The organism is Variovorax endophyticus (assembly GCF_025376855.1).
In the GTDB taxonomy this organism is placed as follows: Bacteria; Pseudomonadota; Gammaproteobacteria; order Burkholderiales; family Burkholderiaceae_C; genus Variovorax.
Genome location: NZ_JAHUTH010000001.1, coordinates 565,879 through 612,173 on the forward strand (window position 1 = coordinate 565,879; position 46,295 = coordinate 612,173).

Annotated in this window: 44 protein-coding genes (1 of these 44 running past the window's edge); 21 read left to right on the top strand and 23 right to left on the bottom strand. The window is 69.8% G+C overall.

From position 1 onward, the window contains the following. The 5 genes from ssuD to KV106_RS02530 all read right to left on the bottom strand — a co-directional run. Positions 1-517: the beginning of an FMNH2-dependent alkanesulfonate monooxygenase gene (ssuD, locus tag KV106_RS02510; protein WP_093341529.1), read on the bottom strand. 653 nt of this gene lie to the left of the window's left edge; 517 of the gene's 1,170 nt are visible here — the first part of the coding sequence; its start codon is at positions 515-517; its stop codon lies beyond the left edge, outside the window. Beyond that, on the bottom strand, positions 517-1,473 hold the full coding sequence (locus KV106_RS02515) for a sulfonate ABC transporter substrate-binding protein (protein WP_261205929.1): 957 nt from the start codon (positions 1,471-1,473) through the stop codon (positions 517-519). The genes ssuD and KV106_RS02515 overlap by 1 nt, the downstream gene beginning before the upstream one ends. A gap of 38 nt (positions 1,474-1,511) precedes the next feature. Then, on the bottom strand, positions 1,512-2,549 hold the full coding sequence (locus KV106_RS02520) for a sulfonate ABC transporter substrate-binding protein (protein ID WP_261205931.1): 1,038 nt from the start codon (positions 2,547-2,549) through the stop codon (positions 1,512-1,514). A 129-nt stretch (positions 2,550-2,678) separates the two neighbouring features. Next, complete coding sequence (gene ssuE, locus KV106_RS02525; RefSeq protein WP_057593391.1) at positions 2,679-3,263, bottom strand: NADPH-dependent FMN reductase; 585 nt, start codon at positions 3,261-3,263, stop codon at positions 2,679-2,681. 106 nt (positions 3,264-3,369) lie between these two features. Then, positions 3,370-4,413, bottom strand: a complete 1,044-nt coding sequence (locus KV106_RS02530) for a sulfate ABC transporter substrate-binding protein (RefSeq protein WP_057593402.1) — start codon at positions 4,411-4,413, stop codon at positions 3,370-3,372. A 143-nt stretch (positions 4,414-4,556) separates the two neighbouring features. Here KV106_RS02530 and KV106_RS02535 point away from each other — a divergent pair, with 143 nt between their 5' ends. Then, positions 4,557-4,829 carry an oxidative damage protection protein gene (locus tag KV106_RS02535; protein ID WP_057593392.1) on the top strand — a complete coding sequence of 91 codons (273 nt, stop codon included), beginning with the start codon at positions 4,557-4,559 and terminating at the stop codon, positions 4,827-4,829. Positions 4,830-4,848: 19 nt separating this feature from the next. Continuing rightward, positions 4,849-6,711, top strand: coding sequence for a bifunctional tRNA (5-methylaminomethyl-2-thiouridine)(34)-methyltransferase MnmC2/FAD-dependent 5-carboxymethylaminomethyl-2-thiouridine(34) oxidoreductase MnmC1 (gene mnmC, locus KV106_RS02540; RefSeq protein WP_261205934.1), 1,863 nt, complete (start codon positions 4,849-4,851; stop codon positions 6,709-6,711). 6 nt (positions 6,712-6,717) lie between these two features. Here mnmC and KV106_RS02545 read toward each other — a convergent pair whose 3' ends face one another. Next, the gene (locus KV106_RS02545; RefSeq protein WP_261205935.1) at positions 6,718-7,047 is read right to left on the bottom strand and encodes an antibiotic biosynthesis monooxygenase family protein; all 330 of its coding nucleotides are present in this window, start codon (positions 7,045-7,047) and stop codon (positions 6,718-6,720) included. Positions 7,048-7,148: 101 nt separating this feature from the next. Between KV106_RS02545 and KV106_RS02550 the strand changes: the two genes are divergently transcribed. Next, positions 7,149-8,051: a transglutaminase family protein gene (locus KV106_RS02550; protein WP_057593395.1), complete on the top strand. Its 903-nt coding sequence runs from the start codon at positions 7,149-7,151 to the stop codon at positions 8,049-8,051. 181 nt (positions 8,052-8,232) lie between these two features. Continuing rightward, positions 8,233-9,753 carry an alpha/beta hydrolase family protein gene (locus tag KV106_RS02555; RefSeq protein WP_261205936.1) on the top strand — a complete coding sequence of 507 codons (1,521 nt, stop codon included), beginning with the start codon at positions 8,233-8,235 and terminating at the stop codon, positions 9,751-9,753. Between the two features lie 66 nt (positions 9,754-9,819). Here KV106_RS02555 and KV106_RS02560 read toward each other — a convergent pair whose 3' ends face one another. From KV106_RS02560 to KV106_RS02570, 3 genes are all read right to left on the bottom strand, one after another. Then, positions 9,820-10,743 (bottom strand): crotonase/enoyl-CoA hydratase family protein, encoded by a 924-nt coding sequence (locus KV106_RS02560; protein ID WP_261205937.1) that lies wholly within the window; start codon positions 10,741-10,743, stop codon positions 9,820-9,822. Between the two features lie 116 nt (positions 10,744-10,859). After that, complete coding sequence (locus KV106_RS02565; protein WP_261205938.1) at positions 10,860-12,353, bottom strand: sensor histidine kinase; 1,494 nt, start codon at positions 12,351-12,353, stop codon at positions 10,860-10,862. Beyond that, positions 12,350-13,075, bottom strand: coding sequence for a response regulator transcription factor (locus KV106_RS02570; protein WP_057596730.1), 726 nt, complete (start codon positions 13,073-13,075; stop codon positions 12,350-12,352). Before KV106_RS02570 ends, KV106_RS02565 begins: the two co-directional genes overlap by 4 nt. A 97-nt stretch (positions 13,076-13,172) precedes the next feature. Here KV106_RS02570 and KV106_RS02575 point away from each other — a divergent pair, with 97 nt between their 5' ends. The 4 genes from KV106_RS02575 to msrA all read left to right on the top strand — a co-directional run bounded on the left by KV106_RS02575 (position 13,173) and on the right by msrA (position 15,814). Further along, positions 13,173-13,805: a cytochrome b/b6 domain-containing protein gene (locus KV106_RS02575; RefSeq protein WP_261205939.1), complete on the top strand. Its 633-nt coding sequence runs from the start codon at positions 13,173-13,175 to the stop codon at positions 13,803-13,805. Between the two features lie 31 nt (positions 13,806-13,836). Continuing rightward, entirely contained in the window at positions 13,837-14,628 is a 792-nt protein-coding gene (locus tag KV106_RS02580; protein WP_057596728.1) for a molybdopterin-dependent oxidoreductase, read from the top strand. Between the two features lie 108 nt (positions 14,629-14,736). After that, a complete protein-coding gene (locus KV106_RS02585) occupies positions 14,737-14,991 on the top strand; it encodes a pentapeptide MXKDX repeat protein (protein ID WP_261205940.1) in 255 nt (84 codons plus the stop codon). Between the two features lie 121 nt (positions 14,992-15,112). After that, positions 15,113-15,814, top strand: coding sequence for a peptide-methionine (S)-S-oxide reductase MsrA (gene msrA, locus KV106_RS02590; RefSeq protein WP_261205941.1), 702 nt, complete (start codon positions 15,113-15,115; stop codon positions 15,812-15,814). A gap of 30 nt (positions 15,815-15,844) precedes the next feature. Here msrA and KV106_RS02595 read toward each other — a convergent pair whose 3' ends face one another. From KV106_RS02595 to KV106_RS02615, 5 genes are read right to left on the bottom strand one after another with little or no spacing between them, the layout of a single operon-like run. Then, positions 15,845-17,140, bottom strand: coding sequence for an acetyl-CoA hydrolase/transferase family protein (locus KV106_RS02595; protein ID WP_261205942.1), 1,296 nt, complete (start codon positions 17,138-17,140; stop codon positions 15,845-15,847). 48 nt (positions 17,141-17,188) lie between these two features. Continuing rightward, positions 17,189-18,214 carry a class I fructose-bisphosphate aldolase gene (locus tag KV106_RS02600; protein WP_261205943.1) on the bottom strand — a complete coding sequence of 342 codons (1,026 nt, stop codon included), beginning with the start codon at positions 18,212-18,214 and terminating at the stop codon, positions 17,189-17,191. Between the two features lie 46 nt (positions 18,215-18,260). Continuing rightward, the gene (locus KV106_RS02605; protein WP_261205944.1) at positions 18,261-19,433 is read right to left on the bottom strand and encodes an NAD(P)/FAD-dependent oxidoreductase; all 1,173 of its coding nucleotides are present in this window, start codon (positions 19,431-19,433) and stop codon (positions 18,261-18,263) included. A gap of 28 nt (positions 19,434-19,461) precedes the next feature. After that, positions 19,462-20,361 (bottom strand): delta(1)-pyrroline-2-carboxylate reductase family protein, encoded by a 900-nt coding sequence (locus tag KV106_RS02610; RefSeq protein WP_261205945.1) that lies wholly within the window; start codon positions 20,359-20,361, stop codon positions 19,462-19,464. A gap of 10 nt (positions 20,362-20,371) precedes the next feature. Further along, the gene (locus tag KV106_RS02615) at positions 20,372-21,535 is read right to left on the bottom strand and encodes a branched-chain amino acid ABC transporter substrate-binding protein (protein WP_261205946.1); all 1,164 of its coding nucleotides are present in this window, start codon (positions 21,533-21,535) and stop codon (positions 20,372-20,374) included. Positions 21,536-21,741: 206 nt separating this feature from the next. Between KV106_RS02615 and KV106_RS02620 the strand changes: the two genes are divergently transcribed. After that, complete coding sequence (locus KV106_RS02620) at positions 21,742-22,641, top strand: LysR substrate-binding domain-containing protein (protein ID WP_057596715.1); 900 nt, start codon at positions 21,742-21,744, stop codon at positions 22,639-22,641. Between the two features lie 6 nt (positions 22,642-22,647). Here KV106_RS02620 and KV106_RS02625 read toward each other — a convergent pair whose 3' ends face one another. The 3 genes from KV106_RS02625 to KV106_RS02635 form a co-directional block, all read right to left on the bottom strand. Beyond that, positions 22,648-23,676 carry an aldo/keto reductase gene (locus tag KV106_RS02625; protein ID WP_057596714.1) on the bottom strand — a complete coding sequence of 343 codons (1,029 nt, stop codon included), beginning with the start codon at positions 23,674-23,676 and terminating at the stop codon, positions 22,648-22,650. A 203-nt stretch (positions 23,677-23,879) separates the two neighbouring features. After that, positions 23,880-24,071, bottom strand: a complete 192-nt coding sequence (locus tag KV106_RS02630) for a demethoxyubiquinone hydroxylase family protein (protein ID WP_261205947.1) — start codon at positions 24,069-24,071, stop codon at positions 23,880-23,882. Next, a complete protein-coding gene (locus tag KV106_RS02635; RefSeq protein ID WP_261205948.1) occupies positions 24,068-24,559 on the bottom strand; it encodes an Lrp/AsnC family transcriptional regulator in 492 nt (163 codons plus the stop codon). Before KV106_RS02635 ends, KV106_RS02630 begins: the two co-directional genes overlap by 4 nt. 98 nt (positions 24,560-24,657) lie before the next feature. On the opposite strand from KV106_RS02635, the gene KV106_RS02640 reads away from it, so the two are divergent. From KV106_RS02640 to KV106_RS02650, 3 genes are all read left to right on the top strand, one after another. After that, complete coding sequence (locus tag KV106_RS02640; RefSeq protein WP_261205949.1) at positions 24,658-25,851, top strand: M20 aminoacylase family protein; 1,194 nt, start codon at positions 24,658-24,660, stop codon at positions 25,849-25,851. Between the two features lie 28 nt (positions 25,852-25,879). Continuing rightward, positions 25,880-27,109, top strand: a complete 1,230-nt coding sequence (locus KV106_RS02645) for a diaminopropionate ammonia-lyase (protein WP_261205950.1) — start codon at positions 25,880-25,882, stop codon at positions 27,107-27,109. A 70-nt stretch (positions 27,110-27,179) separates the two neighbouring features. Next, positions 27,180-27,326, top strand: a complete 147-nt coding sequence (locus tag KV106_RS02650) for a hypothetical protein (protein WP_172705714.1) — start codon at positions 27,180-27,182, stop codon at positions 27,324-27,326. A 20-nt stretch (positions 27,327-27,346) separates the two neighbouring features. On the opposite strand, the gene KV106_RS02655 is transcribed toward KV106_RS02650, so the two are convergent. The 6 genes from KV106_RS02655 to KV106_RS02680 form a co-directional block, all read right to left on the bottom strand. Beyond that, complete coding sequence (locus KV106_RS02655; protein WP_057591092.1) at positions 27,347-28,375, bottom strand: OmpA family protein; 1,029 nt, start codon at positions 28,373-28,375, stop codon at positions 27,347-27,349. Positions 28,376-28,582: 207 nt separating this feature from the next. Further along, entirely contained in the window at positions 28,583-29,941 is a 1,359-nt protein-coding gene (locus KV106_RS02660; RefSeq protein WP_261205953.1) for an SMP-30/gluconolactonase/LRE family protein, read from the bottom strand. 110 nt (positions 29,942-30,051) lie between these two features. After that, the gene (locus KV106_RS02665) at positions 30,052-31,824 is read right to left on the bottom strand and encodes an ATP-binding response regulator (protein ID WP_057591187.1); all 1,773 of its coding nucleotides are present in this window, start codon (positions 31,822-31,824) and stop codon (positions 30,052-30,054) included. Positions 31,825-31,872: 48 nt separating this feature from the next. Next, the gene (locus tag KV106_RS02670; RefSeq protein WP_057591094.1) at positions 31,873-32,556 is read right to left on the bottom strand and encodes a response regulator transcription factor; all 684 of its coding nucleotides are present in this window, start codon (positions 32,554-32,556) and stop codon (positions 31,873-31,875) included. 510 nt (positions 32,557-33,066) lie between these two features. Then, entirely contained in the window at positions 33,067-34,056 is a 990-nt protein-coding gene (locus KV106_RS02675) for a tripartite tricarboxylate transporter substrate binding protein (RefSeq protein ID WP_409976472.1), read from the bottom strand. Positions 34,057-34,130: 74 nt separating this feature from the next. Further along, a complete protein-coding gene (locus KV106_RS02680) occupies positions 34,131-35,219 on the bottom strand; it encodes a tartrate dehydrogenase (protein ID WP_261205954.1) in 1,089 nt (362 codons plus the stop codon). A 116-nt stretch (positions 35,220-35,335) separates the two neighbouring features. Between KV106_RS02680 and KV106_RS02685 the strand changes: the two genes are divergently transcribed. The 9 genes from KV106_RS02685 (at position 35,336) to KV106_RS02725 (ending at position 45,847) form a co-directional block, all read left to right on the top strand. Further along, a complete protein-coding gene (locus KV106_RS02685; protein ID WP_057591097.1) occupies positions 35,336-36,274 on the top strand; it encodes a LysR family transcriptional regulator in 939 nt (312 codons plus the stop codon). 229 nt (positions 36,275-36,503) lie between these two features. Then, entirely contained in the window at positions 36,504-37,466 is a 963-nt protein-coding gene (locus KV106_RS02690) for a MurR/RpiR family transcriptional regulator (RefSeq protein ID WP_261205955.1), read from the top strand. Beyond that, positions 37,463-38,452 carry an isoaspartyl peptidase/L-asparaginase family protein gene (locus KV106_RS02695; protein WP_261205956.1) on the top strand — a complete coding sequence of 330 codons (990 nt, stop codon included), beginning with the start codon at positions 37,463-37,465 and terminating at the stop codon, positions 38,450-38,452. Before KV106_RS02690 ends, KV106_RS02695 begins: the two co-directional genes overlap by 4 nt. A 26-nt stretch (positions 38,453-38,478) precedes the next feature. Further along, positions 38,479-40,371: a dipeptide ABC transporter ATP-binding protein gene (locus tag KV106_RS02700; RefSeq protein ID WP_261205957.1), complete on the top strand. Its 1,893-nt coding sequence runs from the start codon at positions 38,479-38,481 to the stop codon at positions 40,369-40,371. Positions 40,372-40,462: 91 nt separating this feature from the next. Continuing rightward, positions 40,463-42,016 carry a glutathione ABC transporter substrate-binding protein GsiB gene (gsiB, locus tag KV106_RS02705; RefSeq protein ID WP_057591101.1) on the top strand — a complete coding sequence of 518 codons (1,554 nt, stop codon included), beginning with the start codon at positions 40,463-40,465 and terminating at the stop codon, positions 42,014-42,016. Between the two features lie 80 nt (positions 42,017-42,096). Continuing rightward, the gene (gsiC, locus tag KV106_RS02710) at positions 42,097-43,017 is read left to right on the top strand and encodes a glutathione ABC transporter permease GsiC (protein ID WP_261205959.1); all 921 of its coding nucleotides are present in this window, start codon (positions 42,097-42,099) and stop codon (positions 43,015-43,017) included. Between the two features lie 10 nt (positions 43,018-43,027). Continuing rightward, positions 43,028-43,957 (top strand): glutathione ABC transporter permease GsiD, encoded by a 930-nt coding sequence (gene gsiD / locus KV106_RS02715; RefSeq protein ID WP_261205960.1) that lies wholly within the window; start codon positions 43,028-43,030, stop codon positions 43,955-43,957. Continuing rightward, entirely contained in the window at positions 43,954-45,003 is a 1,050-nt protein-coding gene (locus KV106_RS02720; RefSeq protein WP_261205961.1) for a DmpA family aminopeptidase, read from the top strand. The genes gsiD and KV106_RS02720 overlap by 4 nt, the downstream gene beginning before the upstream one ends. A 25-nt stretch (positions 45,004-45,028) precedes the next feature. Then, positions 45,029-45,847: a M55 family metallopeptidase gene (locus tag KV106_RS02725; RefSeq protein WP_208508414.1), complete on the top strand. Its 819-nt coding sequence runs from the start codon at positions 45,029-45,031 to the stop codon at positions 45,845-45,847. The last annotated feature ends 448 nt before the right edge of the window (positions 45,848-46,295 follow it).

Consider the following 46,295-nt stretch of genomic DNA (forward strand, 5'->3'; position numbering starts at 1 on the left):
GCGGCTTCTGCACCGGCGGATAGAGCAGCTTGGCGCCCTTCACGCTCAGGTGCTTGCCTTCGTAGTCGAAGGCCTGGCCGTCGTGGCTGCGCGCGAGGATCTCGCGCCAGATGCGGATGAACTCGGCCGACTGCTCGTAGCGCGCGGCATGGTCGAGGTAGACGCCGTCGCCCTCGAGCTCGGCCTGGTCGCCGCCGGTCACGAGGTTCACCAGCAGGCGTCCGTTCGAGAGCCGGTCGAAGGTCGCGGCCATGCGCGCGGCCAGGCTGGGCTGGTGCAGGCCGGGCCGCACCGCGACCAGGAACTTGAGCTTCTTGGTGGCACCGATCAGGCTCGAGGCGATCACCCACGGGTCCTCGCACGAGCGGCCGGTCGGGATCAGCACGCCCTCGTAGCCGAGGTGGTCGGCCGCGCCCGCGATCTGCTGCAGGTAGTCGAGGTCGACCGGGCGCGCGCCTTCGCTGGTGCCGAGGTAGCGGCTGTCGCCGTGCGTGGGCAGGAACCAGAAGATCTGCATCACGCGATCCCCGTGGCGGCTTCGAGCACGTTGATCTTCTTCGGGATCAGCTTGAGGTCGAAGAAGGTGTCGGCGATCTTCTGCTGCTCGCCGAGGATGGCCTTGGTGATCGGCGTGGTGCCGTAGGCGGTGCGCGCCACCGTGAGGTCGGCCACAGGCTTGGGCAGGCCCCACAGCGCGGCCAGTTCGGTCGCGAGCTCGCCGCGGTTGGCCGAGCCCCAGGCGTCGACCTTGTTGAGTTCCTCGATCGCGATCGCCACCACGTCGGCGTTCTTCGCGGCGTAGTCGAGCGAGGAGAAGTAGTAGGCACGGTTGCCCACCACGCCGGTGGCGTCGGCCAGCACGCGCGCCTCGAGCGTCTTCTCGGCCGCGGCCAGGAACGGGTCCCAGATCACCCAGGCGTCGATCGAGCCCTTCTCGAAGGCCGCGCGCGCATCGGCCGGCGGCAGGTAGACCAGGTTCAGGTCGGCATACGACAGGCCGTGCTTCTCGAACAGCTTGACGATGAAGTAGTGGACGTTCGAGCCCTTGTTGAGCGCGATCTTCCTGCCCTTGAGTTCGGCCACGCTCTTGATGGCCGAGCCCTTGGGCACCAGCACCGCTTCCGACTGCGGACGCGGCACCGTGGCGCCCACGTAGGCCAGCGGCGCGCCGGCGGCCTGCGCGAAGATCGGCGGCGCCTCGCCCACGTCGCCGAAGTCGATCGAGCCGACGTTCAGTGCCTCGAGCTGCACCGGGCCGGCCGTGAACTCGGTCCACTTGAGGCTCACGCCCAGCGGCGCGAGGCGCTTCTCGAGCGTGCCGCGGCCCTTGAGGATGTTGAGCAGGCCCTTCTGGTTGCCGATGCGGAACTGGCGCGCGGGCGCCTGCGCCAGCGCACCGAAGGCGGAAGGCAGCGCGATGGCGGCGGCGGTGCCCTGCAGCAGGCGGCGGCGCGGGAGGGAGATGGTGGTCATGGCTGGTGTGGCTTGCGAAAGATGAAGGGGGCCGGTGCTCAGGGCTGGGCTGCGACGACGGCGTCGCTGACCTTGATCGGCTTCGGAATCAGCTTGAGCGCGTGGAAGGTGTCGGCGATGCGCTGCTGGTCGGCGGCGACCTCGGGCGTGATCGGCTTCACGTTGAACTCGTAGCGGCGCAGCGCGAGCTCGACCACGTCGACCGGCAGGCCCTGCAGCGGCGCGATCAGCTCGGCCGCCTGGCGCAGGTTCTTCTTGAGCCAGATGCCCTGGGCCACCGAGTCCTCGAACAGGGCCTCGATCACCTTCGGGTTGTTCTTCACGAAGCCGCGCTCGCCCAGGTAGTACTGGTAGTTGCTGACCACGCCCGGCGTGCCGTCGGCGAGCACGCGCGCGCCGGTGGCTTTCTCGGCCGCGGCCTGGAACGGATCCCAGATCACCCAGGCGTCGACGTTCTTGCTCTCGAAGGCGGCGCGGCCATCGGCCGGTGCCAGGTACACGGGCTGGATGTCGCTGAACTTCAGGCCGTTCTTCTCGAGCTGCTTCACGAGCAGGTAGTGCACGTTGCTGCCCTTGTTGAGCGCGACCTTCCGGCCCTTGAGGTCGGCCACCGACTGGATCGGCGAATCCCTGGTGACCAGGATCGCCTCGGCGCGCGGCGCGGCCGGGTCGTAGCCGAAGTAGACGAACTTGGCGCCCGCGGCCTGCGCGAAGATCGGCGGCGCCTCACCCACGTAGCCGACGTCGACGGCGCCGACGTTCAGGCCCTCGAGCAGCTGCGGGCCGGCCGGGAACTCGACCCACTTCACCCCCACGCCCAGCGGCGCGAGGCGCTTCTCGAGCGAGCCCTGCGCCTTCTGCAGCACGAACAGGCTGGCCGACTTCTGGTAGCCGATGCGCAGCTCCCTGGCGGCGCCGGCCTTGCCCTGCGCATGCGCGGAGGTGGCGGACAGGAAGCTCACGATCAATGCGATCGCGGCGACCACGACGATGCTGACGGCGAGGTCGCGCAATGCGCGCCAGAGCGAGCGCGGCGGCACGTCGAGCACGGAGTCTTCGGTGGCAACGGGGTTCATGCGGGGTGGTCCTTGGACTGAATCGAAACTGGAGGCGAAGCCATCCCCGCGCGGCGCACAGCGCCGCGTTCGGAAGGGTCGGGAATGGAATGAAGCGGTGGTGGCGGCCGGGCCGTGCGCCGGCCGGCTTCAGACGCTACATCGCACGCGCGAGAACGGCACCGGCTCGAAGCCGTGTGTCGCCGGCAGCTTCAGCCCCTCGGTGGCCAGCACCTCGACGGCCTCGTTGAGCCGCTCCGCCAGGTCGTTGTGCACCTGGTAGGCGTTCTCGGGCGTCAGCGCGATCTGCGAATCGCTCGCGTAGACGCCCGGCAGGATGTGGCGCGCCGACAGCGACTGCAGCACGGGCCGCAGCGCGTAGTCGAGCGCGAGCATGTGGTGCGGGCTGCCGCCGGTGGCCAGCGGCAGCACCGTCTTGCCCTTGAGCGCGTTCTGCGCCAGCAGGTCGAGGAAGACCTTGAGCACGCCGCTGTAGGCGGCCTTGTAGACCGGCGTGGCCACCACGATGGCGCGGGCCCGCGTCACCTGGGCGATAGCCTGCACGATGGCCGGATGGTTCCAGTCCGCCAGCAGCAGCGCCTGCGCCGGCAGGTCGCGGATCGCGAGCCGATCGATCTGCGCATGGCGCCGCGCCAGGCGCTCGGCCACCGCGTCGAGCAAGGCGGTGGAGCGCGAGGGCGCCGAGGGGCTGCCGGCAATCAGGAGAACGGACACGGAAGGCTTTCGGGTGGCGGTATCGGAAGGGTCGAAGCGAACCGGTCCCTGGCATCCGCCGCAGCGGGCGCCATCGGGGTCGGTCGCAGCGGGGCGACTGCCGCGCTTACTTCTGCTTGGCGGTGTAGATCTGGTCGAACGAGGCGCCGTCGGCGAAGTGGTCCTTGTCGGCCTTGGCCCAGCCGCCGAAGGCCTGGTCGATGGTCACCAGCGTCAGCTTGGGGAACTGCTTCTCGTACTTGGCCTTCGCCTTGTCCGAGGTCGGGCGGTAGAAGTTGCGGCCCGCGATGTCCTGGCCTTCGTCGGAATACAGGTACTTCAGGTATTCCTCGGCCACGGCGCGCGTGCCCTTCTTGTCGACCACCTTGTCGACCACCGCCACGGTGGGCTCGGCCAGGATGGAGATCGACGGCACCACGATCTCGAACTTCTCGGGGCCGAATTCCTTCAGCGCCAGGAAGGCCTCGTTCTCCCAGGCCAGCAACACGTCGCCCACGCCGCGCTGGACGAAGGTGATGGTCGAGCCGCGCGCGCCGGTGTCGAGCACGGGCACGTTCTTGAACAGGTTGCCGATGTATTCCTTGGCCTTGGCATCGCCGCCGTACTTGCGCTTGGCGAATTCCCAGGCCGCGAGGTAGTTCCAGCGCGCGCCGCCCGAGGTCTTGGGGTTGGGGGTGATCACCTGCACGCCGGGCTTGACCAGGTCGTCCCAGTCCTTCAGGCCCTTGGGATTGCCCTTCTTCACCAGGAACACGATGGTCGAGGTGTAGGGCGCCGAGTTGTGCGGCAGGCGCTTCTGCCAGTCGGCCTTGAGCAGGCCGCCGTGGGTGACCAGCGCGTCGACGTCGCCGCCGAGTGCCAGCGTGGCCACGTCGGCGTCGATGCCGTCGATGATCGAGCGGGCCTGCTTGCCCGAGCCGCCGTGCGACTGCTTGATCGTCACGTCCTGGCCGGTCTTGCCCTTCCAGTACTTGGCGAAGGCCTGGTTGTAGTCCACGTACAGCTCGCGCGTGGGGTCGTAGGAGACGTTCAGCAGCGTCACCGGACCGGCGGCGCTGCCCTGGGCGAACGCCGGCAGTGCCGACAGGGCCATGGCGCCGGCCACGCCGGCACCGAGGGAAAGCTTGATAAAGTCGCGGCGGAGGCTCATGGTGTCGTTCTCGAATGGCATATCAATGAAGCTGCGTATTCTCAATACGACATATAGGAACTGGAACGACCAAGTTTTCAGTTCTAAATAGCTAAATCAACTAAGAGCCGCGTTCCGCGCTCCCCCACCCAAAGGCAATCGACATGGCTCGCATGGTTCAGTGCATCAAGCTCGGCAAGGAAGCCGAAGGCCTCGACTTTCCCCCCTACCCCGGCGAACTCGGCAAGCGCATCTGGGAAAGCGTCAGCAAGGAAGCCTGGGCCGCCTGGCTCAAGCAGCAGACCATGCTGGTGAACGAGAACCGCCTGAACCTCGCCGACCAGCGCGCCCGCCAGTACCTGGCACGCCAGATGGAGAAGCACTTCTTCGGCGAGGGCGCCGACGTCGCCCAGGGCTACGTCCCGCCATCGGCCTGAGGCCGCGCAACCACCTGCAGTGACGGCCGAACCGGTCGCCTGGCGCGCGGACGGCACACCGCACAGCGAACGCTTCGGCGACATCTATCACACGGAGGCCGGCGCGCTCGCGCAGTCGCGCCACGTCTTCCTCGGCGGCTGTGGCCTGCCGGCCGCCTGGGCCGGCCAGCCGCGGTGGCGGATTCTCGAAACCGGCTTCGGGCTGGGCCTCAACTTCCTCGCGACCTGGGCCGCGTGGCGCGCCGATCCGGCACGCCCGCGGCTGCTCCACTTCGTCTCGATCGAGGCCTGGCCGGTAGCGGCCGACAGCCTGCTGCGCGCCGCCGGCGCCTATGAGGAACTCGCGCCGCTCGCGCGCGAGCTGGCCGCGCGCTGGCACGGCCTGCTGCCGGGCTTCCACCGGCTGGCCTTCGACGACGGCCGGGTGCTGCTCACGCTCTGCGTGGGCGAGGTGCAGCCCATGCTGCGCGCCCAGCGCTTCGAGGCCGACAGCCTGTACCTCGACGGCTTCAGCCCGCAGCGCAATCCCGAGATGTGGTCGCCCGAGACGCTGAAGGCGCTCTCGCGCTTCGCGCGCCAGGACACCCTGCTCGGCACCTGGACCTATGCGCGCGCCGTGCGCGATGCGCTGGCGCAGAACGGCTTCCAGCTCGAACGCCGCCCGGGCCTGCCGCCCAAGCGCGACTGCCTGGGCGCGCGCTTCGCGCCGGCCTGGACCGTGCGCCGGCGCGAGCCGCTGCCCGAGACCGTCGCAACGCCGGGCCGCTGCGCCGTGATCGGTGCCGGCCTCGCGGGCGCGGCCGTGGCGGCCAGCCTCGCGCGGCGCGGCTGGCGGGTCGAGGTGCTCGACGCCGCCGCGCGCCCGGCCGAAGGCGCCTCGGGCTTGCCCGTGGGCCTGCTCGCGCCGCATGTGTCGCCCGACGACGCCCTGCTCTCGCGGCTCACGCGCGCCGGCATCCGCGCCACCTGGAACGAACTGGCGCAGCGCCTCGAAGAAGGCCGCGACTGGCGCGGCACCGGCACGCTGGAGCGCCGGCCCGATGGCGATGTGCGCGTGCCCGCGGGCTGGCAGGCTGACGGGCCCAACGAGTCCTGGCCCGCGAGCGCCGCGCAGCTCGCGGCCGCGGGCCTGCCGCCCGACGCGCCCGCGCTGTGGCATGCGCGTGCCGCCTGGGTGCGGCCGCGCGCGCTGGTCGAAGCCTGGCTGCGCGAGCCCGGCATCGCGTTGCGCGCTGGCTGCCGCGTCGAGCGACTGCAACGCGATCCGGCCACCGGTGGCTGGCGGCTGCTGGCCGAAGACGGTGCCGTGCTGGCCGAGGCCGACCGCGTGGTGGTCGCGATGGGCCATGGCTCGGGCCTGCTGGCGCCGCGCCTGCCGCTGCAGCCGGTGCGCGGCCAGGTGGCCTGGGGCCGCAGCGACGCGGCCGCGTTGCCCGCCGCGCCCGTGAATGGCGACGGCCACCTGATCGCCGGCGTGCCCGAGCCCGATGGCGGCGCGCCGCTGTGGCTGGCCGGCGCCACCTTCGACCGCGACAGCCATGACCTGGCGCCGCGCGACAGCGATTCCGAAGCCGTTCGCGAGCGGGCCGCGCGGCTGCATCCGGCCAGCGCCGAATCGATCGACGAGGCCTTCGCATGCGGCGAGGCCCAGGCCTGGGTCGGCGTGCGCTGCGCCTCGGGCGACCGCCGGCCGCTGGTCGGGCCGCTCGGCGATACGCCCGAGGACAAGGGCCTGTGGGCCTGCACGGCGCTCGGCTCGCGCGGGCTCAGCTTCGCCGCGCTGTGCGCCGAACTGCTGGCCGCGCAGTGGCATGGCGAGCCGTTGCCGCTGCCGGCGGCGCTGGCCAAGGCGCTCGATACGCGGCGCACCGCGCGGGCCTGAGGGCCGCTACACGGCGTCCAGCGCCGGCAGCAGATGGTCGATGCGCCCATCCCCGTAGCTGCGCACCACCTCCGAGATCACCACCCGATAGCCATCGAGCCAGTTCGCCTGCGCCGCCTTGGCCTGCAGGTGCGAGGGATGCGTCATCAGCGCCTGCAGCGCCTCGAGCGAGCGCCAGTAGTAGACGTTCGACACCAGCCCGCTGGCGCTGTTCTCCCAGCTCTCCTCGCCCAGGTAGCCGGGCAGCGCGCGGGCGGCTTCGGCGATCGCCTGGTCGAGCCGGTGGAAGGCGTCGTCGAACTGGCGGGTGGCGAAGATGAAAGTCGATGCGTACATGGTCCTCCATGGGCGAACGGTGCGGCCACGAAGGCCGAGGGGGCGCGGATTATGCGGCAGTCCGGCGTGTTCGCGGCGTCCGAACGCAAGACAATGCGCGCATGCCCAGCACCCAGTACGACATCCGCCACACCACGATCTACCGCTACAACGAGCCGGTCAGCTTCGGGCTGCATCGCGTGATGTTCCGTCCGCGCGACAGCCACGACCTGCGCGTGCTGGCCACCGACCTGCAGGTGAGCCCGGCGGCCCACACGCGGCTGATCCAGGACCCGCATTCCAATTCGGTGGCGCTGGTGCAGCCGATGGGCGAGGCCACCGAGCTGCGCATCGTCTGCTCGTTCACCATCGAGACCGTGCCCGCGGCCGCGCAGGACCAGCTCGCGATCGACCCGGCCGCGGAGTTCCTGCCCTTCGCCTATTCGGTGCAGGACCGGCTCGACCTCGAGCACTACCTGCGCCCGCACCACGACGACCCCGACGGCACGCTGATCCGCTGGGCCCACCAGTTCCTGCACACCGACGAGCCCAACAGCACGCGCGAGGTGCTCACGCGCATGAACGCCCACATCGGCCAGAGCCTCGAGTACCTGGCGCGCGACGAGGAAGGCACGCAGACGCCGCTGGAAACGCTGGCGCTGGGCAGCGGCAGCTGCCGCGACTACGCGCTGCTGATGATGGAGGCGGTGCGCCGCCTGGGCATTGCCACGCGCTTCGTCTCGGGCTACATCTACGACGCCGCGCTCGACAGCACGGTGCAGGCCAAGGGCGAGGCCATGACCGGCGCCGGCACCACGCACGCCTGGCTGCAGGCCTGGCTGCCGGGCGCGGGCTGGGTCGCGTTCGACCCGACCAACAACCTCATGGGCAGCGGCCAGCTGATCCGCGTCGGCGTGACGCGCGACCCGGCCCAGGGCGCGCCGATCGCGGGCAGCTGGTACGGCCCGGCCGAGGCCTACGAGGGCCTCGAGGCCACGGTGACGGTCACGCGCCGGCGCAACTGAGGGCCCCGCTGTCGCGCAGGCGATAGCGGCTACGGGAAAGCCCCCACCTTCCACAGGGGCGGCGCCTCTACGCTGCGCCGCCGGTCCGCGGAAAAGCACGGTCGTGCCAGCCCTCCTGGACACACGCCGCGACCGTGGCGGCCGGCATTCCTCGCCCCTCGAAAAACGGAGACAACGAACCATGCATTCCGCGCGCCTCAAGCTCATCGTCATCGCCGCCAGCATCGCCGCCGCTTCCTGCGGCGGTGGAGGCGGCGGTGGCGGGGTGTTCCCGATCCTGCCGCCCGCGCCCGCCCCCGCGCCGCCGGCCCCGCCGCCTCCGCCGCCGGCACCCGCGCCCGAGGAGCGCCGCGCGCAGGACGACCGCAATTCGTTCGCACCGGCCGACCCCACGGCCACCACCTTCGCAGCGCTCGCGGCCGCGGCCGGCGACACGGTCGACAACGCCACCACCAGCCGCTGGGCCGGCGTGCTCGGCGGCGCGGCCTACCGCGTGGAGGTGCCGTCCAACTGGAACGGCAAGCTCGTGATGTACGCGCACGGCTATGCCGGCGAAGGCAACGTGCTCGCGGTCAGCAATCCCTCGATCCGCCGCTACCTGATCCAGAACGGCTATGCCTGGGCCGCCTCGAGCTACAGCAAGAACTTCTACGACGTGCGCGTGGGCGTGGAGGACACCAACGCGCTGGCGCTGGAGTTCAACAAGATCGCCAAGGCCAACGGCCGCGAGCTCGCCGCGCCCTCGAAGATCTACATCACCGGCCACTCGATGGGCGGCCACATCACGGCCGCGGCGATCGAGGACGAGGCCTATGCCACGGCCAACCACAAGGTGCGCTACAACGGCGCGGTGCCGATGTGCGGCGTGGTCGGCGACACCGAGCTGTTCGACTACTTCGCGGGCGCGCAGGTCACGGCGCAGGCGCTGGCGGGGCTGCCGAAGTACCCGACGGTGAACTGGTCGGACATCGTGGCGCAGGTCACGGGCACGCTGTTCACCGCCTTCACGGTCTCGCCGATCCCCAACATCACCACCACGCCCACCGGCACCAAGTACGCCTCGGTGATCGAGAACCTCACCGGCGGACCCCGGCCGATGTTCGACCTGGGCTTCAAGTCGGGCGGCTCCTTCGCCTATGTGTGGGGCGTGCTCGGCAGCGACGGCACGGTGAACGGCATCCTCAACAAGAGCACGCTCGACACCAACCGCTTCACCTACACCATCGAAGGCGATGCGGCCGGCTCGACGGCTCTGAACGGCTCGGTACTCAAGCTCACCGCCGTGCCCGATGCCAACCGCCTGCGCCGCGACGGCCTGCGCTGGATTCCCAAGGCCAATGGCGAGTTCAAGATCCCGGTGGTCACCCTGCACACGCTCGGCGACCTCTACGTGCCCTTCAGCATGGAGCAGATCTACAACAAGCGCGTGGCGGCCAAGGGCAACAGTGGCTGGCTGGTGCAGCGCGCGGTGCGCGGCATCACCCATTGCGACTTCACGCAGGCCGAGCAGGTCGAGGCCTTCGACGCGATGATCAAGTGGGAACGCGACGGCGTGAAGCCTGCGGGCGACGACGTGGTGACCGCGGCGACGGTGGCCGATCCGGCCTATGGCTGCAAGTTCACCCGTCCGCTCGGCACGGTGGACGAGACGAGCGTCGCCTCGCGCACCGTGGCGGCCGGCGCGCATCCCTGCCCGCCCTGAGCGGCAAGGGATGGGAGCGGTCTTCGGCCCGCTCCCGCCCTCGTCCATCGCCGCAGCCGCGCGCGATCACGAGCGCGCGGCCAGCTTCGCCTCGAGCGCGGCGATCAGCGCCCTCGCCTCGTCGCCTTCGGGGATGTCGCGCCCGCTGTCGCGCCACTGCACCGCGCTCTTGAAGCCCTCGGCCTCGGCCTGGCGGCGGAACCACAGGCCCTCGGGGTTGTGGCGCGTGATGCCGTCGAACACGGTGGCGAACATCTGGCTCTGCTCCAGGCCCATCGAGTGCCAGACCTGGTTGACCACCAGCTTGTGCATCATCAGGTGCGAGCGCGGCACGCCCGCGATGCGCAGCGCCAGCTTCAGCGTGGCGGCGTCGAGCTCGTCGGCCGGCACCGCGAAGTTGGCGAGGCCCCAGTCGGCCGCCTGCGCGCCGTCGATGGTGTCGCCGGTGAACATCAATTGCTTGGCGCGCAGCGCGCCGAGCCGGTAGGTCCACATGGCCGTGGTCGGGCAGCCCCACACGCGCGTGGGCATGTAGCCGATGCGCGCGTCGTCGGCCATGGCCAGCAGGTCGCAGCACAGCGCGATGTCGCTGCCGCCGGCCACCGCGTAGCCATGCACCTTGGCGATGGTCGGCTTGGTGCAGCGCCACAGCGCCATGAAGTCGTCGGTGTTGCGCTTCATCGCGGCGTAGTCGAGCATCGGGTCCCAGGGCGTCTTCTCCTGCCGGCACGGATGCTCGCCCTGCCCTCCGCGCCCGTGGCCCTCGGCATAGTCGCCGAGGTCGTAGCCGGCGCAGAAGGCGCGGCCCGCGCCCTCGACCACGATCACGTGCACCTCGTCCTCGGCCTGCGCCCACTCCACCGCATGGCGGATGTCGGTGGGCGTGGTCTCGGCGATGGCGTTGAGCTTCTCGGGGCGGTTGAGCACGAGGCGCGCGATGCGCGGGTGCTGCGGGTCCTGGTCGATGACGACGGTGCGGAAGTCGGGCATGGGCGGTGTCTCCTGGGTGGATCGTCGGGTGCAGGTCGACGTGCCTGCATCCCGCATCCGCTTGTAGCATCGGCCGCCGCGCGCGCAACCGGCGCTTGCACCGATGCGCCCGGTGCTCAGGCGCCCGAGAGCCGGAAGCGGAACACCGCGCCGCGACCCGCCTGCGGCACCAGCCGGATGTCGCTGCCATGCAGCTGCAGGATGCGCTGCACGAACACCAGCCCCAGCCCGCCGCCGCCCGAGCCATCGCTGCGCACGCTGCCGGTGAAGGCCGGGCGCGTGAACAGGCTGGGCTGCAGCTCGCGCGGAATGCCGGGCCCGGTGTCGCTGACCTGCACCGTCACGCCCGCGCCCTCGTCGCCCGTGGCCGCCCGCAGCTGCACCACGATCTCGCCGCCGGCCGGCGTGTGGCGGATCGCGTTGTCGAGCAGGTTGGTCAGCACGCGCTCGATCATCCCGAGGTCGGCCGACACCACCGGCAGGCCCGGCGCGATGTCGGGACGCAGCCTCTGCTGCCGCGACTCGGCCGCGAGCTCGAACTTCTGGAACACGTCCTGCACCAGGTCGGCCAGCGCGAAACTCTCCTTCTCGGGCTTGACCACGCCGTACTCGAGCCGCGCCAGCTCGAACAGCTCCTGCGCGAGCCGTCCCACCTTGCGGCTCTGGTCGAGCGCGATGTCGAGGTAGCGGCGGCGCTCCTCCTCGTCGAGCGTGCCGGCCTTCAGGCGCAGGGTCTCGAGGTAGCCGTGCAGCGAGGTCAGCGGCGTGCGCAGGTCGTGCGAGACGTTGGCGAACAGCTCGCGCCGCTGCTGGTCCTGCAGGGTGAGCTCGCGCCACTGCTCGGCGATGCGCCGCGTCATCTGGGCGAAGGCCTGCGCGAGCAAGGCGATCTCGCCACCGCCGCGCGCGATGCGCTCGAGCGTGGGCGCCTGGCCCTCGAGCGCGTCGATGCCCTCGGTCTCGAAGCGCCGGACCGCGGCCGTGAGTTCGCGCAGGGGCCGCGTGATGAGCCAGGACGCGGCCGTGCCCGCCACCAGCCCGAGCAGCGCCACCAGCGCCATCGACCACAGGGTGGTGCGCAGCACGTTGTCGGCCGCCACGTTGGCCGCCAGCGCATCGTGGTCCTCGCCCTGCAGCACCACGTAGACATAGCCCGCCTCGCGGCCGTTCATGCGCAGCGGCGCGGCGCTGAAGACCTTGGCCGCCTGCAGGTTGCGCGGATCCTCGCCGAGGATCGGCATCGGTTCGCCCGCGAGCAGGCGGCGCACCGGCGCGAGGTCGACGCGGTCGCGCTTGAGATGGCCCGGCGGCGCGGCCTGCGCCGCGATGCGGCCGTCGGGCGCGAGCACGTAGAGCTCCACGCTCGGGTTCACGGCCATCAACTGGTCGAACAGCCGCTTCACCGCCTCGGGGTCGAGGCCGCCCGGGCGCATCAGTTCGGCGTTCTGGGCGATGTGCGCGGCCAACCCGCTCGACAGCCGCTGCACCACCTCCTGCTCATGGCGTCCGTTCGCGCGCAGCTGCAGCCAGGCCGAGGCGCCGCAGCACACCAGCAGCAGCAGCGCGAACACCAGCGACAGCCGGCGCGAGAGGGTCGCCCAGCCTATCATGACCCGGCCTCCTCCTGGCCGTCGGCCGCGAGCTTGTAGCCGCGGCCCCAGACGGTGAGGATGCGACGCGGTGCGGCCGGATCGGCCTCGACCTTGGTGCGCAACCGGTTGATGTGGGTGTTGACGGTGTGCTCGTAGCCGTCATGCTGGTAGCCCCAGACCTGGTTGAGCAGGTCGAGCCGCGAGAACACCTTGCCGGGATGGCGCGCGAAGAAGTACAACAGGTCGAACTCGCGCGGCGTGAGCTCGATGGCCTTGCCGTCCACGCGCACCTCGCGCGCGAGCGGCTCGATCTCGAGGTTGCCGAGCGCGAGGCTGCCCGACTCCAGCCGCGCATTGCGCGCCAGCGCATCGGTGCGGCGGATCAGCGCCTTCACGCGCGCCACCAGCTCGAGCACCGAGAAGGGCTTGGCCAGGTAGTCGTCGGCGCCGAGCTCGAGGCCGAGGATGCGGTGCACCTCGCTCGAGCGCGCGCTGATGATGATGATCGGGGTGTAACGTGCCATGGCGCGTGCGCGGCGGCAGATCTCGAGCCCGTCGATGCCGGGCAGCATGAGGTCGAGCACCAGCGCGTCCCACTGGCCGCGCTCCAGTTCGCGCAGCCCCGCGTGCCCATCGGCCGCATGCACCACCGCATAGCCTTCGTCGCGCAGGTGCATGCGCAGCAATTCGGCGATGTGGGCGTCGTCTTCGACCAGCAGCACGCGTTTGGGGGTGTCCATGGCGCCGATTGTCCCGCGATACGGATTCCCGAGCTATCACGATTCTTTGAACTTTGCGTGATGAATCGGCCAGGGGGTGCGGCCAAGAATCCGCTCCATGAACAGCACCGCCCTCGCCGCCCCGGACACCCGTCCCATCCACCCGCTGTGGATGCGCGTCACGCACTGGCTCAATGCGCTGGCGGTGCTGGTGCTGGTGACGAGCGGCTGGCGCATCTACAACGCGGCGCCCTTCTTCCCCTTCACCTTCCCGTCCGGGGCCACGCTCGGCGGCTGGCTCGGCGGCGCTTTGCAGTGGCACTTCGCGGCGATGTGGCTGCTGGTGTTCAACGGCTTCGTCTACCTGGCGCTCAACATCGCGAGCGGACGGCTGGCCGCCAAGTTCTTTCCGGTCACGCCCGCCGGCGTGTGGCACGACGCGCTGTCGGCACTCAAGGGCCGGCTCTCGCATGCCGATCCGCGCCGCTACAACAACGTGCAGCGGCTGGCCTACCTGTTCGTGATGCTCGACATCGTGTTGATCGTGCTGTCGGGGCTGGTGCTCTGGAAGTCGGTGCAGTTTGCTGTGTTGCGCGATCTGCTGGGTGGCTACGAGTTCGCGCGGCGCATTCACTTCTTCGGCATGGCTTCGCTTGTTGCCTTCGTCGCGCTGCATCTGGTCATGGTGGCGCTGGTTCCTCGCACCTTGCTTGCGATGGTGCTTGGGCGTTTGCCTCGGGGATCCCAATGAATTTCGTGGCTCTTCACAACCAAAGCCAGACATGAGAATCTTCAAAGCCCCAAGGATGACCGCCGTCGACAGCGAGGCAGTGGTGAAAGAAGCCCGCCAACTGATCGCGAAGAAGGTCGAGCACCCCGCACGCCGCGCCTTCCTGCAACGCTCGCTGACCCTGGGTGGCCTGTCGCTGCTCACAGGCTGCAGCATCAGCGACGACAGCCACGTCGAGGCCGCGCTCTCGAAGATCTCGCGCTTCAACGACCGGGTGCAGGGCCTGATCTTCAGCCCCACGCAACTCGCCGAGACCTATCCCGCCTCGATGATCACGCGGCCCTTTCCGTTCAATGCCTACTACGGCGAGGACGAGGTCCGCGAGGTCGACGGGGAAAGCTACCGCCTCGAGGTCACAGGACTGGTCGCCGACAAGCGCCGCTGGACCCTGCCCGAGCTGCGTGCCATGCCGCAGCACGAGCAGATCACGCGCCATATCTGCGTCGAGGGCTGGAGTGCCATCGGCCGCTGGGGCGGCGTGCGCTTCGCCGATTTTCTGCGCCACGTCGGTGCCGACACCACCGCGCGCTACGTCGGCTTCAAGTGCGCCGACGACTACTACACCAGCATCGACATGGCCACCGCGCTGCATCCGCAGACCCTGCTGGCGCTGACCTACGACGGCGAGGTGCTGCCGCCGAAGTACGGCTTTCCGATGAAGCTGCGGATGCCGACCAAGCTTGGCTACAAGAACCCCAAGCACATCCAGGCGCTGTTCGTCAGCAATACCTATTCAGGTGGCTACTGGGAAGACCAGGGCTACAACTGGTTCGGAGGGAGCTGAGCCGTCGCCCGCGACGACCTGGTTGCCGATGAAAGCGAGAGGCCGAGTTCCTTGCGGACCGCGCCATTTTTTGATGAAGACGAAATCCACTCACTCAGGAGAACCGATATGAACAAGCTCACCGCCACCCTGCTCGCCACCTGCCTGGCCTTCGGTGCCGCCTCCACCGCCTTCGCGGCCGACGAGATGGCCAAGGATGCGATGTCGAAGGATGCCATGGCCAAGGACGGCATGAAGAAGGACGCCATGGCCAAGGATGGCATGTCCAAGGACGCGATGAAGAAGGACCACATGGCGAAGGACGGCATGGCCAAGGACGCCATGAAGAAGGACGCCATGGGCAAGGACGAGATGAAGAAGTAAGGCGCGACGGGCGGCCCCGGCGCGACCGCCGCCGGGCCACCCTCGCTCCGCATTGACGAAAGCCGCGCGGCACGGCATGGTTGCGCGGTCGACGCCGCCACCCCCACCCTCGAGGCACTCCATGAAGACCTTCGCACTTTCGGCGGCCGCCATCGTCGCCGCCGCCACCATCTGGCACGCCGTGCCTTCCGCCGCCGAGCCCGCGCGCCGCGTGCCCGCGCCCACCGCCGACCTCGTGGCGCCACCCGCCGCGAAGACCGAAACCGCCGTCTTCGCGGGCGGCTGCTTCTGGGGCGTGCAGGGCGTGTTCCAGCGCGTGCAGGGCGTGAGCAATGCCGTCTCGGGCTATGCGGGCGGCGATGCCAAGACCGCCAGGTACGACGAGGTCGGCTCGGGCCGCACCGGCCATGCGGAATCGGTGCGCATCACCTACGACCCCAAGCAGATCAGCTACGGCAAGCTGCTGCAGATCTATTTCTCGGTCGCGCACGACCCGACCGAGCTCAACCGCCAGGGCCCCGACACCGGCACCCAGTACCGCTCCACCGTGTTCGCGGAGAACGCCGAGCAGGCGCGTATCGCGAAGGCCTACATCGCGCAGCTGAACCAGGCCAAGACCTTCGGCAAGCCGCTGGCCACCACCATCGAGACGGGCAAGCCCTTCTACGCCGCCGAGGACTACCACCAGGACTTCCTCACGAAGCACCCGGACCACGGCTACATCGTCGTCAACGACTGGCCGAAGATCGACGACCTCAAGAAGCTCTTTCCCGAGAGCTATCGCTCGGCGCCCGCGCTGGTGAGCGCGGCGAAGGCGGGCTGACGACAGTCGGCCGCGCGCCGCAAGAACTCGCTAGAGCAGCCTCAGCCGCTGCGCCTGCTCTTCGAGTTCCGCGCGAAACGCCGGATGCGCGATCGCGATCAGCTCGCGCGCGCGCTGCCTGGCCGACTTGCCGCGCAGTTGCGCCACGCCATGCTCGGTCACCACGTAGTCGATGTCGTTCTTGCTCGTGCTCACGTGCGTGCCGGGAGACAGCGAGGGCACGATGCGCGAGATGGTGTCGCCCTTGGCGGTCGAGGGCAGCACGATGAAGGCCTTGCCGCCGCGCGAACGGTTGGCCGCGCGCACGAAGTCCGACTGCCCGCCCGTGCCCGAGTACGGCGCATGGCCCAGGCTCTCGGAGCCGCACTGGCCCAGCAGGTCGATCTGCATGGTGGCGTTGATCGCGACCAGGTTGTCGTTGAGGCCCGCGAGCGCCGGGTCGTTGGTGAAGTTCACCGGATGCATCTCGAGCGCCGGGTTGCGGTCCATGAAGCGGTAGAGCTTGCTCGAGCCCAGCGCGAAGGTCGCGATCAACTTGCCCGGCAGGTGGTTCTTGCGCCGGTTGGTCACGGCGCCGCTCTCCACCAGCGTGAGGATGCCGTCGCCGATCATCTCGGTGTGGATGCCGAGGTCGCGCTTGGCCGTGAGCTGCATCACCACCGCGTCGGGAATGCCGCCATAGCCGATCTGCAAGGTCGAGCCGTCGTCGATGCGCTCGGCCACGTACTTGCCGATCGCCTGCTGCACCGGACCGATCTTGGGCAGCCCCACCTCGAGCACCGGCGCCTCGCTCTCGACCAGCGCCGCCACCTGCGACACGTGCACATGGCAAGCGCCATGCGCGAAAGGCACGTTCGGGTTGACCTCGAGCACCACCGCGCGCGCCTTGGCCACGGCGGCCATCGTGTAGTCCGCACCCAGGCTCAGCGCGAAGTAGCCGTGCGCGTCCATCGGCGAGGCCATGCTGAAGACCACGTCGGCCGGAATCTGGCCGCGCTCGATCTGCGCCGGGATCTCCGAGAAGTAGTTGGGCAGGAAATCGATCCAGCCCTCCTGCCCGCCCGCGCGCGTGGCGCCGCCGAAGAACAGCGCGACGTGGCGCACATGCGCCACCGTCTCGGGATCGATGTAGGCGTACTTGCGCATCGCGAGGATCTGCGCGACCTTGACGTCGCGGAAATCGCGCCGCTGCTCGGACAGCGCCTCGAGCAGCGCGGGCGGCTCGCCCACGCCGGTGGGCACGATGATCATGTCGCCGTTGCGCACCTGGCGCACGGCATCGGCAGCGCTCGCGCGCTTGCGGCGGTACTGGTCCTGGAAGTCCATGAAGCGTCTCGTCTCTTTTTCTGAAGGGATGGGAAATGAGGGGGCGGCCTACAGCGGCGCGTCGTTGCGCGCATCGTAGGTGCCGCGCCGCGCGGCCCGGTTGCAGCGCGCGCGGAACACCAAGGCCTTCTGCGCCTCGGACACGCGGGCCGGGTCGCCCTTCCAGAGCTCGAGCGCGGGCTGCTGCACCGCGCGCGAGAACGAGAAGCTCAGCGCCCACGGCAGCCGCGCGCCGAAGCGGGCATTCATCGCATTGAGCCGCGCCGAGGCGAGCTGCGCCGACTGCCCGCCCGAGAGGAAGGCCACGCCCGGCACCGCCGCGGGCACGCTGCGCAGCAGGCAATGCACCGTGGCATCGGCCACCGCTGCCACGTCGTCCTGCACGGCGGCGTTCTGAGCCGGCAGCACCATGTTCGGCTTGAGCAGCATGCCCTCGAGCAGCACGCCCTGCGCGCGCAGCTCGGCGAAGGTGCGGTGCAGCACTTCTTCCGTGACCTCGGCGCAGCGCGCGAGCGAATGGTCGCCGTCCATCAGCACCTCGGGCTCGACGATCGGCACCAGGCCGGCTTCCTGGCACAGCGCCGCATAGCGCGCGAGCGCGTGGGCGTTGACGCGGATGCAGGCGCGGCTGGGCAGGCCCGCGCCGATCGCGATCACGCCGCGCCACTTGGCGAAGCGCGCGCCCAGGCCCGCGTACTCGGCCAGCCGTTCGCGCAGGCCGTCGAGGCCCTCGGTCACGGTCTCGCCCGGATGGCCCGCGAGCGGCTTGGCGCCGGTGTCGACCTTGATGCCCGGCACGATGCCCGCGGCGGCCAGGGCCTGCGCGAAGGGCACGCCGGCGTGGGTGGTCTGGCGCAGCGTCTCGTCGAACAGGATCGCGCCGCCGATGCTGTCGGACAGCCCGGGCGCCGTGACGATCAGCTCGCGCCAGTCGCGCCGCGCCGCCTCGGTCTGCGGGATGCCGAGCGCGGCGAAGCGCTTGTTGCAGGTGGCGTTGCTCTCGTCCATCGCGAGCAGGCCCTTGTCGGCGGCCAGCAGCGCGGCGGCCGTGTCGGTCAATGTCTTGGCGGTCATGTCGGGACACCTTTCGGGGGCCATCCTACGCCCGCGAGGTTTGCCCCTAGATGACGTTGCGCTCCAAGAGCGGCATGTTGCGCAGGATGCGCTCGAAGCCCACGGCCGACAGGTCGAGGCTGCGGTAGCCGCCGAAGCGGATCAGCTCGGCCACGCCGCGCCCCGCCGCCGGGCACTGCTGCAGGCCATGGCCCGAGAAGCCGTTGGCGAAGTAGAGGTTGTCGCAGTCCGGGTGCAGGCCGAGGATGGCGTTGTGGTCGAACAGGTTCATCTCGTAGTAGCCGGCCCAGGCGCCGGTCATGCGGATGGCCTCGAAGGCCGGCACGCGTTCGGCCAGCGCGGGCCAGATGAAACCGTCGAAAGCCTCGTACTCGACCTCGAGCGGCGCGTCGTCGGGATCCTGGTCCTCGGGCGGCGCGAAGCCGCAGATGAACTGGCGGCCCTCGGGGCGCAGCCAGATGCCCGAGGTGTCGATCACCAGCGGGCAGCCGGGCAGCGACTCGGGACACGAGAAGCTGAACACGCTGCGCCGACGGCCGCGCACCGGCAGCTCGATGCCGGCCCAGCGCGCCACCGTCGCGGCCCAGGCGCCCGCGGCATTCACGACCAGGTCGGCCGGCAGGGCCTGGCCGTCGGCGAGCACGACGCCGCGCACGAGGCGCCCTTCGCATTGCAGCCCGGTCGCCTGCGCCTGCACGTAGCGCACGCCCTGCGACACGGCCTTCCTGCGGAAGGCCTGCAGCAGGCTGTAGCCGTCGTACCAGCCCTCGCCCGACAGGCCCAGCGATCCCAGCGCGACGCCTTCCACGCCGAGCCACGGAAAGCGCGCTTTCAGTTCCGCGGGCGCGAGCAGCGCCACGTCGACCGCATGGGCCTTCTGCAACGCATGGTTCTCGCGCAGCACGCCCTCGCCCGCCGCCGAGGCCAGGTACAGGTAGCCGGGCTCGACCAGGCCGATGTCGGGCACCTCGTCGCCCACGCGCAGCGTCTGGCCCAGGCCGCGGAAGAAGTCGATGCCGTAGCGCGACATCTCGATGTTGATGGCGGTCGAGAACTGCTGGCGGATCGAGCTGGCCGACAGCGCCGACGAAGCCTGGCTGTACGAGAAGTCGCGCTCGACCACCGTGACCTCGAAGGGCTCCTGCGCTGGATCGCGACTCAGGAAATAGGCAATGGCCGAGCCGATGGCCCCGCCGCCGATGATCACCACACGCCGCATGCAATGCCTTTCGCTCCGCTCGTCATCGTCACCTTCCTTCGTCATGCGCCAGCCGCGCCGCCGCCAGATCCCACAGCGCATGGCCCACGGTCTTGACCAGCACCGGCGCACGGGCCGCCGCGGGCACCGCATGCGCGAAGTCCTGCACGGCGCGCCAATCGACGTCGGCGCGGATCAGGTCGCCGGCCTCGCGGCGCGCGCCCTCCAGCGTATCCACAAACACGCTGCCGCGGCGCACCAGCGCGGTGGGCACCTCGGCCATGTCGGCGCGGTAGGCGCCGATCGCGATCACGCAGGCATCGGGGCGCAGGTCCGGCGGCACCACGGGGTCGAGCGCATTGGTCGCGGCGACGACGAGGTCGGCCTCGCGCGCGACGGCGTCCGGATCGGCGATCGCCTGCGCCTCGACGCCCAGCGAACGCATGTGCCGCGCGAGGTCCTCGGCATGGGCCGCGGTGCGCGCATGGATCGCGAGCCGGCGCACACCCCACAGTTCGGCCAGCGCCTCGGCATGCGCGCGCGCCTGCACGCCCGCGCCGATCAACAGCACGTGTTCCGCCCCCGTGCGCCCCGCGCGCATCGCGCCGGCCAGCGACAGGGCCGCCGTGCGCCGCGCGGTCAGCACATTGCCGTCGAGCGCGAGCAGCCGCGTGCCGGTGGCCGCATCGAGCAGCACCACCTCGCCCTGCACCACCGGCAGGCCGCGCGCCGCATTGCCCGCATGCACGGTCACCGTCTTGAGCGCGGCGAACTCGGCGTCGGCCGCGGGCATCAGCAGCATCGTGCCGCCGGCCGCAAGCGGCACCGCGGTGCGCGGCGCGGCCCGTGCCTCATCGCGGCGTTCGCGCTCGAACATCCGCAGCATGGCCTCGACCAGCGGTCCCCAGGGCAAGGCCGCGGCCGTCTCGGCCGCATCGAGCGTGCGCACCGGGGCCGCCTCAAGAACCGGCGACGCGCACGCGCTTGCCGTCCTTGTAGGTGAAGACGGTGAAGTCGGGCTTCTGCAGGTTGCCCTTGGCATCGAAGGCGATGGCGCCGGTCACGCCGTCGAACTTCACCTTGCGCATCGCCGGCAGGTAGGCCGCGGGCTCGACCGAGTTGGCCTCGCGCATGCCGGCGGCCAGCGCCATCATCGCGTCGTAGAGATAGGGCGCGTAGGTCAGCACGTCGACGCCGAAGCGCGCCTTGTAGCGCTGCTCGAACTCGGCGCCCCTGGTGGTCTTCTCGACCTCCTTGCCGCCGCGCGTGCAGTAGAGCAGCCCGTCGACCGCGCCGCCGCTGATCCTGGCGACCTCGTTGGTGCACAGCCCGTCGGTGCCCAGCAGCTTGGCCGTGATGCCGAGCTGCTTCATCTGGCGCGCGATCAGCCCGCCTTGCGCGTCCATGCCGCCGTAGAACACGACCTCGGGCTGCTTCGCCTTGATGCTGGTGAGGATCGCCATGAAGTCGGTCGCCTTGTCGCTGCCGTACTCCTGCGCGACGATGGTGCCGCCCAGCGCCTTGACGCCGCGCGCGAACACCTCGGCCGCGCCCTGCCCGTAGGCGGTGCGGTCGTCGATCACGGCGATCTTCGTGGCCTTGAGCTCCTTCACCGTGTAGTTCGCGATCGCCATGCCCACGTCGTCGTCGCTCGCAAGGATGCGGAACACGTTGTCGTAGCCCTGTTTCGTGAAGCTCGGGTTGGTGGCGGTCGACACGTCAGGCAGGCCGGCGCGGCTGTAGACGGCCGAGGCGGGAATTGCGGCGCCCGAATTGAAGTGACCGAGGATGCCCTTCACGCCCATGTCGGCGAGCTTGTTGGCGACCACCATCGCCTGCTTGGGGTCGGCCTGGTCGTCCTCGGACTGCAGCACGAACTTGATCTTCCTGCCGCCGATCAGCAGGTTCTGCCTGTTGAGATCCTCCACCGCGAGCCGCGCGCCGTTGTCGTTGTCCTTGCCCCAGTGGGCGGCGCCGCCCGTGAGCGGGCCGGCATGGCCGATCAGCACCGTCTGCTCGGACTGGGCCCAGGCCGGCAGCGCCAGGGCGCCGGCCAGGACGCCGGTCAGCAGGCAGGCCGAGGCGGCTGCATGGCGCCGTGGCGATACGCGCGAAGCGGTCATCGAAAGTCTCCTTGTGTTTGTGCGTGCGGGCCGCGCTGGAGGCCCGAACGCAGAATAGAGTCGCGCTGGCGGGCGCAACAAACGCTCAATGCGCACGACGTTGTGCGATCCCGGAAGGAAGACCGCCGGATCGGCGACGCGATGAATGCTTTGGTTGACGGAAAGCGGGCCGCGCCAGAATCGGCCCACCAGGACAAGCAGGCGAGATGAGAAAAGACATACCCAACCTCGGCGCGCTGCAGGCCTTCGAGGCCTCGGCGCGGCTGGGCAGCTTCACGCGCGCCGCGAGCGAACTGGCGCTCACGCAGAGCGCGGTCGGCCGCCAGGTGGCGATGCTCGAGCAGCGGCTCGGCGTGGCGCTGTTCTCGCGCGTGCGGCGCCGGCTCACGCTGACCGACGTGGGCCGCGAGTACGCGGCGCGCATCCGCCGCCACCTCGACCAGATCCGGCGCGACACGCTGGAGATCGCCGCCGGCCACGACATGGGCTTCGTGCTCGAGGTGGCGGTGGTGCCCACCTTCGCGACCCAGTGGCTGATTCCGCGCCTGCCCGATTTCAGCCGGCTGCATCCCAACATCACGGTCAACCTGTCGGCGCGCTCGCAGCCCTTCTCGTTCCAGGAGAACGCCTACGACGCCGCGATCTACTTCGGCGACCAGTTCTGGCCCGACACGCGCGGCGGGCGCATCTTCTCCGAGGGCGAGATGGTGCCGGTGTGCAGCCCGGCCTTCCGCGATGCCAACGGCCCCTGGGACGAGGCCGCGTTCGCGCGCTGCCGCCACGTGCACCTGAGCACGCGCGCCCATGCCTGGCGCGACTGGTATGCGCAGCAGGGCTGGGACTACACGGTGCATGCCTCGCGCGGGCCGCGCTACGAGCTCTTCACCATGGTGACGGCCGCCACCGCGGCCGGCATGGGCGTGGGCCTGGCGCCGCGCCTCTTGATCCAGCACGAGCTGCGCACCGGCGAGCTCGTGATCCCGATCGACCGCAGCCTCGACGTGAGCCAGGGCTACTACTTCGCCTATCCCGAGGGCCGGCCGGCCTCGGGGGCGCTCGAGCACTTCAAGCGCTGGGTGCTGAGCCTGACGCCCGAGAAGGGCTGAGCCCGATCAGACCGGCGCCGGATTGCGCTCGGCGAAGCCGCGCTGGTGCCAGTACGGATAGGCCAGCGTCGTCGTGCTCGCCGCGTCGAGCTCGGCCACCTGCTCCTTCGTGAGGTTCCAGCCCACCGCGCCGAGGTTCTGGCGCAGCTGCTGCTCGTCGCGCGCGCCGATCACCACGCTCGACACCGTCGGACGCTGCAGCAGCCAGTTCAGCGCCACCTGCGGCACCGTCTTGCCGGTCTCGCCGGCGATCTTCTCGAGCGCATCGACGACGCGGTACAGCAGCTCGTCGGGCACCGGCGGGCCCATGTCGGCCGTGACGTGCAGGCGACTGTTGGCCGGCAGCGGCTGGCCGCGGCGGATCTTGCCCGTGAGGCGGCCCCAGCCCAGCGGGCTCCACACCACCGCGCCCACGCCCTGGTCCTGCGCCAGCGGCATCAGCTCCCATTCGTAGTCGCGGCCCACCAGCGAGTAGTAGGCCTGGTGCGCCACGTAGCGCGGATAGCCGTAGCGCTCGGCCACGCCCAGCGACTTCATCAGGTGCCAGCCCGAGAAGTTGGAGGCGCCCACGTAGCGCAGCTTGCCGGCGCGCACCAGGTCGTCGAGCGTCGAGAGCGTCTCTTCCACCGGCGTCGCGGCATCGAAGCCGTGCAGCTGGAACAGGTCGATGTAGTCGGTGCCCAGGCGCTTCAGGGCCGCGTCGACCGCGGCGACCAGGTGATAACGCGAGGAGCCGACCTCGTTGGCGCCCTCGCCGCTGCGGAAGGTGGCCTTGGTCGAGATCAGCAGCTTGTCGCGCGGCCGGCCCTTGATCGCTTCGCCGAGCACCGACTCGGCCGCGCCGCCCGAGTAGATGTCGGCGCTGTCGAACATGTTGACCCCCGCGTCGAGGCAGATGTCGATCAGCTTGCGGGCCTCGGCCACGTCGGTGCTGCCCCAGGCCTGGAAGAACTCGCCCTTGCCCCCGAAGGTGCCGGTGCCGAAGCTCAGGACGGGGACCTTGAGGCCCGATCGGCCCAGATGACGGTATTCCAAGATGCTGCTCCTTCGGCCCGCGGGCCAGGGTGGTGCGGGCCGGCGGCCCGCGGATGGCCGCCATTGTTGGCTGCGGGACCGAACCCCGGCCGGCAGTCGGGCTTTGGAGACCGTGCGTGGCAGCCGAGCGCTCGGTGACGAGGCCCAGCACCCAGCCGCCAATGCCGCACAGTCAGTAGCTGCGACAGGCGCACGCCGCGCCGTTACGATTTGGTGGCGAAGACGACGCGGTGCTGCTCCTCGTGCGACTTGAATTCGCACAGCTCGGGCACCCGCGCAGGCGCGGTGAAGCGCGCGGCCAGGATCTGCGCGCGGTAGATGTTCACCGCGCCCTGCTCGCCCGCGTGGTCGACCTTGAGGATGCGGCCGCCGAGCGCGGTGTCGCTCGAGGTCATGGGGCGATCGCCTTCAGCGCCTCGTCCACCGGCACCGTCAGCCCCACCTTCACCCGGCTCATGGCCACCAGCGTCTTGAAGCGCTTCACGTTGCTGTTCTCGAAGAACAGTTCGCGCGTGAGCCGCGTGTACTCGGCCATGCCGCGCACCGCGAAGATCAGCACGAAGTCGCATTCGCCCGCCACGTAGTAGCACTGCTGCACCTGCGGGCAGGCCTGGAAGCCGCGCTTCATCGCATCGAGCAGATCGGCGCGCTCGCTCTCCACCTCGACCTCGACGATCACGGTGAGCTCGCAGCCCACCGCGTCGGGATTGACGATCGCCGCATGGCGCTCGATCACGCCCTCGTCGGCCATGCGCTTCAGGCGCCGGTTGACCGCCGCGGCCGACAGGTGCACCTGCCGGCCCAGCTCGCCCTGCGGCAGGCGCGCGTCCTGCTGCACCAGCGCCAGCAGCTTGAGGTCGTAGGCATCGAGGGGCGTGGGCATGGGCGTGGTCGACGGGGCGCGGCGGGTGGAATGGAATTGCGTCGCCGCCCCCTTCAATGCGCGCGGATTCAGGGGTCGGCGGCATAGCATTGTTGCCCATGACCTCCGCCCTCCCCGCCCCCGATCCGACCGCCGACGCGCCGCTCGATGCCGAGCTCTCGGGCTGGCGTCGCTACCTCCACACCATTCCCGAGACCGGCTTCGCCGAGCACCGCACCTCGGCCTTCGTCGCGCGCACGCTGCGCGCGCTGGGCCTCGAGGTGCACGAGGGCATCGGCGGCACCGGGCTGGTGGCGAACCTGCGCGTGGGCGAAGGCCGCGGCACGATCGGCATCCGCGCCGAGATGGATGCGCTCGACATCGCCGAGTCGGCGCCGGGCCGTACCCATGCCTCGGCCACGCCGGGCAAGATGCACGCCTGCGGCCACGACGGCCACATGTCGATCGTGCTCGGCGCGGCGCGGCTGCTGCGCGAGCGCCGTGACTTCGACGGCACCGTGCGCTTCGTCTTCCAGCCCGCCGAGGAGCATGGCCGCGGCGCCAAGGCGATGATGGCCGACGGCCTGTTCGAGCGCTTCCCGGTCGACGAGATCTACGGCCTGCACAACATGCCGGGCCTCGCGGCCGGCACCATCGCCACCTGCGCGGGCGGCATCATGGCCAGCGAAGACAACTTCACGATCCACGTGCGCGGCCGCGGCACCCATGCGGCGCGGCCGCACATGGGCATCGACCCGATCGTGATCGGCGCCGAGATCGTGCTCGCGCTGCAGACCATCGTCTCGCGCAGCCTCGACCCGGGCGCGCAGGCCGTGGTCTCGTGCACCGAGTTCATCACCGACGGCATCCGCAACGCGATCCCCTCCAACGTGGTCATCAAGGGAGATACCCGCAGCTACGACCCCGCCGTGCAGGCCACGCTGGAGCGGCGCATGCGCGAGATCAGCGAAGGCATCTGCCGGCTGCACGGCGCCGAATGCGCGTTCTCGTACACGCACGAGTTCGAGCCCACGGTGAACTGGCCCGAATGCGTGCCGCACGCCGTGGCCGCCGCGACCGCGGTGCTCGGCGCCGCTCGCGTGGACGCGAACACCGTGCCGATGATGGCCTCGGAGGACTTCGGCGCCTTCCTGCGCGTGGTGCCCGGCGCCTTCGTGTTCCTCGGCAACGGCGTCGACGGGCAGCCCGGCGGCACGCCGCTGCACAACGCGGGCTACGACTTCAACGACGAGGTGCTCGAGATCGGCGCGCGCTACTTCGCCGAGCTGGTGCGCATGCGGCTGCCGCGCTGACCCCTCTCCCTTCCTTCGAAAGCTCGACATGCTGGTCCGCAATGCCCGCGCCGTGCGCGCGCCCTACCCCGAGGCGCTGCACCGCATCCTCAGCATCGACGAGGCACGCGCCACGCGCGCGTGGCTCTCGCGCTGGTCGCTGCTCGCGCCCGAGCCCACGCCGCTGCACCGCCTGCCCGATCTCGCGCAGGCCTGCGGCGTCGCCGAGGTGTTCCTCAAGGACGAGTCGCTGCGCTCGCCGCTCGGCAGCTTCAAGGCGCTCGGCGCACCGGCCGCGCTGGTGCGGCTGGTGCTGCGGCGCCATTCCGATTGGCGCGCCGACGCGGTGCTGCGCGGCGAACATGCGAACGCGTTGAAGGAACTCGTCGTCATCAGTGCCACCGACGGCAACCACGGCCGCGCGCTCGCCGCCGCGGCGCGCAGCGTGGGCGTGCGCTGCGTGATCGTGCTGCACCGGCACGTGAGCACCGAGCGCGAGCGCGCCATTGCCGACTTCGGCGCCGAGATCGTGCGCATCGAGGGCAACTACGACGCCTCGGTCGCGCATGCCGCGCAGCTCGCCGAACGGCATGGCTGGCAGGTCGTGTCCGATACCGCGTACCCCGGCTACGAAGAGGTGCCACGCGACGTGATGCAGGGTTACGGCACGATGGTCGACGAGGCGCTCGAACAGCTCGCCGCCGAGTCCGACGGCGCCTGCCCCTTCAGCCACGTCGTCCTGCAAGGCGGCGTCGGCGGCCTCGCGGCCGGCGTGGCGAGCTACCTGTGGGAGCGCTTCGGCGAACGCCGCCCCGTGCTCATCGTCGCCGAACCGCGCCAGGCCGATTGCCTCACGCGCAGCGCCATCGAGGGCCGGCCGGCAGTGGCCACCGGCAGCGTCGATTCGGTGATGGCCGGCCTGGCCTGCGGCGAGACCTCGACCCTGGCCTGGCACTTTCTCGAGCCTTCGGTCGATCTCTTCCTCACGCTGGAGGATGAAGAGGCCGTGGATGCGATGCGGCGGCTGGCCGAGGGCTCGGCGCGCGACCTGCCCGTGGTGAGCGGGGAATCGGGCGCGGCGAGCGCGGCGGCATTGCTGCAGCTCGCGCGGTCCGGGGCGGCGAAGGCACAGGCCGGGCTCGATCCCTCGTCGCGCGTGCTCCTGATCAGCACCGAGGGGGCGACCGCGCCTTCGGTCTATGCGCAGTTGCTGGGTCGCTCCGCGAACGAGGTGCTGGCGGCGCAGCGCGAATGGCTGAACCAGGAGACCCGGCGGTAGGCGGCCGGCCCCTGCACAGTTCTTACAAGCTGTAGAACCTGCGCACGGCCCGCGCACCTAGACTGGAGCGATGAAAACCAAGCAGGGATTCGGCGTGGGCGCCGGGCTCGCGGCCGGCGTGGGCATCGGTGCCTTGCTCGACGAGATCGGCCTAGGGATCGGCATCGGTCTCGCGCTGGGAATCGCGCTGTCGCTGGCCCTCGATCGCAAGGAGTGACGCGGCCACCGGCGCCGCGCCTACTGCGGCACCAGCTCCACGCGCCGGTTCTTCGCGCGGCCGTCCTCGGCCGCGTTGCTGGCGACCGGCGCGAGATCCGCCACGCCGTAGGCGCCGAGCCGGTTGGCCGCGATCGCGTACTGACCGACGAGCGCCGCGTTGACCGCCTCCGCGCGCCGCTTCGACAGCGCGATGTTGCTCTCGAGCGTGCCCTGGTTGTCCGTGTGCCCGACCACGCGCAGCTTGAGCGCGGGCTCGGCCTTGAGCAGCTTGGCGATCTCGTCCAGCGCGGGCTTGGATTCGGGCTTGATGTCGGCCTTGGCGGTGTCGAACAGGATGCCGTAGAGCGCCACGCGCCCGGTGGCTGCAATGGCCTTCGACATGTCGCCCGCGCTCACGGTCACCATGTTCTGCTTCATCGCCCCGACCTCGATGATGTCGACCGCCGCGTAGGCACCCTTGACCGCCTTGTAGTCCTTGCTGTCCTTGGCCCATTGCACGGCCTCGACGACCACGTAGAGATCGCCTTGCGGCCGCGGAATCTTGAAGCTGGCCAGGCGAGCGGTCCCGACCTCGGCGGTCGAGAAGGTATAGGTGCTGCGGCTGGTCTTGATCTCGTTCCAGCTGTAGGGGCAGAGGAAGCAGGAGCGGCTCTTGAAGTTCTCGTCGCGCCCCGAGTCGTAGAGCGTGACGCCACCGGCCGCCTGCACTTCGTTCTGGTAGTTGCGGATCAGCTCGGCCGTGGAGGTGTCGCCCGCCGACTCGTACCAGAGGCGGGTCAAAGCGCCTTCGACCGGCACGGAGCTGACCCAGCTGCGCTTCCTCGACGTCGTGTCGTAGCCCTTGTAGGTTCCCGTCGGCACCAGGTATTCGTCGAAGCGCTTGAAGTCGTAGCCGACGATGGTCGAGCCCGCGAAGCGCTTGAGCAGCGGGTTGTCCTTGGCGCCCGGAAGGTCCTGCCCGGATGCGAGCGTCGAGAGGAACAGCAGCCCGGCGAATGCCGGCGCGGCCAGCAGCCGAAGGAAGGCGAGGACGGAACGCGGACGCATCGATGACTCCGTGAAATGACGGCGCCATTGTCGGGAACTCCGACGATTTGGCTGCACGGCCGTATGGCCTATGGCCGCGGGCCGGGACGTCGATGCGAGGAGATCGGCGCGTCATTTCTCATCGTCCCGGCGCCATCGCTTCGAACCACCGCGCCCCATGCAACCCGAAGCCCCGTTTCGAACCATCGGCGCATGGAGCGGATGCACTCAGGGTGCCAGCGTGAGCTTGAAGATCTGGTTGCCGTTGGTCGCTCCCACGTAGACGGACCCATCGCCGGCCACCGCCACGCCGATCGGAAAGTTGAACGTGATCGCCGCGCCGGCGCCGTCGCGCAGCGTGCCGATCTCGCCCGCGGGCGTGACCACGCGCACCACGCCATCCCAGGCATGGGTGAGGAACACGTTGTCGTGCGCATCGACCGCCACGCCGTAGGAATAGCCGAGCTTGGCCGGCGTGGCGGCCGTGCCGTCGACGACCCCGGCGCCCGCGTTGCCGTTGGCGCAATCGCCCAGCAGCGTGCTCACCGTGGCGGTGGCGATGTCGATCTTGCGCAGGCAGGGACTGTCGGTGTCGGTGTCGTAGAGCGTCTTGCCGTCGCGGCTGATCGCCAGGCCCTGCGGGCGGGCCAACTGGGCGGCCGTGCCCACGCCGTCGAGATAGGCCTGCGTGCCGTCTCCCGCGAGCGTGCTCGTGGTGCCGTCGGCCGCGACCTTGCGCACGCGCTTGTTCTCGGTGTCCGCCACGAACAGGTTGCCGCCGCTGTCGAGCGCGAGGCCGGTGGGGTTGTGGAACATGACGGTGGCCGGGCTGTCGGCATAGCCGCTCGTGGCGCCGCCGACCCAGGTGCTGGCGGTCGTTGCATTGGCGGCGATCTTGCTGATGCGGTGCTGGTCGCTCACGTAGAGCGTGCCATCGGCCGCAAGGGTCAGGCCGGACGGCGTAGTCAGGGTCGCGCCCGGCGTCACCTCGGCACCGCTGCCGCTCGCGGTGTCGATCCTGTAGACGGAACCGTTGCCGCCCATGGCCACGTAGAGCTTCGCGCCGCTCGCATCCAGCGCGAGTTGATAGGGACTGCTGTAGCTCACGCCCGTGGTCGCCAGCACGTTAGCGACCCAGGCCTTGACCGTCAGCGTGGCGGCACGGCTGGTCACGCTGCCACCGGCGCCGCTCACGCGCACGCGCAGCTGCTGGCCGCTGTCGGCCAGTTGGCTCGCGGCCGTGGTGAAGCTGTCGCCGGTGGCGCCGGCGACATCGGTCCAGCGCGCACCGCCATCGACGCTGCGCTGCCACTGGTAGGCCGTGGCGCGCGCGGCCTGCACCTTCAAGGTGGCGGGCACGCCCTGGCCCACGGTGGCGTTCGAGGGCTGCGTCGTGATCGAGGGTGCGGTTTCGGCCGGCGCGGGCGGAGGCGGAGGCGTCTGCGCGGCCGGCGCGGGCGCGGGAGCGACCGGGAAGCCGGCGAAGCCGCCTCCACCGCCACCGCCGCAGGCGGCCAGCACGAGGCTCACGATCAACAGCGCGACAGGGGTTCGCGCCGCGGGGCAAATGGCAGGACGGGTATGCATGAGGGGCCTTCCTTCTTTCAAACGAGTGGATGAGAAGGCCTCCACGGTAGGGACGGCAATGCCTGCAATCCAGTGTCGAAGGTCATCGACTTGCAGCAATAAAAAGAGGCTCAGCCGTGCATGCCGGCGTGCGTCCTGTCGTGCCGCGCCAACGATGCGAGGGCCTGCAGCAGCCGGTCGGCGGCCACCGGCTTGAGCAGCACCTGCAGGCCGGCATCGTGCATCTGCTGCTGCCGCTGCGGCGCGGTCTCCCCGGTGATCAGCAGCACCTGCAAGCCGGGGCCGAAGCGCGCGCGCAGTCGCTGCGCCACCGCCAGCCCGTCGGCGCCATCGGCCAGCCGCACGTCGCACAGCAGCACCTCGACCGGGTTGCCGCCCTGCGCGGCCTGCACCAGCACGGCCTCGGCCCCGGCTTCGTCGGCCACCGCGTCGACGGCCAGTCGATGAGCCTGCAGCAGGCCGGTGACGGCCTGGCGGATCGGTGCCTCGTCGTCGACGACGAGCACGCGGCGCGGCAACGGCAGCACCGCGTCGGGCCGCGCGATGGATGGCACCACGCCCGAACCCGACACCGCCGCCAGCACGATGCGGAAGCGGCTGCCGCGCCGCGGATGAGAGCGCACCTGCAGCGGGTGCGCCAGCAGGCGCGAGAGCCGCTGCACGATCGACAGGCCGATGCCCAGGCCGCGCGCTCGATCGCGCCCCGGATTGTCGACCTGGTAGAACTCGTCGAAGATGCGGCCGAGGTGCTCGGGCGCGATGCCGATGCCGGTGTCGCACACGTCGATCCACACCAGCGGCCCGCGTGCGCGCGCGGCCACCACCACGCCACCGCGCGGCGTGTACTTCAGCGCGTTGTCCACGAGATTGGAGAGCAGCCGCTGCAGCAGCTGCGGATCGCTCAAGACCCAGCAGGGCGTGGCACGCAGGCGCAGCTGCAGCTCCCTGCCGGCCGCCTGCGCCGCGAACACGTTGTTGAGCGCGAGGAACAGCGGATTGAGCTCCACGGGCCGGATCCGCGGTGCCACCTCGCCCGCATCGAGCCGCGAGATGTCCAGCAGGGTGTCGAGCGAATCGCCGAGCGTTCCGACGGCGTCCATCAGCCGCACCGCATGGTCCCACTCCTCGCTGCCCTGGAGCTTCTTCTCGATCACGGCGCCGAACAGCGCGATGGCATGAAGCGGCTGGCGCAGGTCGTGGCTCGCCGCCGCGAGAAAGCGCGTCTTCTCCTCGCTCGCGCGCTGGGTCGCGGCGATCTGCCGGCTCAGCTGCTCGGCCAGCGCCTCCTTCTCGAAGCGCATGGTCAGCGAGGCCGTCAGCAGCCGATGGTGCTGCAGCGCGAAGGTGATCATCACGCACATGTACAGCAGGCAGCCGGTGGCCAGGAACAGGTGCACGGTGTCGCCGCGCCAGGCCAGCGCCAGCGTCAGGCTCGCCATGCTGGGCACGATGAAGCGCGGGATGTTGCGCTTGAGCACGGCCAGCGACAGCGCGCCGCCGGCGCAGCCGCCCATCATCATGACGATGACCATGACCCAGAGCCCGAGGTTGCGTCCCGGCGGCACGCACAGCCAGGGCGCCAGGCCCCAGACGCAGGAACGCAGCAGCACGTTGCGTGCATTGAAGCGCGCCCAGTACTCGGGATGCTCGGCCGCGTCGGGACTGCGGCGGTAGCGCCGGTAGGCGCGCCGCAGCGTCAATGCCAGGTGCAGCGCCATCCACAGCAGCACCTGCCAGCGCCACGTGGCCACGAACAGGCCGATGCCCAGCGACTGCGCCGTGAGGAGGTCCGCGAGATAGGCGGCCGGCGCATTGGCGTGGACCGCGGCCACCTGTTCGCGCAGCACGCGCCGCGCCAGCTCGGGCGGATGCGCGTCATTCATCGCCGGCATGCGGGCATCTCGCATCGAAGGCGGCCCGGCGCGGAAGACTCACCGCAGGCTGCTGATGAGCTGGGCCCGCGAGCGCATGCCGAACAGCAGCAGCAGCGTCGACACATGGTTCTTGACCGTGCCCTCGGTGAGGTGCGCCAGCTGCGCGATCTCCTTGTTCGACTTGCCGGCCAGCAGCCAGTCGAGGATCTCGACCTGGCGCGCATTGAGCTGCGGCTGGAACCCGTCCCTGGCCGGCGGCGCCTGGGCATCGACGGGCACGGCCGACGGCCGCGCCGGAAGACCGACCAGGTCGTTGTCCCTCACGTAGCGCAGCACCTCGCCGAGGTGACCGGTCTTGGGCAGGAAGGCCTGGGCCCCGAGCGCCATCGCGCCCTGCATCAGCGCATGGCTGTCCTTGCCCGAGAGCACGATCACGGGCGACGAGGGAAAGGCGCGCTTGAAGCGCACCAGCGTGTCCAGTCCTTGCGAATCGGGCAGATCGAGATCGAGCAGCACCAGGTGATGCGACGACACGTGCAGCGTGTACAGGTGCAATGCGTCGGCCAGGCAACGTGCCTCGTACACCGGCACGCTGCCCGTCTCCGCCAGCAGCAGCGCACGCAGGCCGAGGCGCACCAGCTCATGGTCGTCGACCACCAGGATGCCCCGCACCGGTATGGCAGCGCCCGCCTCGCCGCGCAATGGCGCGGCATGCGGCGGCAGTGGTGTGGCATGGGCCATGGTGCGGGCATCTTAGTGCTGATGAAAGCGAAGCCGAAATGACCAAAGTCATTCGGACGAGGTGCCGCGGCGGGCAATCGGTGCGATCGGCGCGCGGGTCTGGGCTTCGCTTCGTTGCGCGATGTTTCCCTATGGAGAGGCCATCTTCCTCGTGTCCAGAAAGGGAATGCGCGAGTCGAACATGCGCGTCATTTTTGCGCTCGACCGCGGTACGAATCGCAAGGCATATGCGGTAAGACATAGGCCTTCTGGACATGGCGTCTCTAGTCTCGAGAAAATCCGAGGGCGCGAAGACAATGGGTCATGACCAGCTCGCCGCCCAGGCAGATCTCTTCTCGGCTTTCTCTCGGGCTCTCTCGCAATCGACAAGGCCATCATCGATGGCAGCATGCTCGAACCGATTCGCAATGATGGCGCCACTTGGATTCGGGATCGGCGCTTCCATCACACGGGCCACGCTCAGGCGAGCGAAGCGGCTGCCGGGGTCCGACTTCGAAGCTTTCGCAAGCTTCAATCGATCGCCACCCTCGCCTCCTTCACCAGCCTCGCATACTTCGCGGTGTCGCTGCGAATCCGCGCCGCCATCTGCGCCGGCGTATCCCCCACCGGCTCCGCCCCGATCTCCTCCATGCGCTTCCTGAACTCCGGCGACTGGATGATCTTCACCATCTCGGCGTTGAGCCGCTCCACGATCTCCTTCGGCGTGCCCGCCGGCGCGAGGATGCCGAACCAGGTGCCCTGGTCGAAATCCTTCAGGCCCGACTCGGCCAGGGTCGGCACCTCGGGCAGGCTGCTCGAGCGCTTGGCGGTGGTCACGGCCAGTGCGCGCAGCTTGCCGGCGCGGATGTGCTGCAGCACGGGCGTCAGGGTGTCGAAGGACATGTCGACCTGGCCGCCGAGCAGGTCGGTGGTGAGCGGCGCGCTGCCCTTGTAGGGCACGTGCAGCAGCTCGATGCCCGACAGGGCCGAGAGCTGGGTGCCGATCAGGTGCTGCACGGTGCCGTTGCCGTTCGAACCGTACGAAAGCCTGGCCGGCGCGGCCTTGGCCTGGGCGATCAGCGCCTGCGCATCGCGCGCGGGCGATTTGGCGTTGACGACCATCACGTTGGGCACCAGCGCGACGGTGGTGATGGGCGCGAAGCTCTTCTCGAAGTCGTAGGGCAGCTTGCGGTAGACGCTGGTGGCGATGGTGTGGTGCACGGCGCCCATCAGCAGGGTGTAGCCGTCGGGCCGTGCCTTGGCGACGTAGTCGGCGCCGAGCGTGGCGCCGGCGCCGGGACGGCTCTCGACCACCACGGGCTGGCCCAGGCTCTGCGAGAGCTTGTCGCTCAACGAGCGCGCCAGCACGTCGGAGCTGCCGCCCGGCGGAAAGGGAACGACGAGGTTGATGGGCTTGGCCGGCCAGGCCTGCGCGGCCGCGGTCGAGGCGGCCAGACCGAGGATGAAGGCGGCGGCGAACGCGGTCAGCGCCGCGCGGCGGCGGACGATGGGCTGGGTCACGGGTTGTCTCCTTTGTTGTCGTGGCAATGGCCGGCCGTGCGCGCACGCCCTCTCCGGCCCCGGGGGCAAAAAACTCAGGCGGCCTGGCGCTCGGGCAGCGGGGCCAGCAGCGCGCAGACGGCGCGGGTCACGTCGGCGGTGGTGGCGCTGCCGCCGAGGTCGCGCGTGTGCAGCGAGGTGTCGGCCGTGACCTGCTCGATGGCACGCATCAGGCGCGCGGCGGCCTCGGGCTCGCCGAGGTGCTCGAGCATCATCACGACCGACCAGAAGGTGCCGACCGGGTTGGCCAGGCCCTGGCCCATGATGTCGAAGGCCGAGCCGTGGATGGGCTCGAACATCGAGGGGAAGCGGCGCTCGGGATCGATGTTGCCGGTGGGCGCGATGCCCAGGCTGCCCGCGAGCGCGGCGGCCAGGTCGCTGAGGATGTCGGCATGCAGGTTGGTGGCGACGATGGTGTCGAGCGAGGCCGGCCGGTTGACCATACGCGCGGTGGCGGCGTCGACCAGTTCCTTGTCCCATCGCACCTCGGGGAACTCCCTGGCCACCTGCACGGCGATCTCGTCCCACATCACCATCGCATGGCGCTGGGCATTGCTCTTGGTGATCACGGTGAGCTGGCGGCGCGGCCGCGAGCGGGCCAGCGAGAAGGCGAAGCGCATGATGCGCTCGACGCCGGCGCGGGTCATCATCGAGACGTCGGTGGCGGCCTCGATCGCATGGCCCTGGTGCACGCGGCCGCCGACACCGGCGTACTCGCCCTCGGAGTTCTCGCGCACGATGACCCAGTCGAGGTCGCCGGGGCCGCAGCGCTTGAGCGGGCCGTCGATGCCGGGCAGGATGCGCGTGGGCCGCACGTTGGCGTACTGGTCGAAGCCCTGGCAGATCTTCAGGCGCAGGCCCCACAGGGTGACGTGGTCGGGGATGTGCGGATCGCCGGCCGAGCCGAACAGGATCGCGTCCTTGCCGCGCAGCGCGTCGAGGCCGTCGGCCGGCATCATCTCGCCGTGGGCGCGGAAGTAGTCGCCGCCCCAGCCGAAGTCCTCGAACTCGAAGCCGAAGCGCTCGCCGCCGGCGGCCAGTGCCTCGAGCACCTCGCGCCCGGCCGGCACCACCTCCTTGCCGATGCCGTCGCCGGGAATGGTTGCAATCCTGTAGGTCTTCATGGTGTAGCTGCGTCGCTGGAGTGTTGGAACGGCTTCGACTGTAGGAACTCGACGTGCGATCGGATCGCCCCTAAAGTCAATCCATCGTTAACTTCAAGTCAACAGCGAAAAACGCGATGGCCCACGAGATCCAACCGGCCGACCTCGGCTTCTTCTCGGCGCTCGCACGCGCCGGCAGCCTCAGCGCGGCGGCGCGCGAACTCGGCATCACGACGGCCGCGGTGAGCAAGCACCTTGCGCAAATGGAATCGCGGCTCGGCGTGAGCCTGGTCAACCGCACCACGCGGCGCATGGGGCTCACGCCCGAGGGCGAGCTCTACCTCGCGCAGGCGCGGCGCATCCTGGCCGACATCGAGAGCCTGGGCGAGCAGCTCGGCGTGTCGAAGGCGGTGCCGCAGGGCCTGTTGCGCGTCAACGCCACGCTGGGCTTCGGGCGCAGCCACGTGGCGCCGCTGATCTCGAAGTTCGTGCGCCGGCATCCCGAGGTCGAGGTGCAGCTGCAGCTGTCGGTGAACCCGCCGCCGCTGACCGAGGATTCGTTCGACGTCTGCGTGCGCTTCGGCGCGCCGCCCGAGGCGCGCGTGATCGCGCGGCGCATCGCGGCCAACCGGCGGCTGCTGTGCGCGGCGCCGGCCTATCTCGCGAAGCACGGCACGCCCAAGGTGCCGAACGACCTCACGCGCCACAACTGCATCGGCATCCGCCAGGGCGAGGAGGCCTACGGCCTGTGGCGGCTGTCGAGCGGGCGCGGCGCGAGCGCGAGCACGCAGGCCGTGAAGACGCGCGGCACGCTGACCACCAACGACGGCGAGATCGCGGTCAACTGGGCGCTCGAGGGCCACGGCATCCTGATGCGCGCCGAATGGGACATCGCGCGCTACCTGCGCAGCGGCCGGCTGGTGCAGGTGCTGCGCCCCTTCCACACGCCCGATGCCGACATCTACGCGGTGTACCCGCAGCGCCACCAGCTCGCGGCGCGGGTGCGGGCCTTCGTCGACTTCCTCGCGCAATCGCTCGAGCAGCAGGCTTCGGCGGCCTCGAAGACCGCGTTCTGACGCGACCCTAGGGAAATCCCCGAGGCCGCGCTCGCGGCCGTGCCCGCGCGCGCCCTCGCCCAGAGGGAAAAACACCCGCGCGGCACCCGCCCTCACCCGCCCCGATCTCCCCACGGCACTGGCCCGCAACTTGCAAACTCGGCCGAAAATGACAGAAAATTTTCTTAACTGACTTATATTTGTAAATCAGTTTTCAAATTTGCACCGTTCCGGCGCCCTTCCGAACCCCATGAGCACCAACGTCGACCCTCCAGGCACCACCGTGGCCCAGCGCATCGCGCAGGCCCTGCCGCGGCTGTCCCGCTCGCACCGGCAGGTGGCCGACTACGTGCTCGAGCATCCGCTGCAGGTGGCCACGCTGCCGATCGACGAGCTGGCCGCAGCGGCCGGCGTGTCGGTGGCCACGGCCAACCGCTTCGCGCGCGCGCTCGACTTCGACGGCTACCCGGCCTTCCGGGCCGAGCTGGTGCGCGGCTTCGAGCCGCTGGTGGCGCCGGTCGAGCGGCTGCGCGGCAACCTCGAGCGGCCGACCACGGTGTCGGAGGTGTTCGCCGCTGCGCTCGAGGAGAGCCGCCGCAACATCGACGCCACGCGCCAGTCGCTCGACTACGCGGCCTGCGAGGCGGCGGTGGAACGCATCGGCAAGGCACGCTCGATCTACATCGGCGGCTTCGGCGCCAGCGCCTGGCTCGCGGGCCTGCTGCAGCACGGGCTGGACAGCAGTTGCAGCGACGTGCGCCTGCTCTCGGGCGTGAGCGGCGTGACCCATGCCGCGCGCACGCTGATGCATGCGGGGCCGCAGGACGTGTTCATCGGCGTGACCTTCCCGCGCTACCTCACCGACACCATCGCGCTGGCGCAGATCGCGCGCGGCCAGGGCTGCGCGGTGCTCGCGCTGACCGACCGGCCGAGCTCGCCGCTGGCGCCGCTGGCCGACGTGGCGCTCTATTGCCAGACCGAGACCAGCTACCGCCCCAACTGCGAGACCAGCGTGCTCGCGCTGATCGAGGCGCTGACCAGCGCCGTGGCGCTGCGCGCGCCGGGCGCGGTGCAGTCGGCGGGCCGCATCCTGCAGGCGGTGCGGCCGTGGCTGCACGGGGGCAACGGGCCACGCACGAATGGCGCGAACGGCGCGAACCCGCAGGCCGCGCCGCCCGCAGACAGCACCCCGAAGAAAAAGACCTCCCGATGAACAGCCCCACCCAGAACGACAACGCTTCCACCCCGCGCGTGCCCGTGATCGCCATCCATGGCGGCGCCGGCACCATCAGCGCTGGCACCACCACGCCCGAACGGGCCGCGGCCTACCACGAGGCGCTGCGCCACATCGTGGCCACCGCCCAGGCTGCGCTGCTGCAGGGCGCCTCGGCGCTCGACGCCACCTGCCTCGCGGTCGAGCTGCTCGAGGACTGCCCGCTGTTCAATGCCGGCCACGGCGCGGTCTTCACCCATGACGAAACCCACGAGCTCGACGCCGCGGTGATGGACGGCGCCACGCTCGCCGCCGGCGCGGTCGCGGGCGTGTGCCATGTGCGCCGTCCGGTGCGCCTGGCGCGCGCGGTGCTCGAGGACGGCGCGCACGTGCTGCTCGCCGGCGCCGGGGCCGAGGCCTTCGCGCGCGAGCGCGGGCTCGAGATGGTCGAGCCCTCGTACTTCTCGACCGAGGCGCGCCGCCAGCAGCTGCACCGCGTGCGCGACACCGGCCGCGTGGTGGTCGACCACGAGGGCGCGGCCATGACCCATGCCCCGCTCGACGAGGACCGCAAGTTCGGCACCGTCGGCGCGGTCGCACTCGACATGCACGGCCACCTGGCCGCCGCCACCTCCACCGGCGGCATGACCAACAAGCGCGTGGGCCGCGTCGGCGATTCGCCGCTGATCGGCGCCGGCACCTATGCCGACGACGCCACCGCCGCGGTCTCGTGCACCGGCAGCGGCGAGATGTTCATCCGCATCGCCGCCGCGCACGACCTCTGCGCGCGCATGGCCTACGCCGGCGCCACGCTCGAAGCCGCCGCCTACACGGTGGTGATGAAGTCGCTCTCGGCCATCGGCGGCACCGGCGGCCTGATCGCCGTCGACCGCCACGGCAACCTCGCGCTGCCCTTCAACACCGAAGGCATGTACCGCGCCCATGCGCGCGGCCGCGAGACCCCGAAGACGGCGATCTTCGCCTGACGCCACCGCTTCCCTTTTCGACCGCCATGTCCGCTGCGACCTCCCTCCCCCCTCTGCCCAACCTTCCGGAAGGCCGCGTGCTCGCGGTCGACGATCTCAGCGTTCGCTTCACCACCTCGGAGCGCACGGTCGATGCCGTGAAGAAGCTGTCCTTTCACGTCGACCATGGCGAGACGCTCGCGGTGGTGGGCGAATCGGGCTCGGGCAAGTCCGTGACCTCGCTCGCGCTGATGCGCCTGGTGGAGCACGGCGGCGGCCGCATCCTCGAGGGCCGCATGGCGTTCCGCCGCCGCAACGGCGAGGTGCTCGACCTGGCCCAGGCGCGCGACCACACGATGCGCGGCATCCGCGGCGCCGACATCGCGATGATCTTCCAGGAGCCTATGACCTCGCTGAACCCGGTGTTCACCGCGGGCGACCAGATCGCCGAGGCCATCCGCATCCACCAGGGCAAGAGCAACGCGGCCGCGCGCGCCGAGGCGCTGCGCATGCTCGAGCTGGTGCGCATCCCCGAGGCGCGCAACGTGCTCGACCGCTTCCCGCACCAGCTCTCGGGCGGCATGCGCCAGCGCGTGATGATCGCGATGGCGCTGTCGTGCAAGCCGCAACTGCTGATCGCCGACGAGCCGACCACCGCGCTCGACGTGACGATCCAGGCCCAGATCCTCCAGCTGATCCGCGAGCTGCAGCAGGAGATGCGCATGGGCGTGCTGTTCATCACGCACGACATGGGCGTGGTGGCCGAGATCGCCGACCGCGTGCTCGTGATGTACCGCGGCGACAAGGTCGAGGCAGGCCCGTCGGACACCGTGTTCGGCGCGCCGCAGCATCCCTACACCCGTGCGCTGCTGTCGGCCGTGCCCAAGCTCGGCGCCATGCAGGGCACCGAGCTGCCGGCCAAGTTCGAGCTGCTGCGCACCGAGACCGGCGCGCAGGCCGAGCCCGGCACCCACAGCGAGCCGCACGACACGGTGCGCGCCGAGGCCGGCCCGATCCTGCGCGTGCGCGAGTTGGTCACGCGCTTCGACGTGCGCAGCGGCGTCTTCGGCCGCGTGAAGCGGCGCGTGCATGCGGTCGAGAAGATCAGCTTCGACCTCTACCCCGGCGAGACGCTGGCGCTGGTCGGCGAATCGGGCTGCGGCAAGTCGACCACCGGCCGCTCGCTGCTGCGCCTGGTCGAGAGCCAGAGCGGCGCGATCGAGTTCGGCGGCCAGAACATCCGCGAGCTGCCCACGCGCGAGCTGCAGGCACTGCGCCGCAACATCCAGTTCATCTTCCAGGACCCCTTCGCCTCGCTCGATCCGCGCGTGACGGTGGGCTTCTCGATCATGGAGCCGCTGCTGATCCACGGCATCGCCAAGGGCGCCGAGGCGCAGCAGCGCGTCGACTGGCTGCTGCAGAAGGTGGGCCTGCCGCCCGAGGCGGCGCAGCGCTATCCGCACGAGTTCTCGGGCGGCCAGCGCCAGCGCATCGCGATCGCGCGCGCCCTGGCGCTGAACCCCAAGGTGGTGGTGGCCGACGAATCGGTGTCGGCGCTCGACGTCTCGATCCAGGCCCAGATCGTCAACCTGATGCTCGACCTGCAGCGCGAGCTCGGCGTGGCCTTCCTGTTCATCTCGCACGACATGGCGGTGGTGGAGCGCATCAGCCACCGCGTGGCCGTGATGTACCTCGGGCAGATCGTGGAGATCGGCCCGCGCCGCGCGGTATTCGAGGCGCCGCAGCATGCCTACACGCGCAAGCTGATGGCGGCGGTGCCGGTGGCCGATCCCTCGCGCCGCCACAAGCAGCGCGCGCTGCTCGAGGGCGAGATCCCGAGCCCGATCCGCGCCGTGGGCGACGAGCCCGAGGTGCCGCCGCTGGTGCAGGTGGCGCCGGGGCATTTCGTGGCGCGGCATGCCATCGGCGGCGCCTTCTGACGCCTTCGAGTTTCTCTTTCGTTTTTCCGTCGCAGGGCCCCCTGCTTTTTTGTTCCTCCCTCTCTTTCACGAATCGACTGGAGTTCTTCCCATGAAGCCATCCTCTTCCTCCCTGCGATGGGCATCCGCGCTGCTGGGCCTGGCCGCGCTCGCCGCCTCGGGCTCGGCCCTGGCCGCCAAAGACGTGGTGCTGGCCATCGGCTATCAGCCCGAGACGCTGGACCCGTACAACACCAACACGACGATCACCACGGCCGTGACCAAGACCTTCTACGAAGGCCTGTTCCAGTTCGACAAGGACCTGAAGGTGCAGAACGTGCTGGCCGAGGGCTACGAGGTCTCGAAGGACGGCCTGGTCTACACCATCAAGCTGCGCAGCGGCGTCAAGTTCCACGACGGCACCGACTTCAACGCCGAGGCCGTGAAGTTCACGCTCGAGCGCGTGCTGAACCAGGACAACAAGCTGCTGCGCTACAACCAGTTCAACCGCGTGGGCAAGGTCGAGGCGCTGAACCCGACCACCGTGCGCATCACGCTGAAGGAGCCCTTCGGCCCCTTCATCAACTCGCTGGCCCATGCCTCGGCCGCGATGATCTCGCCGACCGCGCTCAAGAAGTGGGGCAACAAGGACATCGCCTTCCACCCCGTGGGCACCGGCCCCTTCGAGTTCGTCGAATGGAAGCAGACCGAGGCGGTCAAGGCCAAGAAGTTCGACGGCTACTGGAAGAAGGGCTTCCCGAAGGTCGACACCGTGCAATGGAAGCCGGTGCTCGAGAACAACACGCGCGCCGCGATGATGCAGACCGGCGAGGCCGACTTCGCCTTCCCGATCCCCTACGAGCAGGCCGAGCTGCTGAAGAAGAGCGACAAGCTCGAGGTCGTGGCCTCGCCCTCGATCATCACGCGCTTCCTGGCCTTCAACATGCTGCAGAAGCCCTACGACAACCAGAAGGTGCGCGAGGCCATCGGCTACGCCATCAACAAGGAGGCGCTGGCCAAGGTGGCCTTCGGCGGCTATGCGATTCCCGCGCAGGGCGTGATGCCCCAGGGCGTGAAGTACGCCGAGAAGATGGCGCCCGTGCCCTACGACGTGAAGAAGGCCAAGGAACTGCTGGCCGAGGCCGGCTACCCGAACGGCTTCGAGTCGGTGCTGTGGAGCGCCTACAACAACACGACCAGCCAGAAGACCATCCAGTTCGTGCAGCAGCAGCTCGCGCAGGTCGGCATCAAGCTGCAGGTGCAGGCGCTCGAAGTGGGCCAGCGCACCGAGCAGGTCGATGCCTGGCCCGATCCCAAGACCGCCAAGGTTCGCCTGTACTACACCGGCTGGTCCTCGTCGACCGGCGAGGCCGACTGGGGCCTGCGCCCGCTGTTCGCCTCCGAATCGTGGGCGCCGAAGCTCAACAACATGTCGTTCTACAAGAGCGAGGTGGTCGACAACGCGCTGGCCAAGGCGCTGGTGTCGGTGGACGAGGCCGAGAAGGCCGCGCTCTACAAGACCGCGCAGGAACAGATCCGCAAGGACCTGCCGCGCCTGCCGCTGGTGACGGAGCAGAACCTGTCGGCGCATTCGAAGCGCCTGACGGGCGTGTTCGTGATGCCCGACGCCAACATCAACATCGACGCGATGTCGGTGGCGAACTGATCGCGGGTTTCCCGTTTCCTGACTGACCGCGCGATGGCCGGCGGCACCCCGCCGCCGGCCGTTCGCGGCCCCTGCTCCCCATGCTGAACTACTTCCTCAAACGACTGTTGGGCCTGATCCCCACGCTGCTCATCGTGGCGGTGCTGGTGTTCCTGTTCGTCCACATGCTGCCCGGCGACCCGGCGCGCCTTGCCGCCGGCCAGGAGGCCGACGAGCAGACCGTGGCCATGGTCCGCGCGGAGCTCGGCCTCGACAAGCCGCTGCCGCAGCAGTTCGCGAACTTCTTCACCCACATGCTGCAGGGCGACTTCGGCACCTCGATCCGCACGCGGCGGCCGGTGTCGACCGAGATCGCCGAGCGCTTCTTCCCGACGGTGATGCTGACCGTCACCAGCATGGTGTGGGCCGTGATCTTCGGCATGGGCATCGGCATCGTCTCGGCCGTGTACCGCAACCAATGGCCCGACCGCATCGGCATGACGCTGGCGGTGTCGGGCATCTCCTTCCCGGCCTTCGCGCTCGGCATGCTGCTGATGCAGATCTTCTCGGTGCAGCTCGGCTGGCTGCCCACCGTGGGCGCGGCCACCTGGAAGCACTACATCCTGCCCTCGATCACGCTGGGCGCGGCCGTGGCGGCCGTGATGGCGCGCTTCACGCGCGCCTCGTTCGTCGAGGTGATCCAGGAGGACTTCGTGCGCACCGCGCGCGCCAAGGGCGTGCGCGAGCGCAGCGTGATCATCAAGCACTGCCTGCGCAATGCGCTGATCCCGGTGGTCACGATGATGGGCCTGCAGTTCGGCTTCCTGCTCGGCGGCTCGATCCTGGTCGAGGCGGTGTTCAACTGGCCCGGCCTCGGCCGCCTGCTGGTCGACGCGGTGCAGATGCGCGACTACCCGGTGATCCAGACGCTGGTGCTGCTGTTCTCGCTCGAGTTCATCCTGATCAATCTCGTGGTCGATGTGCTGTACGGCTTCATCAACCCGACCATCCGCTACAAGTGAGGCCGCCGCCATGACCCAAGCCACCGGCGTGCCTGCCGAATCCACCCTTCCCGCTGCCACACCAGCGACCGCAGTCCAGACCGCGAGCAAGGTCCGCACCCCCTGGGGCGAATGCTGGCGCCGCTTCAAGAAGCAGCCCGTGGGCATCGTCGCCGCCCTGTTCGTGCTGCTGCTGGTGTTCGTCGCCGTGTTCGCGCCGTGGATCGTGCCCTTCGATCCCGAGAACTACTTCGACTACGACATGCTCAACAGCGGCCCCTCGGCCACGCACTGGTTCGGCGTCGACCCGCTGGGCCGCGACATCTTCAGCCGCATCCTCGCGGGCGCGCGCATCTCGCTGATGGCGGGCTTCGTCTCGGTGCTGCTCGGCGGCATCGTGGGGACCGCCTTCGGCCTGCTCGCGGGCTACTACGAAGGCTGGTGGGACCGCATCGTGATGCGCATCTCGGACGTGCTGTTCGCCTTCCCCGGCATCCTGCTGGCGCTGGGCGTGGTCGCGATCCTCGGCAGCAGCATGACCAACGTGGTGGTGGCGGTGTCGGTGTTCAGCGTGCCGGCCTTCGCGCGACTGGTGCGCGGCAACACGCTGGTGCTCAAGCAGCAGACCTACATCGAGGCCGAGCGCAGCATCGGCGCCTCGGACTGGACCATCGTCGTGCGCCACATCCTGCCCGGCACCATCTCCTCGATCGTGGTGTATTTCTCCATGCGCGTGGGCACCTCGATCATCACCGCGGCCAGCCTGTCCTTCCTCGGCATGGGCGCGCAGCCGCCCACGCCCGAATGGGGCGCGATGCTCAGCGAGGCGCGCGCCGACATGGTGACCTCGCCGCACGTGGCGCTGTTCCCCAGCCTCGCGATCTTCTTCACCGTGCTGGCCTTCAATCTGCTGGGCGACGCCCTGCGCGACGCACTCGATCCGAAGATCAACCGGCAATGAGCGCGAACGCCCTGCCCCGCATCGGCGGCCTGCGCCCGGGTCCGCGCGACGCGATCAGCGACGTCGCGGGAGTAACGGTGGGCCACCGCACGCTTGCCGAGGGCCCGGTACAGACTGGCGTGACCGTGATCCGCCCGCATGCCGGCGACCCGTTCCGCGACAAGGTGCCGGCCGCCGCCGTGGTGCTCAACGGCTTCGGCAAGAGCGTCGGGCTCGTGCAGCTCGAGGAGCTCGGCGTGCTCGAGACCCCGATCGCGCTGACCAACACCTTCTCGGTCGGCACCGTGGCCGGCGCGCAGATCCGCGACTGCATCGCGAACAACCCCGAGACCGGGCGCTCGCTGCCGACGGTGAATCCGCTGGTGTTCGAGTGCAACGACGGTTTTCTCAACGACATCCAGCGGTTGGCCGTGGGCGAGGCGGACTACGTCCTGGCATTGGCCGATGCGGGCGTGGATTTCGCGCAGGGTTCGGTGGGCGCGGGGCGCGGCATGTCGAGCTTCCAGCTCAAGGGCGGCATCGGCAGTGCTTCGCGCCTCGTGCCGGTGGGCGAGGCTTCGCACACGGTGGGCACGCTGGTGCTCGCGAACTATGGGCGGCAGCCCGAGCTGCGGCTGGCGGGGCATGCGGTGGGCGAGCGCCTTGCCGCGCTCGTGGCCGAACGGGCCGTGGCGCCAGAGCCCGAGAAGGGCTCGATCATCGTCGTGGTCGCGACCGACGCGCCGCTCGATGCGCGCCAGCTGCGCCGGCTCGCGCTGCGCGCGGGGGCCGGGCTGGCGCGTACCGGCTCGGTCTTCGGGCATGGCAGCGGCGACATCGTGCTGGCCTTCTCGACTGCCTACACCGTGCCCGACCGCGCCGAACGCGCGATGCCGGCCGTGGCGATGCTGCACGAGACGCAGCTCGACGGGCTGTTCCAGGCGGCGGCCGATGGGACCGAGCAGGCGATCCTGCATGCGCTGTGGCGGGCCGAGTCGGTGACCGGGCGCGATGGCAACCACCGTGCCGCGTTGGGCGAGCTGTTGTCCCCTTCTCTCTTTTCTTGATTTTTCTCTTTTGCCGGGTGCCCTCATGAAAGTGCTGATCTCCACCGATATCGAAGGCGTTGCGGGGGTCTATCACCCCGAGCAGACGCGGCAAGGCAATCCCGAATACGAACGTGCCCGGCTGCTGATGGCGCAGGAAGCCAATGCGGCGATCGCGGGGGCCTTCGATGCGGGGGCCGACGAGGTGCTGGTGAATGACTCGCACGGGGGGTTTCGCAACATGCCGCCCGATGTGCTCGACCCTCGGGCTCGCGTGGTGCAGGGGAAGCCGCGCTATCTGAGCATGGTGGCGGGGGTGGAAGAAGGCGTCGACGCTGTCTGCATGGTCGGCTACCACTCGCGGGCGCAAGGGCGCGGGATTCTGGCGCACACGATCAACAGCTTTGCTTTTGCGGGTGTATCTCTCGGTGGGCAGGAGCTGGGTGAGGCTGGGCTTTATGGGGCGTTGGCGGGGGAATATGGGGTGCCGGTGGTTATGGGCAGTGGGGACGATGTGTTCATTGCGGAGAACCGGCCGCTCTTTCCGCACGCGACCTTTGTCGAGACGAAGAAGGCTACGGGGAATACCAGTGGGGTTTCTTTGTCGCCCGAGAGGGCTCGTGAAGCGATTCGGGCTGGGGTTCAAGTTGCACTGTCTTCACGGGCCAAGGTTCTTCCGCTGGTGTTCGAAGGGCCGCAGACTGTGACTTTGAGGGCGCAGACTGCGGCGCTGGCGGATCTGTTTTGCCAGTGGCCGGCGTTTGAGCGGGTTGATGGAGTAACCCTGCGTTTCTTGGCTCCTGACGTCGAGGCTGCTGTTCGGATGTTGAACTGCTGCTCGGCGATGTCTTCGATGTTGCGCTGAGATTTGATCTTTCTTTTCTCTGCTTAGGCCGTTGGCCGGGTCTCGCCCCGGCGGGCGAGTCACTTTCTCTTGTCTCGCCAAGAGAAAGTAACCAAAGAGAAGGCGACCCCACTGTCTGTGTCCCTCCGCTTCGCTGCGGGCAACCTGCGGTGCTCGGAGAAAGCGGGGGTCCGCAGAACTCGCTCCACTTCGTTGCGCTCAGACAGCTGCGGCCCTTATCCCGCTTTCTCCTGCGCTCCTCGGCACAGCCAGAGGGGACTAGGGTCAACGCGCCATGGCGCGTCCTTGTGTGGGGGGTGTGAGTGCGAAGGCCCTGGGTCTTCTTCCACCTGGGCCGAGCGAAGCGAAGGCCCGTTGGGCTTGCTCGGCCGAGCGCAGCGACGGCCCGAACCACCCCTCTGGCTGCGCCGAGGAGCGCAGCGTTTCGCGGATAAGGGCTCGCAGCTGT

Excerpts from the sequence above, each read along its gene's own strand:
- KV106_RS02515 (WP_261205929.1), bottom strand. The coding sequence starts at position 1,473 with ATGACCACCATCTCCCTCCCGCGCCGCCGCCTGCTGCAGGGCACCGCC.
- KV106_RS02520 (WP_261205931.1), bottom strand. The coding sequence starts at position 2,549 with ATGAACCCCGTTGCCACCGAAGACTCCGTGCTCGACGTGCCGCCGCGC.
- KV106_RS02530 (WP_057593402.1), bottom strand. The coding sequence starts at position 4,413 with ATGAGCCTCCGCCGCGACTTTATCAAGCTTTCCCTCGGTGCCGGCGTG.
- KV106_RS02535 (WP_057593392.1), top strand. The coding sequence starts at position 4,557 with ATGGCTCGCATGGTTCAGTGCATCAAGCTCGGCAAGGAAGCCGAAGGC.
- KV106_RS02545 (WP_261205935.1), bottom strand. The coding sequence starts at position 7,047 with ATGTACGCATCGACTTTCATCTTCGCCACCCGCCAGTTCGACGACGCC.
- KV106_RS02550 (WP_057593395.1), top strand. The coding sequence starts at position 7,149 with ATGCCCAGCACCCAGTACGACATCCGCCACACCACGATCTACCGCTAC.
- KV106_RS02555 (WP_261205936.1), top strand. The coding sequence starts at position 8,233 with ATGCATTCCGCGCGCCTCAAGCTCATCGTCATCGCCGCCAGCATCGCC.
- KV106_RS02560 (WP_261205937.1), bottom strand. The coding sequence starts at position 10,743 with ATGCCCGACTTCCGCACCGTCGTCATCGACCAGGACCCGCAGCACCCG.
- KV106_RS02565 (WP_261205938.1), bottom strand. The coding sequence starts at position 12,353 with ATGATAGGCTGGGCGACCCTCTCGCGCCGGCTGTCGCTGGTGTTCGCG.
- KV106_RS02570 (WP_057596730.1), bottom strand. The coding sequence starts at position 13,075 with ATGGACACCCCCAAACGCGTGCTGCTGGTCGAAGACGACGCCCACATC.
- KV106_RS02575 (WP_261205939.1), top strand. The coding sequence starts at position 13,173 with ATGAACAGCACCGCCCTCGCCGCCCCGGACACCCGTCCCATCCACCCG.
- KV106_RS02580 (WP_057596728.1), top strand. The coding sequence starts at position 13,837 with ATGAGAATCTTCAAAGCCCCAAGGATGACCGCCGTCGACAGCGAGGCA.
- KV106_RS02585 (WP_261205940.1), top strand. The coding sequence starts at position 14,737 with ATGAACAAGCTCACCGCCACCCTGCTCGCCACCTGCCTGGCCTTCGGT.
- msrA (WP_261205941.1), top strand. The coding sequence starts at position 15,113 with ATGAAGACCTTCGCACTTTCGGCGGCCGCCATCGTCGCCGCCGCCACC.
- KV106_RS02595 (WP_261205942.1), bottom strand. The coding sequence starts at position 17,140 with ATGGACTTCCAGGACCAGTACCGCCGCAAGCGCGCGAGCGCTGCCGAT.
- KV106_RS02600 (WP_261205943.1), bottom strand. The coding sequence starts at position 18,214 with ATGACCGCCAAGACATTGACCGACACGGCCGCCGCGCTGCTGGCCGCC.
- KV106_RS02605 (WP_261205944.1), bottom strand. The coding sequence starts at position 19,433 with ATGCGGCGTGTGGTGATCATCGGCGGCGGGGCCATCGGCTCGGCCATT.
- KV106_RS02615 (WP_261205946.1), bottom strand. The coding sequence starts at position 21,535 with ATGACCGCTTCGCGCGTATCGCCACGGCGCCATGCAGCCGCCTCGGCC.
- KV106_RS02620 (WP_057596715.1), top strand. The coding sequence starts at position 21,742 with ATGAGAAAAGACATACCCAACCTCGGCGCGCTGCAGGCCTTCGAGGCC.
- KV106_RS02630 (WP_261205947.1), bottom strand. The coding sequence starts at position 24,071 with ATGACCTCGAGCGACACCGCGCTCGGCGGCCGCATCCTCAAGGTCGAC.
- KV106_RS02635 (WP_261205948.1), bottom strand. The coding sequence starts at position 24,559 with ATGCCCACGCCCCTCGATGCCTACGACCTCAAGCTGCTGGCGCTGGTG.
- KV106_RS02640 (WP_261205949.1), top strand. The coding sequence starts at position 24,658 with ATGACCTCCGCCCTCCCCGCCCCCGATCCGACCGCCGACGCGCCGCTC.
- KV106_RS02645 (WP_261205950.1), top strand. The coding sequence starts at position 25,880 with ATGCTGGTCCGCAATGCCCGCGCCGTGCGCGCGCCCTACCCCGAGGCG.
- KV106_RS02650 (WP_172705714.1), top strand. The coding sequence starts at position 27,180 with ATGAAAACCAAGCAGGGATTCGGCGTGGGCGCCGGGCTCGCGGCCGGC.
- KV106_RS02655 (WP_057591092.1), bottom strand. The coding sequence starts at position 28,375 with ATGCGTCCGCGTTCCGTCCTCGCCTTCCTTCGGCTGCTGGCCGCGCCG.
- KV106_RS02660 (WP_261205953.1), bottom strand. The coding sequence starts at position 29,941 with ATGCATACCCGTCCTGCCATTTGCCCCGCGGCGCGAACCCCTGTCGCG.
- KV106_RS02665 (WP_057591187.1), bottom strand. The coding sequence starts at position 31,824 with ATGAATGACGCGCATCCGCCCGAGCTGGCGCGGCGCGTGCTGCGCGAA.
- KV106_RS02670 (WP_057591094.1), bottom strand. The coding sequence starts at position 32,556 with ATGGCCCATGCCACACCACTGCCGCCGCATGCCGCGCCATTGCGCGGC.
- KV106_RS02680 (WP_261205954.1), bottom strand. The coding sequence starts at position 35,219 with ATGAAGACCTACAGGATTGCAACCATTCCCGGCGACGGCATCGGCAAG.
- KV106_RS02685 (WP_057591097.1), top strand. The coding sequence starts at position 35,336 with ATGGCCCACGAGATCCAACCGGCCGACCTCGGCTTCTTCTCGGCGCTC.
- KV106_RS02690 (WP_261205955.1), top strand. The coding sequence starts at position 36,504 with ATGAGCACCAACGTCGACCCTCCAGGCACCACCGTGGCCCAGCGCATC.
- KV106_RS02695 (WP_261205956.1), top strand. The coding sequence starts at position 37,463 with ATGAACAGCCCCACCCAGAACGACAACGCTTCCACCCCGCGCGTGCCC.
- KV106_RS02700 (WP_261205957.1), top strand. The coding sequence starts at position 38,479 with ATGTCCGCTGCGACCTCCCTCCCCCCTCTGCCCAACCTTCCGGAAGGC.
- gsiB (WP_057591101.1), top strand. The coding sequence starts at position 40,463 with ATGAAGCCATCCTCTTCCTCCCTGCGATGGGCATCCGCGCTGCTGGGC.
- gsiC (WP_261205959.1), top strand. The coding sequence starts at position 42,097 with ATGCTGAACTACTTCCTCAAACGACTGTTGGGCCTGATCCCCACGCTG.
- gsiD (WP_261205960.1), top strand. The coding sequence starts at position 43,028 with ATGACCCAAGCCACCGGCGTGCCTGCCGAATCCACCCTTCCCGCTGCC.
- KV106_RS02720 (WP_261205961.1), top strand. The coding sequence starts at position 43,954 with ATGAGCGCGAACGCCCTGCCCCGCATCGGCGGCCTGCGCCCGGGTCCG.
- KV106_RS02725 (WP_208508414.1), top strand. The coding sequence starts at position 45,029 with ATGAAAGTGCTGATCTCCACCGATATCGAAGGCGTTGCGGGGGTCTAT.